At 69.2% G+C, this 56,929-nt stretch carries 53 protein-coding genes and 2 pseudogenes (2 of these 55 running past the window's edge); 24 read left to right on the top strand and 31 right to left on the bottom strand.

The genetic code is table 11. The annotated features are described in order from the left end of the window. Positions 1-81: the 5' portion of a peptidoglycan recognition protein family protein gene (locus tag ACZ6SF_RS29625; protein ID WP_466066510.1), read on the bottom strand. Its footprint begins 723 nt before the window's first position; the window shows 81 of its 804 coding nt (coding positions 1-81); it begins with the start codon at positions 79-81; the stop codon falls past the left edge of the window. Positions 82-334: 253 nt separating this feature from the next. Here ACZ6SF_RS29625 and ACZ6SF_RS29620 point away from each other — a divergent pair, with 253 nt between their 5' ends. Continuing rightward, on the top strand, positions 335-610 hold the full coding sequence (locus ACZ6SF_RS29620; protein ID WP_466066508.1) for a helix-turn-helix domain-containing protein: 276 nt from the start codon (positions 335-337) through the stop codon (positions 608-610). Here ACZ6SF_RS29620 and ACZ6SF_RS29615 read toward each other — a convergent pair. Beyond that, a complete protein-coding gene (locus ACZ6SF_RS29615) occupies positions 572-736 on the bottom strand; it encodes a hypothetical protein (RefSeq protein WP_466066506.1) in 165 nt (54 codons plus the stop codon). The genes ACZ6SF_RS29620 and ACZ6SF_RS29615 overlap by 39 nt on opposite strands. A gap of 592 nt (positions 737-1,328) precedes the next feature. Here ACZ6SF_RS29615 and ACZ6SF_RS29610 point away from each other — a divergent pair. From ACZ6SF_RS29610 to ACZ6SF_RS29590, 5 genes are all read left to right on the top strand, one after another. After that, positions 1,329-1,691, top strand: a complete 363-nt coding sequence (locus tag ACZ6SF_RS29610; RefSeq protein WP_466066505.1) for a PASTA domain-containing protein — start codon at positions 1,329-1,331, stop codon at positions 1,689-1,691. 90 nt (positions 1,692-1,781) lie between these two features. Next, positions 1,782-3,521 (top strand): DUF3556 domain-containing protein, encoded by a 1,740-nt coding sequence (locus ACZ6SF_RS29605; protein WP_466066504.1) that lies wholly within the window; start codon positions 1,782-1,784, stop codon positions 3,519-3,521. A 110-nt stretch (positions 3,522-3,631) separates the two neighbouring features. Further along, positions 3,632-4,366 (top strand): DUF7873 family protein, encoded by a 735-nt coding sequence (locus tag ACZ6SF_RS29600; protein ID WP_466066502.1) that lies wholly within the window; start codon positions 3,632-3,634, stop codon positions 4,364-4,366. A 502-nt stretch (positions 4,367-4,868) separates the two neighbouring features. After that, entirely contained in the window at positions 4,869-5,075 is a 207-nt protein-coding gene (locus ACZ6SF_RS29595) for a hypothetical protein (protein WP_466066500.1), read from the top strand. Between the two features lie 55 nt (positions 5,076-5,130). After that, the gene (locus ACZ6SF_RS29590) at positions 5,131-6,771 is read left to right on the top strand and encodes an ABC-F family ATP-binding cassette domain-containing protein (protein ID WP_466066499.1); all 1,641 of its coding nucleotides are present in this window, start codon (positions 5,131-5,133) and stop codon (positions 6,769-6,771) included. A gap of 6 nt (positions 6,772-6,777) precedes the next feature. Here ACZ6SF_RS29590 and ACZ6SF_RS29585 read toward each other — a convergent pair whose 3' ends face one another. From ACZ6SF_RS29585 to ACZ6SF_RS29555, 7 genes are all read right to left on the bottom strand, one after another. Next, a complete protein-coding gene (locus tag ACZ6SF_RS29585) occupies positions 6,778-6,942 on the bottom strand; it encodes a hypothetical protein (RefSeq protein WP_466066497.1) in 165 nt (54 codons plus the stop codon). 905 nt (positions 6,943-7,847) lie between these two features. Then, positions 7,848-9,425, bottom strand: a complete 1,578-nt coding sequence (locus tag ACZ6SF_RS29580) for an MFS transporter (RefSeq protein ID WP_466066496.1) — start codon at positions 9,423-9,425, stop codon at positions 7,848-7,850. After that, entirely contained in the window at positions 9,422-10,492 is a 1,071-nt protein-coding gene (locus tag ACZ6SF_RS29575; protein ID WP_466066494.1) for an ABC transporter substrate-binding protein, read from the bottom strand. The genes ACZ6SF_RS29580 and ACZ6SF_RS29575 overlap by 4 nt, the downstream gene beginning before the upstream one ends. Positions 10,493-10,521: 29 nt before the next feature. Then, positions 10,522-11,250 (bottom strand): ABC transporter ATP-binding protein, encoded by a 729-nt coding sequence (locus tag ACZ6SF_RS29570; protein WP_466066492.1) that lies wholly within the window; start codon positions 11,248-11,250, stop codon positions 10,522-10,524. Beyond that, positions 11,247-12,092 carry an ABC transporter permease gene (locus ACZ6SF_RS29565; protein ID WP_466066490.1) on the bottom strand — a complete coding sequence of 282 codons (846 nt, stop codon included), beginning with the start codon at positions 12,090-12,092 and terminating at the stop codon, positions 11,247-11,249. Before ACZ6SF_RS29565 ends, ACZ6SF_RS29570 begins: the two co-directional genes overlap by 4 nt. A 145-nt stretch (positions 12,093-12,237) precedes the next feature. After that, a complete protein-coding gene (locus tag ACZ6SF_RS29560; protein ID WP_466066488.1) occupies positions 12,238-12,702 on the bottom strand; it encodes a MarR family winged helix-turn-helix transcriptional regulator in 465 nt (154 codons plus the stop codon). 300 nt (positions 12,703-13,002) lie between these two features. Beyond that, on the bottom strand, positions 13,003-14,529 hold the full coding sequence (locus ACZ6SF_RS29555) for a class I adenylate-forming enzyme family protein (RefSeq protein ID WP_466066486.1): 1,527 nt from the start codon (positions 14,527-14,529) through the stop codon (positions 13,003-13,005). Positions 14,530-14,645: 116 nt separating this feature from the next. Between ACZ6SF_RS29555 and ACZ6SF_RS29550 the strand changes: the two genes are divergently transcribed. Together ACZ6SF_RS29550 and ACZ6SF_RS29545 are read left to right on the top strand one after the other, a co-directional pair. After that, the gene (locus ACZ6SF_RS29550) at positions 14,646-15,326 is read left to right on the top strand and encodes a TetR/AcrR family transcriptional regulator (protein ID WP_466066485.1); all 681 of its coding nucleotides are present in this window, start codon (positions 14,646-14,648) and stop codon (positions 15,324-15,326) included. Continuing rightward, positions 15,323-17,002 (top strand): acyl-CoA dehydrogenase family protein, encoded by a 1,680-nt coding sequence (locus tag ACZ6SF_RS29545; protein ID WP_466066484.1) that lies wholly within the window; start codon positions 15,323-15,325, stop codon positions 17,000-17,002. Before ACZ6SF_RS29550 ends, ACZ6SF_RS29545 begins: the two co-directional genes overlap by 4 nt. 19 nt (positions 17,003-17,021) lie before the next feature. Here ACZ6SF_RS29545 and ACZ6SF_RS29540 read toward each other — a convergent pair whose 3' ends face one another. Both ACZ6SF_RS29540 and ACZ6SF_RS29535 read right to left on the bottom strand, forming a co-directional pair. After that, positions 17,022-20,288: a protein kinase domain-containing protein gene (locus tag ACZ6SF_RS29540; protein WP_466066483.1), complete on the bottom strand. Its 3,267-nt coding sequence runs from the start codon at positions 20,286-20,288 to the stop codon at positions 17,022-17,024. Between the two features lie 109 nt (positions 20,289-20,397). Continuing rightward, complete coding sequence (locus ACZ6SF_RS29535; protein ID WP_466066482.1) at positions 20,398-20,820, bottom strand: Zn-ribbon domain-containing OB-fold protein; 423 nt, start codon at positions 20,818-20,820, stop codon at positions 20,398-20,400. Positions 20,821-21,136: 316 nt separating this feature from the next. Between ACZ6SF_RS29535 and entS the strand changes: the two genes are divergently transcribed. Further along, positions 21,137-22,441 carry an enterobactin transporter EntS gene (gene entS, locus ACZ6SF_RS29530; RefSeq protein WP_466066481.1) on the top strand — a complete coding sequence of 435 codons (1,305 nt, stop codon included), beginning with the start codon at positions 21,137-21,139 and terminating at the stop codon, positions 22,439-22,441. 1 nt (position 22,442) lies between these two features. On the opposite strand, the gene ACZ6SF_RS29525 is transcribed toward entS, so the two are convergent. The 5 genes from ACZ6SF_RS29525 to ACZ6SF_RS29505 form a co-directional block, all read right to left on the bottom strand. Then, positions 22,443-23,420, bottom strand: a complete 978-nt coding sequence (locus ACZ6SF_RS29525) for an ABC transporter substrate-binding protein (protein WP_466066479.1) — start codon at positions 23,418-23,420, stop codon at positions 22,443-22,445. Between the two features lie 37 nt (positions 23,421-23,457). After that, positions 23,458-24,288 (bottom strand): ABC transporter ATP-binding protein, encoded by an 831-nt coding sequence (locus tag ACZ6SF_RS29520; protein WP_466066477.1) that lies wholly within the window; start codon positions 24,286-24,288, stop codon positions 23,458-23,460. Further along, on the bottom strand, positions 24,285-25,370 hold the full coding sequence (locus ACZ6SF_RS29515) for a FecCD family ABC transporter permease (RefSeq protein ID WP_466066475.1): 1,086 nt from the start codon (positions 25,368-25,370) through the stop codon (positions 24,285-24,287). The genes ACZ6SF_RS29520 and ACZ6SF_RS29515 overlap by 4 nt, the downstream gene beginning before the upstream one ends. Then, entirely contained in the window at positions 25,364-26,383 is a 1,020-nt protein-coding gene (locus tag ACZ6SF_RS29510) for a FecCD family ABC transporter permease (RefSeq protein WP_466066473.1), read from the bottom strand. The genes ACZ6SF_RS29515 and ACZ6SF_RS29510 overlap by 7 nt, the downstream gene beginning before the upstream one ends. A 172-nt stretch (positions 26,384-26,555) precedes the next feature. Further along, entirely contained in the window at positions 26,556-27,761 is a 1,206-nt protein-coding gene (locus ACZ6SF_RS29505; RefSeq protein WP_466066472.1) for a glycoside hydrolase family 76 protein, read from the bottom strand. A gap of 219 nt (positions 27,762-27,980) precedes the next feature. Here ACZ6SF_RS29505 and ACZ6SF_RS29500 point away from each other — a divergent pair, with 219 nt between their 5' ends. Both ACZ6SF_RS29500 and ACZ6SF_RS29495 read left to right on the top strand, forming a co-directional pair. Then, the gene (locus tag ACZ6SF_RS29500) at positions 27,981-28,835 is read left to right on the top strand and encodes an LLM class F420-dependent oxidoreductase (protein WP_466066470.1); all 855 of its coding nucleotides are present in this window, start codon (positions 27,981-27,983) and stop codon (positions 28,833-28,835) included. A gap of 66 nt (positions 28,836-28,901) precedes the next feature. After that, complete coding sequence (locus tag ACZ6SF_RS29495; protein WP_466066468.1) at positions 28,902-30,278, top strand: NAD-dependent succinate-semialdehyde dehydrogenase; 1,377 nt, start codon at positions 28,902-28,904, stop codon at positions 30,276-30,278. Between the two features lie 79 nt (positions 30,279-30,357). On the opposite strand, the gene ACZ6SF_RS29490 is transcribed toward ACZ6SF_RS29495, so the two are convergent. Then, positions 30,358-30,555 (bottom strand): hypothetical protein, encoded by a 198-nt coding sequence (locus ACZ6SF_RS29490; RefSeq protein ID WP_450000257.1) that lies wholly within the window; start codon positions 30,553-30,555, stop codon positions 30,358-30,360. 262 nt (positions 30,556-30,817) lie between these two features. On the opposite strand from ACZ6SF_RS29490, the gene ACZ6SF_RS29485 reads away from it, so the two are divergent. Continuing rightward, complete coding sequence (locus tag ACZ6SF_RS29485; RefSeq protein WP_466066466.1) at positions 30,818-31,696, top strand: SAM-dependent methyltransferase; 879 nt, start codon at positions 30,818-30,820, stop codon at positions 31,694-31,696. 71 nt (positions 31,697-31,767) lie between these two features. Here the strand turns inward: ACZ6SF_RS29485 and ACZ6SF_RS29480 are convergent, their stop codons facing one another. Next, positions 31,768-32,469 (bottom strand): DUF8020 domain-containing protein, encoded by a 702-nt coding sequence (locus tag ACZ6SF_RS29480; RefSeq protein WP_466066465.1) that lies wholly within the window; start codon positions 32,467-32,469, stop codon positions 31,768-31,770. 239 nt (positions 32,470-32,708) lie between these two features. On the opposite strand from ACZ6SF_RS29480, the gene ACZ6SF_RS29475 reads away from it, so the two are divergent. Continuing rightward, positions 32,709-33,656, top strand: coding sequence for a DUF5996 family protein (locus tag ACZ6SF_RS29475; RefSeq protein ID WP_466066463.1), 948 nt, complete (start codon positions 32,709-32,711; stop codon positions 33,654-33,656). Then, entirely contained in the window at positions 33,653-34,474 is an 822-nt protein-coding gene (locus ACZ6SF_RS29470) for a class I SAM-dependent methyltransferase (RefSeq protein WP_466066461.1), read from the top strand. Before ACZ6SF_RS29475 ends, ACZ6SF_RS29470 begins: the two co-directional genes overlap by 4 nt. Before the next feature lie 74 nt (positions 34,475-34,548). Here the strand turns inward: ACZ6SF_RS29470 and ACZ6SF_RS29465 are convergent, their stop codons facing one another. Beyond that, positions 34,549-35,460: a D-alanyl-D-alanine carboxypeptidase family protein gene (locus ACZ6SF_RS29465; RefSeq protein WP_466066460.1), complete on the bottom strand. Its 912-nt coding sequence runs from the start codon at positions 35,458-35,460 to the stop codon at positions 34,549-34,551. Positions 35,461-35,634: 174 nt separating this feature from the next. Between ACZ6SF_RS29465 and ACZ6SF_RS29460 the strand changes: the two genes are divergently transcribed. Further along, positions 35,635-36,213: a dihydrofolate reductase family protein gene (locus tag ACZ6SF_RS29460; RefSeq protein ID WP_466066458.1), complete on the top strand. Its 579-nt coding sequence runs from the start codon at positions 35,635-35,637 to the stop codon at positions 36,211-36,213. A gap of 10 nt (positions 36,214-36,223) precedes the next feature. Here ACZ6SF_RS29460 and ACZ6SF_RS29455 read toward each other — a convergent pair whose 3' ends face one another. Beyond that, entirely contained in the window at positions 36,224-38,038 is a 1,815-nt protein-coding gene (locus ACZ6SF_RS29455) for an MFS transporter (protein ID WP_466066456.1), read from the bottom strand. A 66-nt stretch (positions 38,039-38,104) separates the two neighbouring features. Next, a complete protein-coding gene (locus ACZ6SF_RS29450; protein WP_466066454.1) occupies positions 38,105-38,554 on the bottom strand; it encodes a MarR family winged helix-turn-helix transcriptional regulator in 450 nt (149 codons plus the stop codon). A 222-nt stretch (positions 38,555-38,776) separates the two neighbouring features. Between ACZ6SF_RS29450 and ACZ6SF_RS29445 the strand changes: the two genes are divergently transcribed. Beyond that, positions 38,777-39,601 (top strand): SAM-dependent methyltransferase, encoded by an 825-nt coding sequence (locus ACZ6SF_RS29445; protein WP_466066452.1) that lies wholly within the window; start codon positions 38,777-38,779, stop codon positions 39,599-39,601. Positions 39,602-39,621: 20 nt separating this feature from the next. On the opposite strand, the gene ACZ6SF_RS29440 is transcribed toward ACZ6SF_RS29445, so the two are convergent. Both ACZ6SF_RS29440 and ACZ6SF_RS29435 read right to left on the bottom strand, forming a co-directional pair. Further along, a complete protein-coding gene (locus ACZ6SF_RS29440; RefSeq protein ID WP_466066450.1) occupies positions 39,622-39,891 on the bottom strand; it encodes a metal-sensitive transcriptional regulator in 270 nt (89 codons plus the stop codon). A gap of 50 nt (positions 39,892-39,941) precedes the next feature. After that, positions 39,942-41,183 (bottom strand): cytochrome P450, encoded by a 1,242-nt coding sequence (locus tag ACZ6SF_RS29435; protein ID WP_466066448.1) that lies wholly within the window; start codon positions 41,181-41,183, stop codon positions 39,942-39,944. Between the two features lie 72 nt (positions 41,184-41,255). Here ACZ6SF_RS29435 and ACZ6SF_RS29430 point away from each other — a divergent pair, with 72 nt between their 5' ends. Beyond that, positions 41,256-41,894, top strand: a complete 639-nt coding sequence (locus tag ACZ6SF_RS29430; RefSeq protein WP_466066447.1) for a TetR/AcrR family transcriptional regulator — start codon at positions 41,256-41,258, stop codon at positions 41,892-41,894. A gap of 174 nt (positions 41,895-42,068) precedes the next feature. Continuing rightward, positions 42,069-42,449, top strand: coding sequence for an SHOCT domain-containing protein (locus tag ACZ6SF_RS29425; RefSeq protein ID WP_466066445.1), 381 nt, complete (start codon positions 42,069-42,071; stop codon positions 42,447-42,449). Positions 42,450-42,504: 55 nt separating this feature from the next. On the opposite strand, the gene ACZ6SF_RS29420 is transcribed toward ACZ6SF_RS29425, so the two are convergent. Then, positions 42,505-43,269 carry a DUF1542 domain-containing protein gene (locus tag ACZ6SF_RS29420; protein WP_466066443.1) on the bottom strand — a complete coding sequence of 255 codons (765 nt, stop codon included), beginning with the start codon at positions 43,267-43,269 and terminating at the stop codon, positions 42,505-42,507. 126 nt (positions 43,270-43,395) lie between these two features. Between ACZ6SF_RS29420 and hrpB the strand changes: the two genes are divergently transcribed. Beyond that, a complete protein-coding gene (gene hrpB / locus ACZ6SF_RS29415; protein ID WP_466066441.1) occupies positions 43,396-45,855 on the top strand; it encodes an ATP-dependent helicase HrpB in 2,460 nt (819 codons plus the stop codon). A gap of 125 nt (positions 45,856-45,980) precedes the next feature. Continuing rightward, a complete protein-coding gene (locus tag ACZ6SF_RS29410) occupies positions 45,981-46,940 on the top strand; it encodes a peptidase (RefSeq protein ID WP_466066439.1) in 960 nt (319 codons plus the stop codon). A gap of 14 nt (positions 46,941-46,954) precedes the next feature. Here the strand turns inward: ACZ6SF_RS29410 and ACZ6SF_RS29405 are convergent. The 5 genes and pseudogenes from ACZ6SF_RS29405 to ACZ6SF_RS29385 all read right to left on the bottom strand — a co-directional run. After that, positions 46,955-47,188 (bottom strand): annotated as a pseudogene (locus ACZ6SF_RS29405) (acyl-CoA synthetase); the annotation flags it as partial. Positions 47,189-47,193: 5 nt separating this feature from the next. Further along, positions 47,194-47,994 carry an inositol monophosphatase family protein gene (locus tag ACZ6SF_RS29400; protein WP_466066438.1) on the bottom strand — a complete coding sequence of 267 codons (801 nt, stop codon included), beginning with the start codon at positions 47,992-47,994 and terminating at the stop codon, positions 47,194-47,196. Between the two features lie 118 nt (positions 47,995-48,112). Further along, positions 48,113-48,529: pseudogene (locus tag ACZ6SF_RS29395) on the bottom strand (SUMF1/EgtB/PvdO family nonheme iron enzyme); the annotation flags it as partial. A gap of 55 nt (positions 48,530-48,584) precedes the next feature. Further along, positions 48,585-49,493, bottom strand: a complete 909-nt coding sequence (locus ACZ6SF_RS29390; RefSeq protein ID WP_466066436.1) for an HAD family hydrolase — start codon at positions 49,491-49,493, stop codon at positions 48,585-48,587. A gap of 3 nt (positions 49,494-49,496) precedes the next feature. After that, on the bottom strand, positions 49,497-51,047 hold the full coding sequence (locus ACZ6SF_RS29385) for an arylsulfatase (RefSeq protein ID WP_466066434.1): 1,551 nt from the start codon (positions 51,045-51,047) through the stop codon (positions 49,497-49,499). A 257-nt stretch (positions 51,048-51,304) separates the two neighbouring features. Here ACZ6SF_RS29385 and ACZ6SF_RS29380 point away from each other — a divergent pair, with 257 nt between their 5' ends. Next, positions 51,305-51,823: a DUF4232 domain-containing protein gene (locus tag ACZ6SF_RS29380; RefSeq protein WP_466066432.1), complete on the top strand. Its 519-nt coding sequence runs from the start codon at positions 51,305-51,307 to the stop codon at positions 51,821-51,823. Positions 51,824-51,921: 98 nt separating this feature from the next. Further along, on the top strand, positions 51,922-53,658 hold the full coding sequence (gene poxB / locus ACZ6SF_RS29375; protein WP_466066430.1) for a ubiquinone-dependent pyruvate dehydrogenase: 1,737 nt from the start codon (positions 51,922-51,924) through the stop codon (positions 53,656-53,658). A 7-nt stretch (positions 53,659-53,665) separates the two neighbouring features. On the opposite strand, the gene ACZ6SF_RS29370 is transcribed toward poxB, so the two are convergent. Next, positions 53,666-55,330, bottom strand: a complete 1,665-nt coding sequence (locus tag ACZ6SF_RS29370) for a bifunctional 3'-5' exonuclease/DNA polymerase (RefSeq protein ID WP_466066429.1) — start codon at positions 55,328-55,330, stop codon at positions 53,666-53,668. A gap of 233 nt (positions 55,331-55,563) precedes the next feature. On the opposite strand from ACZ6SF_RS29370, the gene ACZ6SF_RS29365 reads away from it, so the two are divergent. Together ACZ6SF_RS29365 and ACZ6SF_RS29360 are read left to right on the top strand one after the other, a co-directional pair. After that, positions 55,564-56,256, top strand: a complete 693-nt coding sequence (locus ACZ6SF_RS29365) for a GTP pyrophosphokinase (RefSeq protein ID WP_466066556.1) — start codon at positions 55,564-55,566, stop codon at positions 56,254-56,256. Between the two features lie 177 nt (positions 56,257-56,433). Then, the gene (locus tag ACZ6SF_RS29360) at positions 56,434-56,766 is read left to right on the top strand and encodes a hypothetical protein (RefSeq protein ID WP_466066428.1); all 333 of its coding nucleotides are present in this window, start codon (positions 56,434-56,436) and stop codon (positions 56,764-56,766) included. Between the two features lie 32 nt (positions 56,767-56,798). Here ACZ6SF_RS29360 and ACZ6SF_RS29355 read toward each other — a convergent pair whose 3' ends face one another. Continuing rightward, positions 56,799-56,929, bottom strand: partial view of a hypothetical protein gene (locus ACZ6SF_RS29355; protein ID WP_466066427.1) — the end only. It continues 574 nt past the right edge of the window; the window shows 131 of its 705 coding nt (coding positions 575-705); the start codon falls outside the window, past its right edge; the stop codon is at positions 56,799-56,801.

Genomic DNA, 56,929 nt, shown 5'->3' with positions numbered 1-56,929 from the left:
CCAGCCGTCGTGTTCCAGTACGCGCAATCCGGCGTCGCGAAGTACATCGGCCAGCCAGACCGGGTCTCCGCTCCAGCTCATCGGAGTCTCCTTTCCGCTGGCCGCCGGTATCCCCCGAACTCCGGCGCCGGACCAGGATGACGTGCCGCTTCGGGGCGTGAGCTGCGGTAATAGTCAACAGCTCTACCTCACATTAGTCCTAGTTCGGTCTCTTTTCAACCTATTTTGGTCTCTTATAATCCTATATTGGTTCCTATTTCCTCCGCCGGAGGGCCACCACGCCGAAACTATCGGGCACTTGATCAGACCCTGCCCGGTCCCCAGAATGGTCGACATGAATGCGACGCCCGCGGAGCCGGAGAGAGCAACCGGCGAGGAGGCGCGGCTGGACGCAGCCCTGGGCGCGGAAGTCCGCGCGATACGGGCCCGGCGCGGCTGGAGCCAGGAGGCGCTGGCCGAGAAGACCGGCTACAACAAGAAGACCATCGCCCGGCTGGAACGCGGCGAACGGGCCATGACCATCGCGCAGATGTACAAGATCTGCCGGGCATTCGAGATCCGGCCGAGCGAACTACTCGGCGCCGCCGAGAAGGAAGCCGGTATCCAGTAGTACCGCGGGATCCAGACCACGCCGGCGGCAGTCCGCGACGAACGCCGAGACCGTCGTCGTGGTGTGGTCACCGGCGAGATCGTCCGCCGACTCGGCGGCGGGCCGGTCCGGAGCTTCGTTGCCCATGAGCGTTTCCCGTTCTGGCCGATCCACGCTCGCGAGGAGTTCCACTTCCCCCGCGAAACCCGACAGTTCCTACCCTTCGGCTACCCACCCGGATCCCGGTGCTCGTCACCGGATCCTGACGCCGAGTGTAATTACCTTCGCGCGCTTCGCCTAGGCGCGGAAGGAATGCGGGACCAGGCGGTTACGCCGCCGACCAGTCCGAATGCACCGGCTGCGACGCGGATCCGGCGAACGACACGCCCGCGCTCCGACCGATCCAGATAACGCCGGATCTCCGTCGAGAACCCGGCTCGGGCAGGCCTTTCCGGCACCGGCCGGCCGGCGCACCCGAACGACGCCCCGGACGGTCCCGGGAACCACACCGGGACAGCGTCTTCCGGGCGTGCCACGCCGAGCCGGTCCGGGCACCGCGGGTACCGCCGCGCCGGGGCACGACGGTACCGCCACCTGTGCCGCGCCGAGGGTCCCCGCGGATTTGCGCAGGACCGGGCTTCGCGACATCCTGTCGAGGCCGGGCGAACGCACTCCCACCGCGCCCGCCTTCGGAGTCCACCGGCCCCGAAGCCTCTCGGAGCACGACGAGGAGAACTCGATGCGAAGAGTCCCGGTTGCGATGATCACGGGCGCGCTGCTGGCGGCGTCGTGGCTGACCGGCTGCGGTTCCGACTCCCCCACCGAGACCACGCCCGCCGGCACGACCGGCCAGGCCGAGGTGACGGTGCCGGATGTCCTCGGGCAGCGCCCGGCCAAGGCCCAGCAGCTGGTACAGGAAGCCGGGTTCGTGATCGTCGTACATGGCCGCGCCGGCCGGGCGCCCAACGGGTCGCAGTGTGTGGTGATCGAGCAGGATCCGCGGCCCGGCACCTCGTCGGCACCGGGCGCCACCGTGACGGTCCGCACCGGCGGGACCGGCGCACCGGACAGTCCGCCCGGCGATCCGGCCGCGGCCTGCTGAGACCTCCGGCGGGGTATTCCGGTCCGGACGACCAGATGTCTGTGCCATCATGTCCCGGAAGCAAGTCCGAGCACGTGTCCGGGAGCAATTGTGGCATTCCTCAAACCGGAGCTGCCCGTCGTCGACGCCGAGTGGTACACCCGGCCTCGCGCGGAGCGTATCCGGCCGATGGCGCGGCACTGGGCGGAGGTGGGATTCGGCACCCCGGCCGTGCTGCATCTGTTCTACGTCGTCAAGATCGCGCTGTACATCCTGGGCGGAGTGCTGTTCGCGCAGGCCACCACCGGTATCGGCGGCATAGCGGAGATAGGCTCCTGGTACGCCGAGCCGATCGTGCTGCAGAAGGTCGTGCTCTACACCATGCTGTTCGAGGTCATCGGCCTCGGCTGCGGATTCGGCCCGCTCAACAATCGCTATCTGCCACCCATGGGCTCGATCCTGTACTGGCTGCGCCCCGGCACGATCCGGCTGCCACCCTGGCCGTCGCGGGTGCCGCTCACCGGCGGCGATCGGCGCGGGCCGTTCGACGTCGCGCTCTACGCCGCGCTACTCGTACTGCTCGTGGTGGCGCTGCTGTCCGACGGCACCGGCCCGGACTCCGCCCTCGGCACCACGATCGGCCTCCTGCCGGCCTGGCAGATCTGGGCGATCCTGGGTGTTCTCCTCGTCGCGGGCCTGCGCGACAAAGTGATCTTCCTGGCCGCACGCGGTGAGGTGTACGCGGCGCTGAGCCTGACCTTCCTGTTCGGTGGCGCCGATACCATCGTCGCGGCGAAACTGGTCTTCCTGACCATCTGGATCGGCGCGGCGCTGTCGAAGCTGAACCGGCACTTCCCCTTCGTCATCTCCACCATGATGGCCAACGGCCCCCTCGTCCGGCCCCGTTCCCTCAAACGCCGCTTCTTCGAGAAGTACCCCGACGATCTGCGCCCCGGGCGCCCGTCCCGCCTGATCGCCCATATCAGCACGGCCGTGGAGGGTCTGGTCCCGCTGGTCCTGTTCTTCACCCACGGCGGCTGGCCGACGGCGATCGCCGCCGCGGTCATGATCTGCTTCCACGGCGCCATCCTGGTCTCGATTCCGATGGGCGTGCCGCTGGAATGGAATGTGTTCATGATGTTCGGGGTGCTCGCGCTGTTCATCGGGCACGCCGATATCGGGCTGAGCGACGTCACGAACCCGATCCCGGTGGCCGCGCTGTTCCTCGTCAGCGCGGGCACGGTGCTGGTGGGAGCCTTCTACCCGCGCAAGGTGTCGTTCCTGCCCGGAATGCGCTACTACGCCGGGAACTGGGACACCGGCCTCTGGTGCGTCAAACCGTCCGCCATGGCGAAGATCGCCGACGGCCTGGTCTCGATCGCGAGTATGCCCACCGCGCAACTCGAGAAGGTCTACGGCAGCCCCGAGGCCGCGCAGATACCGATCTACCTGGGATACGCGTTCCGCGCCTTCAACACCCACGGCCGGGCGATGTTCACCCTCGCCCATCGCGCCCTGGCCGATCAGGACGAAGCCGACTACGTGCTCACCGACGGTGAGCGCATCTGCTCCACCGCGGTGGGATGGAATTTCGGCGACGGCCATATGCACAACGAACAACTGATCGCCGCCATGCAGCGGCGGTGCCGGTTCGAACCCGGCGAGGTGCGCGTCGTCCTGATCGACGGCCAGCCCATCCACCGGCAGACCCAGCAGTATCGCCTGGTGGACGCGGCGACCGGCGAGTTCGAGCGCGGATACGTCGAGGTCGCGGATCTGGTCACCGCCCAGCCCTGGGACGATGCGATCCCGGTCCACGTCACCTACGGTCCGGCACTCGGCACGACCTGACACGCGGCCGGCCGAACGGGTCCGCCGGCGAATATCGGGTGGCACGGATCGCGGCCGCCGGGCTACGGTATCCCCCGGTCGCGAGGCAGTGACCGAAGGAGGGAAATACCTTGTCCACCAAGCTGAATCAGCTCATCGCCATCGAGAAGGGCGCCAAGTCACAGGCGAACGCGGACGTCACGGCCGCCTACCAGCGCGTGGGCAAGGTGGACCTGCTGGCGGGTATCTCCCGGACCTACCGGCCGCTCGACGATATGGGCGAGGAACTGCCGTCGGAGTCCAAGCGGGTCCAGGTACGGACGCGTGAGGTGATCGCCGATGTGCGGAACACCCTGACCCGCCTGTTCGACGTGACCGCGACCAAGGATACCGCCAACTGCTCGGCCAAGGCCGACCTCACCGTCGACGGCACCACCATCGCCCGCGATCTGCCGGTCACCTACCTGCTGTTCCTGGAGAAGCAGCTGAGCGAACTCAAGAAGTTCGTCGCCAAACTGCCGACCCTGGATCCGGCCGAGTCCTGGTCGTTCGACGAGGTCACCGACTGCTACGCCACCCAGCCGTCGCAGACCGTGCGAACCAAGAAGGTGCCGCGCAACCACGTGCTGGCGCCCGCGACCGAGAAGCACCCGGCGCAGGTGGAGGTGTACCACGAGGATGTGGTGGTGGGCCGGTGGACCACCACCAAGTTCTCCGGCGCGCTGCCCGCGAAGGAGGTCGGCGATCTCGCCGACCGGCTCGGCAAGTTGCTCGACGCGGTGCGCATCGCGCGCGAAACCGCGAACGCGACACCGGTGACCGATGTCGAGCCCGGTCACGCCATTCTCGGCTACCTGTTCGGCTAGCCGGGACCACGGATTCCCCCCATCGGGGGGATGGAGCACAAACTGAAACTGAAGTTCAATCTGATCACGGGCAGGCGCTGCCAGGGCCTGCCGGCAAATTCAGCTTCTCGCTCCAAGCTCACAACTCCATCGATCGTACGAGATGCGGATATGGTGCGACGCACTCCCGAGATCCGGGTTCGATTCCCGGTGGCGGCTCTTCCTGCCGCTGTGGCGTAAAGGCAACGCGCGGGATTACTCACCATGACACCTACCCGCGGTAGCGGCGATCACAGGTGGAGCAGACGATAGCTCATCTGGTAGAGCATCGGATTTTTAATCCGACGGTAGTGGGTTCGAATCCCACTCGTTCACCAGGAGAGGCCGGGAAGGGTAATCCCGGCCTCTCCGCCGAGCTTCCCGGAAAATGTTTCGCCACACCGCGCGACGGGTATACATAATTCCCATCGCGGGGAACAGTATCGGTATCTCCCCACACGTGGCCGGTTTACCATTTTCGGCTGTGTCAAGACCTCAGCCGCCCGAGGGCGGCGAATTATCCCCCACTCCCGAAGCCGAGCAACTCGGCCAGCCCAAGGTCGCGCTCGCCGTCGCGGCCGTGATGGCATTCCTGATCCTCGTGGTCCTGGTGGCGACCCACGGTAAACAGGACGACGGTGTCCGTCGCTCCCGGCCGATCGACAAACCGCCCACCACGTCACAGCAGTAACCGGTTCCGCGGCCCACGAGCCGGCCCCGCCGCCGGTGCGGGCAGAATATCCCCGGTGAACGCAACTCTGCAGGCCGACGGTCTCTCGGCCGGGCACGCCGAACGCACCCTGTTCGACGGCCTCGATCTCACTCTCGCACCCGGTGATGTGATCGGCCTGGTCGGTGTCAACGGCGCGGGTAAATCGACTCTGTTGCGTATGCTCGCCCACGGCACACCGGAGACGGGCACGATCACTCTGAGCCCGCCCGACGCCAGTGTCGGTTATCTCGCCCAGGAACCCGAACGGATCGCCGGGGAGACGGTTCTGGAATTCCTCGCCCGCCGGACCGGCGTCGCCCACGCCCAGCAGGTGATGGACGCGGCCGCCGAACGCCTCGGCGGCGACGGTCCCGACGACTACTCCCCCGCCCTGGAACGCTGGCTCGCTCTCGGCGGCGCCGATTTCGATCAGCGCGCCGCGGAGGTCGCCCGCGATCTCGGCCTCACCGACGGCCTGCGCGGTGGTCTCGGCACGCCGATGACCGGGCTGTCCGGCGGCCAGGCCGCCCGCGCCGGTCTCGCCTCGGTCCTGCTGTCGCGCTTCGATATCCTGCTGCTCGACGAGCCCACCAACGATCTCGATCTCGACGGTCTGGACCGGCTCGAACGGTTCGTCACCGGGATCAGGACACCGCTGATGGTCATCAGTCACGACCGGGAGTTCCTCACCCGGACGGTGAACAGCGTCCTCGAACTCGATCTGGCCCAGCAGCAGGTCGGCTTCTACGACGGGGGCTACGACTCGTATCTGGCCGAACGCGAGATCGCCCGCCGCCATGCCCGCGCGGCCTACGACGAATACGCCGATACCCGGGCCGGTCTGGAGGCCCGGGCGCGGATGCAGCGCAACTGGCTGGAACACGGTGTGCGCAACGCCCGTCGCAAGAGCAAGAACGATTCCGACAAGATGGGCCGCAAGACCCGCGCCGAGTCCACCGAGAAGCAGGCCGCCAAGGCGCGTCAGACGCAGCGGCGTATCGAACGGCTCGAGGTGGTGGACGAGCCCCGCAAGGAATGGGAACTGCGGATGGAGATCGCCACGGCTCCGCGCAGTGGCGCCGTGGTCGCGACCGCCCACGAGGCCACGGTGGCACGGGGCGATTTCGTGCTCGGACCGGTGACGGTGCAGATCGATTGGGCCGATCGTATCGTCCTGTCCGGTGCGAACGGCGCCGGTAAATCCACCCTGCTCGCCCTGCTGCTCGGCACCCTCACCCCCGATACCGGCACGGCCGCACTGGGTGCGGGGGTGCGGATCGGCGAGGTCGATCAGGCGCGCGGCCTCTTCCGCGGCGAGACCACCCCGGCCGCCACCTTCGGCGCCGCGATGCCCGACTGGCCCGACGCCGATGTGCGCACCCTGCTCGCGAAATTCGGGCTGCGCGGCCCGCATGTGACCCGTGCCTGCGATACGCTCTCGCCCGGTGAGCGCACGCGCGCCGCGCTGGCCCTGCTGCAGGCCCGCGGGGTCAACCTGCTGGTCCTCGACGAGCCGACCAACCACCTCGATCTACCCGCCATCGAACAGCTCGAACAGGCCGTGGATTCCTTCACCGGCACCCTGATCCTGGTGACCCACGACCGTCGCATGCTGGATTCGGTGCGAGCCACCCGCCGCTGGCGCCTGGCGGACGGCCTGCTCACCGAGGAGTAGGCCTCGTCAGTAGCGGGCGTCCCGGATCTCCTGGGCCCGGCCGTTCTTGGGCCGGCGCCGATAGGTCTTGCCCGAGGGGATGGGCTGGGCGGCGCTGGAGCGGCGCAGCTGTTCCCGGCGCCGCCACCCGGCGAGATCCGGGCGTTCGTAGTCTTCGCGCGCGTCGGTCATGCCATGGATCATGACCTATCCGGCGGCGCGGCGCCCCTGATTTTCCGCCCGGCCTCGACCGCCGGTGCGGTGGCGGGACGGGCGCCCGTCCCGCCGCCACGGGTCACGCGGACAGTGCCCGGTTGTCCACCAGCCTCTTGAAATCCGATCCGGCCTCGACCAGACCCCATTTGAGCAGCCAGCGGTAGGTCTGGTCGAACTGTTCGGGCGCGTACGGCTGCGGGTCGGCGAACCGCAGCCGCCAGGTGCCGATATCCGATTCGTCCAGCGTGCCGAGCTCTTCCGGAATCTCCTCGGTGAAATAGTGCAGGTACGGCGTCACATCGGTGTTGATATCGGCGACCGCCCGGCGGACGCCGCGGTCGATGGCCGCGTAGACCTCGGGATCGACCTTCTCGTCGGCGATCTCGGCGCCGGTGTAGAAGGCCTCGGCGATCAGCCGGTAGCCCTGCTTCAGCGCGAGACTGATATAGGGCTCCATCAGGGCCACGGCCTCCACGGTGCCGTCGCGCAGCGCCTTGAACCGGTCGGCCGGGCCGCCCACATGCACGACCTTCAGTTGATCGGGTTCGACGAAGCCCTCGAGAGTCTGGATCGCGAGGTAGTGGGAGCCGTGGTGGAAGTTCACGGCGACCTGCTTGTCGCGCAGGCTCTGCGGGTGGAACACGTCGGAGTCGGGGCGTACGAAGATCGCCTGGCTGGCGATCGCCGCGCGCTGGGTGACGATCCGGCCGCCGCGGCCGGAATCCTGGGCCCGCCGGACCTGTCCCCATTCGCAGGCGCGGTACAGCGAGACGTCGCCGTCCTCGAAGCCGCGGGAGATCCCGCCGAACGAGCTCACCAGATGGTGGTCCTCGATCGGTTTCACACTCACGTTGTAGGCGCCGGGGGCGACGAGTTCCAGGTCAACGCCCTCGTCGAGAAAGTAGCCCTTCTCGAGGCCCACCAGGTAGGGAAGGGTGAAGATCGCCCCGGTGCGGACGCTGGTGATCTTCGGTAACGGGGTGTTCGTATCGTTGCCGGTCATCGGTTTCTTCCTTTCGTGACAGGGTGGCGGCCGTGGGTGCGGCCGGGTTCGGGGTCGCCGGGAACCAGCGGTTCGCGGCGACGAGTGCGAGCACGGCCACCACCGCGGTGGCCGCGTACGCCAGGCGCATTCCGGCGGTGAAATCCGGCGCGGAAACGGGTTCGGGCCCGGCGAGGAATCCGGCCAGCGATACGGCCACCGCGCCGAGCGCGGCCGTACCCAGGTTCATGCCGACCTGCCGGGAGGTACTGGTGATCGCGCTGGCCGAGCCGGCCCGGTCGGCCGGAAGCGCGGCCACGGCCGACGAGGTCGCGGGCGGGTTCGCCATTCCCATTCCGATGCCCAGCAGCGCGAAGGCGCCCAGCACCCAGCCGATCGACGAGGTCGTCGACGCCGCCAGCGCGAGCGACGCCATGGCGGTGATCAGGAACAGATAGGCGACGAGAATGGGACGCCGCGGACCGAAGCGGCCCAGCAGCCGCCCGGACACCTGCGCGGCGATCAGGGTTCCGGCGGTGAGCGGCAGGGCCATCAGGCCCGCCTCCCACGCGGTGTATCCGCGGACCTGCTGCAGGTAGAGAGTATTGAGGAAATTCATTCCGGTGAGGCAGAAATAGGAGAACCCGGCCGTGAGCACCGCACCGCGTAACTGCGGACGGCGAAAGACCGTCAGGTCCAGCACCGGTTCGGCGGCCCGGCGCTCCACCCGCACCACGACCAGCACGGACACCACGGACGCCGCCAGGGCGAGCAGTGTCGGCGCGGACAGCCAGCCGTCGCGGGCACCGCCGGACAGCGCGAAGGTGACGAAGAACAGGGTCGCGGCGATGGCCAGATGCCCGGCGGGATCGATACGCCGCCGCAGCCGCGGTACCGGAGATTCGGGCACCCACCGCAGGACGAGCACGACGAGGGCCGCGAACGGCAGGCAGATCAGGAAGACACTGCGCCAGCCGACCAGGGTGACCAGGACGCCGCCGATCACCGGACCGAGCGCCGTGGATACCCCGGCGGTCGCGCTCCACGTGCCCAGTGCGCGGCTGCGCGCGACCGGATCCTGGAATACGCCGGTGAGCAACGATATCGATGCCGGAGTCATCAGGGAGCCGCCGATCCCCTGCGCGATCCGCCAGCCGATCAGTTCGGCGAAACCCGAGGAGACGTAGCACAGCAGGGAGGCGATGCCGAACAGTAGGACCCCCAGCCGGAAGATCCGCCGCGGACCGTAGCGGTCGGCCAGAGATCCCGCGAGGAACAGCGTGCTGCCGCGGGCCAGCGCGTTGGCCACGACGACCCACTGCAGATGCGCCACCCCCAGACCGAGATCCTCCTGCAGGGCCGGCAGTGCGACCACCAGCGCGGAGGTGTCGAGAGAGGAGAGGAACAGACTCGCGCAGCAGGCCGGCAGCGCCGCCCGGGGGTACGGGGCGGTCCGCGGAGTCCCGGGATCGTTCAACTCAGGCTCTCGTAGACCGGCCGGTCCGCGGTGCGCGACAGCAACCCGATATCGAGCGCGACCTGGATCTGCTTGTCCAGATTGGTGAATACGCTCGGATCCCAGGCGGTCGGGTAGATATCGCGGAGCCGCTCGGGCAGCGCGGCGATGGCGGCCTCCTCGTCGGCCGGGATCCCGAACGCCTCGTAGTGGCGGGCCAGCAGACCGGGGTCGGCGGTGATCAGCGCATTGGCCTCCGAGCGCAGGGCGACGAATCGCGCCGCGGTATCGCGGTTGCGTTCCAGCCACGGCCGATTGAACGCGGCACCGTTGAGGAACAGCGGATTCGCGTCCCCGGTGCCTTTCTGCCACAGCTGCGAGACCGTCGCGATCTGCCGGTTGCCCTGGGCGACCAGCCGGGTGGCATTGGGTTCGATGGCGATGATGGCGTCGAGGTCGCCGCGCTCGTACAGCGCCAGATTGGCGATCGGCTGCCCGGGAAAGATCTGGAATTCGCGTTCGAAGTCGATCCCGTTGACGGCCAGGCCCAGTGCGGCCGCCTTGTAGGTATCCGAGCTCGCCGGTTGTACACCGATCCGTTTGCCCCGCAGATCCTCGACCGAGGTGATATCGCTGTCGGCGGGCACGAGCCAGCGTCCGTGGTTCCACAGCTGGGGCCCCACGATCACCACATCGTGACCGGAGATATTGGCCTCGGTGGCGCCCAGCGGTCCGAAAGCGAAGGTGTCGAGCAGGCCGGTCAGGAGGTTCTCCTGTCCGGTGCCGACCCCGCCGCCGCCGTCGCGGACCAGGTCCAGTCCGTGTTCGGCCGCCAGCCCGAACTGGTCGGTGATCGGGTCGATCACCGATCCCGCCGTTCCGGGTTGTACCGCACCGATTTTGATCGACGGCAGCGGATTGCCGTCGGCGTCGACCGCCGTGGTTCCGGCCGCCCCGCACGCCACGAGCAGCGAACCCAGTCCGAGTCCCCCGGCCAGCGCGGCGCCGGCGCGGAGAACCTGCCGCCGGGTGACGGCCGGGCCGAGCGCGGATTCGCGGGTGAATATGTTGCCACGTGGTGCGGACACGGGGTCTCCGTTTCTGGATCGGTTCGCGGTCAGGCGATATGGGCGATGATGTCGCGGTGCAGGTCGAACAGGGTCGCGTCCTCGGTGGACCGGGGGCGCGCCAGGGTGACGCGGATATCCCGCACGATCCGCGCCGGGCGGTCGGCCAGCACCACCACGCGGTCGGACAGGAATGCCGCCTCGAGCGCGTTGTGGGTGACCAGCAATCCGGTGACCGAGCGTTCGACGAGCAGGGTCTGCAACAGCAGCCGCAGCTTGCGGCCGGTGAGTTCGTCGAGCGCGCTGAAGGGTTCGTCGAACAGCACGATGTCGGGATCCACCGCGAAGGCGCGGGCCACGGCCGCCCGCTGACGCTGTCCGCCGGACAGCACCGAGGGGTAGGCGCCGGCGTACTCGCTCAGTCCGACCGCGTCGAGCAGTTCCGGCACGGCCGCGGTGCTCTGCCCGGCGGATCTCGCGGCGATTTCGACGTTCTCGGCGACGCTGATCCAGTCCAGCAGCCGCGGCTGCTGGAAGACCATGCCCGTCCGGATCGGCGCCGCGCCCGCACCCACCCGGATCGCTCCGGAGTCCGGTGTCTCGAGTCCGGCCACGAGATGCAGCAGGGTCGTCTTCCCGGTGCCCGACGCGCCGACCAGCGATACGAGTTCCCCCGGTGCGACGTCCAGCGAGAAATCCTCGAAGACCGTCTGGACGGTGCCGTCCTTCTTGCTCACGAACGATTTGGAGATATCGCGCAATTCGATACCGGCGCTCATACCGCGGACTCCTTACGCCAGCGGGATACCCGCCGTTCCAGGGTTTGCAGGACGCCGTACTCGATGGCTGTCATCACCAGCGCGAAAGCGATCGTCCAGGCCAGCACGCCGGCCACGTTGTGATTGGCGAACTCCAGGTTCAGCTGGTATCCGACACCGCTGGCCAGCCCGAAGATCTCGACCAGCACGATCACCTTCCACGCCATGGCGATACCGAGGCGGGCACCGGTGAACAGCGACGGCGCCAGGGCGGGCAGCCAGATCCGCCGCAACCTGGTCCACGCGCCGAAGCGGTAGACATGGGCCATCTCGTGCAGCTGCGGGTCGACATCCCGGACGCCCTGGGTGATGTTGACGATGAGCGCGGGCGCGGCCGCCAGCGCCACGGCCAGGATCGGGTTGACCATGCTGATGCCGAACCAGATCACGCACAGCAGCGCCTTCACCAGACCGGGCGTCACCAGGCCCAGCAGTACCGCGGGTTCGAAGAACCGCTGGACATACCTGTTGCGCCCCATCGCGATTCCGAGCACCACCGCGACCACGAACGCGACCGCGAATCCCAGCAGCACCCGTATCAGCGTCACCTGCAGGTTGGTCCACAGCACGCCGCTACCGGCCAGTTCCGTCAGTTCGTCGGCGATCGCGCCGAGTGACGGGACCAGCGGGCTGTCCATCCGCGCGGCCATCACGTTCCAGCCCACCGCCAGCAGGATGATCAATGTCAGCGGCGGGGCGATCACCCCCGCGGCGGTGGCGGCGCGCGAGGCCCGGGCCGGACGCCGGACCGGAGGCGTACGACCTGCCCGTCCGGTCGTGGGCTCTGCACTCAGCACTGTCATGGGAATCCGTTCGATCGGCCCGCGACGTCGTGCGTCGCCGGCGGAGCAGGGTGTGGAGGGTGAAGGCCCGATAAGGCCTCGAATCAGGTGACCCGCGGGCGCGGGTGACCGGGCGCCGGGTGGGGCCGGCAGCCGTACGGAGTGGTTACGAGGCGCGGGGACCGGTGGCCGATACCAGCAGTTCCAGGCCGTCGCCGAGCGCGGCGATCGCGGCCATCTGCTCCGGCGAGAGCGCGGAGATCCGGTCCAGGATGATCTCGGTCAGCTGCCGGCGGCTGCGCAGGAACAGCTCCCGGCCGGATTCGGTCACTTCGATCAGATTGACCCGGGCATCGGTATCCGAGGTGCGGCGCGCGACGTCCCCGGATTCCTCGAGCCTGCGGACCGTGCGCGAGACACTCGCCGGATCCACGCCTTCGTGCGCCGCGAGTTCCGACATCGACAGCGGGCCGAATTTGACGATCGCCGCGAGGGTGCTGCGCGCGGACTGGTTGGCCCCCGCGCGATCCATCATCCGGAATTGCCGGGCCGCCTGGATCAGTGCGACCTGCATCCGCTCCACCGCGGCCAGGAGATCGTCGTCGGCCGCCGCGCAGTCGGACGGGGTCATCGGCGGTCCCTTCGTGTGGCGGCGTCGCGGGTGGGGCGACCTGACACAGTCTGGTCATCGTGCCGGTTCCCTTCCACTCGCGGGTGCCGGTCACTCGATGCCGACCGACGAGGAAAGGTTAACAACTATCAAGTAATCGACTCCGGCAGCGAGCCGCGCCGGCGCGTGCCGATCGGTCGGATCCCGCGGCCCGCCGCGGCGATTTCCGCAGCTCGACGCGGGTTCTCTCGAAATTCCCCCACGCGGTGGGCGATTGCGATCTCGGCGATCCGAATATCGGAGACCGCCCCGCCGCACGACTCACCCGTCGATCAGAGCCTTGCGCAGCACGTGCTTGGTGAGTTTGCCCGACGGATTGCGCGGCAGCTCCTCGACCAGAACGATCTCGCGGGGGATCTTGTACCGGGCCAGGGCCCCGGACAGGTACTCGCGCAACTCGTCCAGGCCGATCTCGGCACCGTCGGCGGGAGCGATCACCGCCACCACGGTTTCTCCCCATTCCGGATGCGGGCGCCCGATCACCGCGACATCGCGGACATCGGGTCGCGGGCGGATCGCCTCCTCGACCTCCTGGGAGTACACGTTCTCTCCGCCGGTGATGATGACGTCCTTGGTGCGGTCGACGATGTAGATGTAGCCGTCCTCATCCAGGCGCGCGACATCGCCGCTGCGGTACCAGCGTCCCTCGAAGACCTCGGCGGTGGCCGCGTCGTCGTGCAGGTAGCCGGCCATCCGGGTGTCGCCGGCCAGCCAGATCTCCCCCGATTCGCCGGGCCCGGCATCGATACCGTCCGGGCGGACGACCCGCAGATCCACCCCGGGCATACCGCAGTGCCCGATCGACCCGGCCTTGCTGATCTGCTCGTGCGGATACAGCGCGGTTCCGGCCGGCCCCATCTCGCTCATGCCGTACACCTGGTAGAAGTCCTGGGAGCGGTAGGCGCGCTGGAGCTGCCGGGCCACCTCGGCCCCGATGGGCGCACCGCCGTAGGTCCACCGGCGCACGGAGGAGAGATCGAATCCGGCCGGGTCCACACCGGCGGCCCGCGCCGCCTGCAGCGGGGCCAGGTAGGCGATCGGCGCACCGAAGACCGCGGTGATTCGCTGCTCCTCGATGATCTCCAGGAAGGCGAGGGGCTCGTACTCGCGCATCAGGACGACCGTGCCGCCGAGGAACATCGTGGTGACGAACCAGACGTTGAGCGGCGCGGCATGCCAGATCGGCATCGCGATCAGCACCCGTTCGTCCCGGCCGAGACCGAGCGTGGTCGCGATATAGGTCGCGACGGTGGTGATCGAGCGGTGGGTGTGCAGACATCCCTTCGGCGCACTGGTGGTGCCGGAGGTGTAGAGAACCTGCGCGATATCCGATTCCGCGACCGGCACTCCCGGCCACGTGTCCGCCGCCGCGACCAGCGCGTCGAAGTCACACTCGCCGGGCCCGCCACCCGAGTCGGTGCACAGCCAGTCGACGCCCGGCGCACCCGCCCGCGCGGTCGCGGACAGCTCCGCCGACACCACACCCACCCGGGCGCCGCAGTGGTCGAGCGTGTACCGGACCTCCGGCGCGGTCAGTTTGTGGTTGACCGGTACCAGGGCCGCCCCGGCGCGCCAGGCCCCGAACGCCGCCACCGCGAAGCCCGGTGAGTTGTAGGTCATCACCGCGACCCGGTCGCCGGGCCGCACGCCCCGGGCGCGCAGCGCATTCGCGGCCCGCTCGGAGGCGGCGAGCAGTTCGGCGTAGGTGATCCGCTCGGTGCCGTAGACGATCGCGACCTTGTCCGGATATCTACGGGCGGTGCTCTCCAGCATCGTGGTCAGGTTCATGCGGCTACTCCTCGGGCGCGCCTTCGATCCGCCGGGCGTTGCCGTGGGTCGGGATTGGGTCTACAGTTCGGGTCGCAAGGATTGAATCACGATTCAATGTTTATGGAAAGGGGCCTGTGCCCGTGGTGTACCGGCCGACCGAGAAGACGCGCGCGGCCCGCGCGCAACGCCGGGCCGACCTGCTACGGGAGGCGACGGCGCTGGTCGCGGCCGGTGGATTCGCGGCGGCGACCGTCAAGGCGATCGCGCAGAGATGCGAGGTCGGCGTCGGGACGGTGTATTCGTACTTCGACGGCAACGCCGATCTGCTGGCCGCGGTCTTCCGCTCCGGCGCCGACCGTGAACTCGCGGCCGCCCGGGCCGCGGTCGAGGCCGCCGACGGGGCGCCCGCCCAGCTGCGGGCCATGGTAGAGACCTTCGCCCTGCGCGCCATCCGCGGGCGGCAGCTGGCGTGGTCGTTGCTGTTCGAACCCGTCGATCCCCGGATCGAGGCCGAACGCCTCACCTACCGGGCCGAGTACCACCGGCTCACCACCGAGATCCTGCGTGCCGGTATCGCCGCGGGCGATTTCCCCGACCAGCACCTGGAGATCAGCGCCACGGCGCTGATCGGGGCCATCAGCGAAGCCCTCACCGGCCGGCTGTCACCGGACCACGCGGTGACCGCCGCCGACGGTACCGGCGACCACCGGATCGTCGAGGCCATCCTGCGGTTCTGCTTCCACGGCATCGACTACACCGGGGACGGCACCCCCGGCCCCACCATCCGAACCCCACCCGAAGGGACAGACTCATGACCGCGACCCTCGCGCCGGGTTTCCGCACCCATACCGTCTTCAACCAGGCGCCGCCGCGGACCGGCGTCAACGAGTACACCGCGAATAGGGCGCTGGTCGAGGGGGTGTCCCGGCACGGGGCCGGCTGGGCGGCCGAGCAGCTCACCGCGGTGGGCGCGCTGGTGGGCTCCGAATCCTTCCAGCGCGACGCCGAACTGGCCAACACGGTCACCCCGGTGTTCCACTCCCACGACCGGTACGGCAACCGGATCGACGAGGTCGAATTCCACCCGGCCTATCACCGGATCATCGGCGCCGCGGTCGCCCACGGCGCCCATACCGCGGCCTGGGCGGATCCGCGCCCCGGAGCCGATGTCGCCCGCGCCGCGACCTTCATGCTGTTCGCGCAGATCGAGCCCGGCCACGCCTGCCCGATCTCGATGACCCATTCCGCGGTTCCGGCACTGGAATTCGCCCCCGATCTCGCCCGCGTCTGGCTTCCGCGCCTGTACAGCCGCGGCTACGACGGGCGGCTCACCGCGCCCGGCGGCAAACCCGGCGCGCTGTTCGGGATGGCGATGACCGAGAAGCAGGGCGGCTCCGACGTCCGTGCGAACACCACACAGGCAGTACCGAACTCCGACGGGACCTGGTCGCTGACCGGCCACAAATGGTTCTGCTCGGCCCCGATGTCGGATGGGTTCCTCGTGCTCGCGCAGGCGTCCGGCCCCTACGGTTCCCCGGACGGCGGACCGGCGCTGTCGTGTTTCCTGGTGCCACGCGTCCTCGAGGACGGCACCCGCAACACCTTCCGCATCCAGCGGCTGAAGGACAAACTCGGCAACAAGTCCAACGCCTCGTCGGAGATCGAACTCGACTCCACGCTGGGCCATCTCGTCGGCGAACCGGGTCGCGGTGTGCGCACCATCATCGAGATGGTGGCGCGCACCCGCCTCGACTGCGTGTACGGGTCGGCCGCCGGAATGCGGCAGGCCGTCGCCGAGGCGCTGTGGCACGTCCGGCACCGCGCCGCCTTCGGCGCGACGCTGATCGACCAGCCCGCCATGACCGCGGTCGCCGCCGACCTGGCCCTGGAATCGGAGGCCGCGACGGCCACCGCGCTGCGGCTGGCCCGGGCCCACGACGCGGACAGCGACGATACCGAGAAGGCGTTCCGGCGGCTCGCCACCGCGGTGTCGAAGTACTGGATCTGCAAACGCGGACCGCAGCACGCCTACGAAGCGCTCGAATGCCTCGGCGGCAACGGGTACACCGAGGCGTTCCCGCTCGCCCGCCGGTACCGGGAACAGCCGGTGATGGCCGTCTGGGAGGGGTCGGGCAATGTCATCGCCCTGGACGTGCTGCGCGCCATGACCCGGGAACCGGAATCGGTGCGGGCCTTCGACGCCGAGCTCGCGACCGCCCGCGGGGCGTCGGCCCTGTTCGACCGCCACCACGACCGGATGCGCGCCGCGCTGGCCGAACTGGCGACCCTCGCCCCGGGGCAGGCGCAACTGCGGGCCCGCGCGGTCGCCTCGTCCATGGCCCTGGGGCTGCAGGCCTCGCTGTTGCTGCGTTATTCGCCGACGGCGGTCGCGGAGGCGTTCCTCGCCGCGCGGCTGGGCCCGGATCGTGATCTCCAGTACGGGTCGCTGCCGGACGGCACGGATTTCGGCGCCATCCTCGAACGACACTGACGCGCCGGGCCGGCAGCGGTCAGCGCTGAGTGTTCTCGACGATCCAGGCCGCGATCTGGGTTCGTGAGGTGAACCCGAGTTTGTTCAGGATGTTCTCGACGTGCCCTTGGGCGGTGCGCTGGGAGATCACCAGTTTCGAGGCGATCTGTTTGTTGCTGAGACCCTGCGCCACCAGATCGGCCACCTGGCGTTCCCGTTTGGTCAGTTTCGGCGTGCGCTCCGCCCCACCGCTCGGTTCGGTGGCCGGTTCGCCGAGTGCGTAGGAGACGGCCGCCTCCATCCCCATCGTGCGGCCCTGCCGGTGCGCCGCGTCGTACCGGCGGTCGCCCAGGGCCGCCCGCGCGGCGCGCTCACAGTCCTGGTGGAAACCGGCCATATTGTGGAAGACGGTCGTCACCCGGGCGCCTGTGGGCCACAGTCCTTCCGCGGCGCCCATCAGGACGGCGGCGCGTTCGGCTCCGGTCCGCATATCGACGATCCAGGCCAGCGCCTCGAGACAGAACATATTGATCACGGTGCTGTTCAGTCCGCTGTTGACCCGTAACGCCTCTTCCATCAGCTCCCGGGCACGGGACGGATCGCCGTCCTGCCAGACCCCGACTCCCACTCCCCGCAGGGCGGCGGCCCGGTGCAGCACCTCGCCGCGCGGCTCGGTGACCGCCAGCACCTCCCGGTAGTACTCGCCCGCCCCGGCGGTATCGCCGCTCAGTTCGTACGCCCAGCCGGTGAGAGTGAGGGCGCTCATCCGCAACTGGCCGGCCGGATCCGCGCGGGTGAGTTCCGCCGTGCGGTCGAAGCGGGCCGGCGCGGCCTCGGGTTCACCGCGGGACATGGCGAGCAGACCCTCGCAATAGGCGACCTGCGCGCACACCATGGGCTCGGGATCCGGACCGGCCAGTTCCTCGGCCTGCGCGAGCGCACCGGAGGAGGCCTGGAATTCGCCGTGGGTCGCGGCCAGTTTCGCGGACGCGCACAGGGCGTCGATCCGTTCTCGTACCGCCCCCGGGCCCGGCCGGGCCAGCGCCCGTTCCAGCCACGACCGCCCTTCGCCGTACATACCGCGGAAGTTCCAGAACTCGTAGAGCCCGGTCGCGATGCGCAGCCCGGCGGCCAGGGCCGCATCGGTGTCCCCGGTCAGGCAGTAGTCGAGCGCATCGCGCAGGTTGGGCAGTTCCCGGGCGAGCCGGGCGATCCAGCCGGGCTGTTCCCGGCTTATCCATCCGGCCGCCGCGTCCGCGCACATCCGCTCGTACCATTCGTGGTGCCGGCGGCGCAGCTCCCGGTCCCGGCCGGAATCCCGCAGCACCTCCCGGCCGTAGTCACGCAACGTCTCGAGCATGCGGAAACGTACTGCGGCGCCGGATTCCTCGCGGATCAGAATGGATTTGTCCACCAGTGAGGACAGCACATCGAGCAGGCTGTCCGGAGCCGGATCGAGCACACAGACACCTTCGACGGCATCCAGTTCGCAGGCCCCGGCGAAAACCGAGAGTTGTGCCCACAGTTGCTGCTCGGCCGGACTGCACAGGTCGTAGCTCCAATCCATGCACTGCCGCAGTGTCTGCTGCCGGGGCGGGGCGGTCCGCCCGCCACGGGTCAGTACCGGTCTGCGGATATCCATCCGCTGCAGAATCTGCTCCGGAGACATGGTCGCCAGCCGGGCGGCCGCCAGTTCGATGGCCAGCGGCAGGCCGTCCAGGCGCGCGCAGATCTGCGCGACGGCGGCCTTGTTGTCCTCGTCGAGCTCGAACCCCGGCACCACGGCGGCGGCACGCTCGGCGAACAGGGTCACCGCGTCGAACCGCGGCATCCCGAGCAGACTGGGTTCCCGGTCCGGCTCCGGCACGGTCAGCGGGGCCACCCGCAGTACCGCCTCCCCCGCGATATTCAGTGGTTCGCGGCTGGTGGCGAGGATGCGCAGTCCCGGGCAGCCCTGCAGCAGCGCTTCGTCCAGCTCCGCGACCGGATCGACCAGTTGTTCGCAGTTGTCCAGCACCAGCAGCGTTTCGCGCGTGCACAGATTCTCGACGAGGACGTCGATGGTCGGCCGGGCCGCCTCGCCCCGTACTCCGACCGCGGCGGCCACCACATCGACCAGGATCGCGGGTTCGGTGACATCGGTCAGATCGACCAGCCATACGCCGTCGGCGAAATCCCGCCGCACCTGCGCCGCGACCCGCAACGCCAGCCGCGTCTTGCCGACCCCGCCCGGCCCGGCCAGAGTCACCAGCCGCGCGGTCGACAGCAGGTTCTTCACCTCCACCACCTCGCTGCGCCGGTTGACCAGGCTGGTCAGCTCGAGCGGGAGATTCCCGGTGGTATCCGGGCCGATCGGCCGGCGCTGCGCCGGTATCCGGGGTTCGGGCGGCGGGTCCGCGGTGGCCGGACGGTCCTGCAGCGCCATCTCGTCGACGGCGAAGCCGTGGCGCTGCTGCACCTGCCCGATGGTTTCGCCGAGCGCGGCCGCCGACGGCCGCTCGCGCGGGTCGCGGTTCATGGCGGCTTCCACCACATCGCTGATATCGGCCGCGACGCCCTGCTCGCGCAGATCCGGTAGCGGTGCGTTGGTGATCCGCAGGAATTGGGTCACCATCTTCTCGCCGCTGCGCCGCTCGAACGCCGCGTGCCCGGTGAGGGCGCAGAACATGGTGGCGCCGAGCCCGTACACATCGGCGGCGGGAGTGGGCGGTTCACCTTCGAGCACCTCGGGGGCGGTGAACGCCGGCGATCCGGTCACGGTGCCGGCGGCGGTCCGGAAACCACCCGCGATATGGGCGATGCCGAAATCGGTCAGGGCCGGTTCGCCGTAGTCGGTCAGCAGGATATTTCCCGGTTTCACATCCCGGTGCACGATCCCGAGACGGTGCGCGCTCTCCAGCGCCCCCGCGATCTTCACCCCGATCTGCAGCACATCCGCGGGCGACAGCGGGCCGTGCCGGCGGATCCAGGCATCGAGGGAACCCAGCGGATAGAACGGCGTCACCAGGTAGGGCCGGCCGCGCGCGGTCATCCCCTCCTCCAGCACGGTGACGATATTCGGATGCCCGGTCAACCGGCCCATCGCGCGCTGTTCGCGTGCGAACCGCGCCCGGTTGTCCTCATCCGATTCGGTGGTGAGCACCTTCACCGCGACCGTACGGTCCAGCGGTTCCTGGGTGCATCGATAGACCACTCCGAAACCGCCGCGCCCAACCTCCGCCGCGTCTTCGAAACCGGCCGCGTCGAGTTCCGTCGCGACGGTCGCCGTCGACTCGCGGCGTGTGCGTACGGGATCGTCGCCGGTCATCGCGGGGCGACGATTCCTCGGGTATGTAGATGGGCACCGGGTTCCATACGCGGCCCCTCTCGCCTACTCAACTGTATCGCCGGGACATCTCCGGCGCCGCGAGCGGCGATCACAGGACGGCGGACTCCTTGTCTCGGCCCGGTAATACCTCCGGTACCGCGGTGACGGCGAAAACGGGGAACCGGTCGCCTCGCGGCGGGGCCTGGAAGCGCACCCGGACCGGGCGGCGCGCGGCACCCGGCAGTTCGCCGTCGATGGTGGTGTAGACCCAGGGACCTTCGTCGAGTTCCACGATCGCCAGCGTCGATTCCACGGCGGCGGCGCAGGTCACCTTCCGCCAGCACACCACCGATCCGCCGCCCGCGGCGGGGACCCGGTCGAACTCCTCGCAGTGGCAGGCCGAGCACCGCACCACCGGTGGGGCGAACAGCGCACGACAGCTGCCGCAGCGCCGGATCACCATCCCGGTCTCGGTGCATTCCGCGGAGAGGTCACTGCAGTCGCCTGCGCCTCCGGTGTTCCACTCGTCCATACAAGCCTCGATGTGCTGGTGCCGACTCGTTCGGATACCAGCATCGGGCACGCGCCGCCGGGGCACGCGGGTCGAACGGCCCGGGGTATACCTGTTTCTGCAAAACCCCAGTTCAGATGGGCTTACTCAGGAGTAGCACACTTCGATCGTCCCGGTGACCGGGATCATACGCAGAGCCTCGGGAGAGTTTTTCCGCGCGGCTGCCGGCCCCGCGCGCACCACATCGATCGGGCCCGCCCGGTCACCGGTAGCCTCGATCCGATCCGCAGTCGCCGCGTCGCACCGGCCGAGCGGTGCGATCGAGAGGAGCCCGCCCGTGGCCGGGGAGCAACGCCGCCGTCGCGGCAGGACCGCCATCGTTCCGGCGCGCCGGATCGCGGTCGACCTGACCCCGCTGCGTACCAGCCCCGCGTTCCGGACCCTGTTCCTGGCCCGCTCTATCTCGGTATTCGGGATCGGGTTCCTGGTGGTCGCGCTCCCGATCCAGGTCTACCGGCTGACCGGATCGACCGCGATGGTCGCGACGGTCGCCACGGTGATCGGTCTGTCCGCTTTCGCGGGCACCCTGATCGGTGGCCCGGCGGCGGACCATTTCGACCGGCGGGCGGTGATCGTGTCCTCCCGGGCCGCCGCGACCCTGGGATTCGCCGTCCTCGCCGTGAACGCCATGCTCCCCGAACCCCGGCTCTGGGTGATCCTGCTGTGCGCGGTCGTGGACGGCCTCACCGGCGGGATCTCCGAGACAGCGCTGGTCGCGGCGATACCGGGACTGATCCCGCCCGACCGGCTCGCCGCGGGAGCCGCGCTGATGGCCCTGACGGCCGATCTCGGCCATATGGCCGCGCCCGCGCTCGCCGGTCTGCTCATCGCCTGGCTCGACGTCGCGGCCAACTTCTGGCTGGCGGCCGCGGCGGGCCTGGTGACCACTGTGCTCCTCGCGCGGCTCGGCCCGATGCGGGCCGAACGCGGCCCCGCCGGGTCGCCGGTCCGGGCCGCGCTGGACGGTGTGCGTTTCGTCGCGGGCCACCGGATCGTCGGGGCGACCCTGCTGGTGGGCTGCGTGACCATGCTGCTGTCGGGCTGGAACGTCCTCATCCCGGAGTATGTGAGCGAGGTCCTGCACGGCGGGGAAACCACCGCCGGCCTGCTGTTCGCGGCGCCGGCGGCCGGGGCGGTCCTCGGTTCACTCACCTCGGGCTGGACCGGTTCGATCCGGCGCGGCGGTCAGGTGATCTTCGTGGCCACCCTCGTCTCCGCGGCCGGGCTCGCCGGCGCCGGACTCGTCGCCGCCACGGTGGTGGTGTTCACCGGACTGGCCGCACACGGCGCGGGGCGGGTGGTCGCCGATATCGCGCGATTCGCGGTGGTTCAGGCCCACACCCCCGACGAGTTCCGCGGCCGGGTCTCGGGCCTGTGGACCGCGCAGCTCACCATCGCGCTGTCGCTGGGCGCGGTCGTCGCGGGCGGCGTCGCGAGCGCGGTGCCGGCCCGATCGGCCTTTCTCGTCTACGGCGCCTGCGGCTGCCTGGTGACCGTCGCGCTGTGGTGGCTGCTCGCGACCCTGAGACACCTCGACGGCGCGGCACCGGCGCCGGACGGCGCGGCACCGGCGCCGCGGTGAATCACCCCGCCGCGGCCGCCAGCTGCGGGGTGATGCGGTCCAGGGCGAACCGCAGCGATTCCGGGGTGCCGGCCGACAAAGCCTGGACGGCCGGATCGCTTTCGGGCAACCGCACGGCGTGTCCGTCGCGCACCACGGCCAGCGAGTTGATCAGGGGGTCGTTCTCGAGGTCGGCGAAGGGCAGCCCGATGGTGGTGAACACCCCGGTCTGCGCGTCGAGATCACCCACCCGCTCCACCGGGACCTGCGCGAAGAATCCCGAACTCTGCAGCCGGGTGATCGGCGGATTCGGCACGAACCCGAGGTCGGCGAAGAAATCGAAGCGGGCATCTCCGGCCAGATAGGCGCCGTAGGCGGTGCCGTATTTGGCGGCGTAGACGAACGTCCGGCCGGCGAATTCGGGATGCCGATCGGCGACCGCCCGTTGCGCCCCGGCGGTTTCGGCGATGATCTTGTCCGCCGCGTCGCGCTTGCCGAGGGCCGCGCCGATGATCCGGGCCTGGGTCTGCCAGTCGACCGCGAAATCACCGGTGCCCTCGGGCGCGGTGACCACCGGCGCGATCTCGCGCAGATTGTCGGTGACGGCACTGTCGTCCTTCGCCCGCACGTCGAGGATCAGATCGGGGTCGAGTTCCTCGATCTGCTGCATATTGAACTCCCCCGCGCTCTGCGCGGACAGTAGTTCGGGCGAGGTGTCACCGAACGCGGCGGCATCCCACTCGCCGACACCCTTGGTGGCCTCCCCGAAACCCATCCAGTCGTAGATCGCCACCGGTTTCACCCCCAGCTCCAGCGCGACCGCGCCGTCGGACCAGCCGAGCGCCACCACCCGCGGCTCGTCGGGCAGCGAGTAGCCCGGCGTCGCCTCCGGATCGTCGAACACCTCGTAGGTGGTGTCGTCGGACCGGACGCAGGCCGGGGTCGCGAGAACCACACTCGCCAGTACCGCCACCGCCACGCTGATACGCCGTCTCGACATGGATCTCCTTCTCGGTTGGGTGCCCGGCGGGCACGGTTCACGCACTGTCGATCCGGACCGCTCCCTGCGCCAGCGGTACCACCAGGGGTGTCCCGGTTTGCGGATCATCGATGACCTGCGAATACACCCCGAAAACCTGCTCGACGAGCGCGGTGGTGATGAGGTCGGCGGGCGGGCCCGCGGCGACGATCTCCCCACCGCGCATGGCGATGATGTGCGAGGCGTAGCGGGCGGCCGGATTGAGGTCGTGCAATACCGCGACGAGTGTGGTCCCGCGCCTGTTGAGGTCGACGCACAGGTCCAGCACTTCGATCTGGTGGCCGAGGTCCAGGTAGGTAGTCGGCTCGTCCAGCAGCAGGATCGGCGTCTGCTGGGCGAGCGCCATCGCGATCCACACCCGCTGGCGCTGGCCACCGGACAGCGCCTCGACCGGCCGCGTCGACAGCTCGGTCAGCCGGGTGACCCGGAGTGCGAAATCGACCGCTTCCTGGTCTTCCTCGGTCCACTGGCGGAACATCCTCTGGTACGGGAACCGCCCCCGCGAGACCAGGTCGATGATCGTGATCCCGTCCGGCGCGATCGACTGCTGCGGCAGCAATCCGACCTCTCTGGCGAACTCCTTGCCTCCGTAGCCGGTCACGTCGCGCCCGTCGAGCAGTACCGCGCCGCGCTGTGGGCGCAGCAGCCGTGACAGCGTCCGCAACAGCGTCGATTTCCCGCAGGCGTTCGGTCCGACGATCACGGTGAACGATCCGTCGGGCACCAGCACATCGAGATCGGCGAGCACCGTGCGTTCGCCGTAACCGACCCGCAGATCGGTGCCGGTGAGCCGCCCCGGAGTGTCGTCCGGCAGGGGATTGCTGGTCACGGGCGAGCCTTTCGGGACCGGGCGAGCAGGAGGAACAGCAGGTACACACCGCCCAGCGAGGTGGTGACCACGCCGACCGGCAGCTGGGTCTGCGGCGCCAGGATCGTGCGCGCCACCACCTCGCTGGAAACCAGCAGGGTGGCGCCCACCGCCGCCGAGGTCACCAGCGGGATCCCCGCGCTCGGGGTGATCCGGGCCGCCACCTGGGGCGCGACGAGCGCCACGAAGGCGATCGGCCCGGCGATCGCGGTGGTCGCCGCCGCGAAGCCGACGCCGATCACCAGCAACATCATCTGGGTGCGTTCGGTGTCGACGCCCTTGCTCGCCGCCGAATCCGTCCCCAGTTCGAACATGCGCATCCGGGGCGCGATCACGACCAACGCCGGGACCAGGACGGCCAGCGTCACGAACACGGGCACCGTATCGGCCATGGTGAGATCCCGCAGATTTCCCATACCCCAGGCCGCCGCCGCCCCGGCGTTCTGCGCATCGGCGGTGGCGACCAGGTAGCCGTTGAACGACAGCAGCATGGCCGACACGCCGATACCGACGATGATGAACCGGAGGTTCCCCGTCCCGCCGCGCATTCCGAGGAAATAGACCACCAGTGCGGTGAGCAGGCAGCCGAGCAGGGCGCCGACCGTCGCACCACCCGTACCGAGCCCGAAGACCAGCATCGCGACCAAGGCGCCGGTATTGGCACCGGTGGTGAAGCCGATGATGTCCGGACTGCCGAGCGGATTGCGGGTGAGGGTCTGGAAGATGGCTCCCGACAGCGCCAGCGAGGCGCCGCCGAGAATCGCGGTGATCACCACCGGCAGCCAGTCGGCGACGTGATCGGCGGGCCTGCCGCCGATCTGCCCGGTGAGCACCTCGAGGACTTCGACGAACCCCAGGCCGGGTGTGCTCGTGGTGCTCGCCCCCAGCGATACGACCCCGACCACCGCGGTGATCAGGACGAACGCGACCGTGATCGCCACCGAGACGATATCGACACGCAGGCTCAGCCCGAGGCGGGGCACCCGGACGAATCGCACCCGCCGGGGCCAGCGGGCGGTGGCCGGCGCGGCGCCGGTCACCATTGCGCACCCTTCTCACGCCGGGCCAGCCAGATCAGCACCGGCGCCCCGAGGAACGCGGTCACCATCCCCACCGGCAGTTCACTCGCGGTCGCGACACGGGCCACCAGATCGGAACCCACCAGCACGATCGGCCCCACCACCAGGCACAACGGGATCATCCAGCGGTGATCCGGCCCGATGGTCATCCGCACCGCGTGCGGGACCATCAAGCCCACGAAACTGAGCGGCCCGACCGCCGCGGTGGCCGCGCCGCACAGCACCGTGACCTCCACGAAACCGACGCCGCGCACCGCGGTCACCGGTACGCCGAGCGCGTTGGCGCGATCGTCACCGAGCGCGAGCGCGTTGAGATACCCCGCCAGCGCGACCGCACCGATCACTCCGATCAGCACCAGCGGCCAGGTGGCCGACAACTGCGGCCAGCCGCGACCGTCGAGGGTGCCGATCAGCAGCCCCCGGATGGCGTCGAAGGTTTTCGGGTGAATCATCGTCAGGCCGAATGCCAGTCCGCTGAGCATGGAGGCGATCGCGACGCCGGTCAGCACGAGTTGGGCCGGACTCGCCCCGCCGACCCCGCGGGAGCCGACGAAGTACACCAGGATCGAGGCGGCGAACGCGCCGCCCAGCGACCACCAGAGCAGTCCGGCGCCCGCGGCGCCCGCGACGACGGAGCCGAGCACCATGGCGAAGTACGCACCGGAGTTCACACCGAGAATGCCGGGGTCGGCCAGGGGGTTACGGGTCATGCCCTGCATCACCGCACCGGCCACCCCGAGGGCGGCGCCCACCAGCGCCGCCAGCAGTGTGCGGGGTATTCGCTGCTCCCGGATGACACCGAGGGTGGTGGCGGTGCCGTCATCGAACAACGCCCGCCAGGCCTCGTTCACCGTGAAATCGCCGCTGCCCACGAAAAGCCCTCCGGCCAGCAGTACGACCAGGACAACCACCAGGACCAGAAGGACGACGGTCCGCGGCGGCGCCGTCCGCGGACGGGTCGTGGTCGCTGGGGGCACTGCGGTAGTCCTCGATTCGTCCGGCGTCGTTCGATGGCTGCGAAGTAGCGGCACGGCCGCGACTTAGTTTAGCCTCGGGTTACCTGAGGGTGTCGGCGCCTCGCTGACCGGATCCCGGCACGCACCGGCGGGCGGCGGTCACCGGTCGAACCACCCTGTGCGACCGCGACCCTCAGCGTCCCGCCGCGGTGAGCCGGTAGTCCGCTTCGAGCAGCATCCAGCCGCTCAGCTGCACCGATAGATCGCGGCTCAGATTCGCCGAGGCCACCGCCGAGGAATCGGTGAACTGGGGCAGTGTTCCCGGCTGCTCCGGCACCGTGACATCGCGGGTCCAGTCGGCGCCGAACAGCGGCAGCCCGTCGACTTCCGCGCGGTGGTTCCAGGCCGCGCGCGCCGACGCGTGCACGATATCGGCCGCGGTGGTATCCCCCAGTTCCACGGCCGCGACCGCAAGATAGCGCGCGAGGATGCCCATGAACAGCCCGGCATCGTCGTCAGCGGCCGCGCAGATCACGCCCCGGTCCGTGAGCCGGGCCTCGGTCGCGGCGATCAGCGCGCGGACGCGGCGGCGGTATGCGGATTCACCGGTGCGCACGGCGAGTTCGGTATCCAGCCCGATGGCGACCCCCTGGCAGTAGGTGTGAACGGTCCGGTCCACCCGGCCACCGGGTTCGTGGACGCCGTCGAGGATCAGGCCGCTGCCGGGATCGCGCAACCGGGTGTGCAGGAAATCGGCGAGTTCGCGGGCACGCGGCAGTTCGCCCAGCCGGGCCAGCGCGATTCCGGCCGGACCGTTGGCCGGCGTGTTGTAGTAGTCGTCTCCGAATCGCCAGGGCAGCGCGCCGATACCGGGATTCCGGCCGGCCATCAGGGCGGCCCGCAGGTCTCCCACCGCACTGCCGAACCGGACGCCGAGCAGCCGGTCGGCCCGTTCCAGCGACAGCGCCAGCCACGCCATATCGTCGTAGTACCGATTCGTCCAGCCGGTCAGGTTGCGGGCACGGATCCCGCGGGCGAGCGCGGTGACCCGGTCGACCCGTTCCGGAGTACGGGCCCGGTCCGCGGCGTCCACCGCGCAGTCGAGCAGATGAGCCTGCCACCAGTAGTGCCATTGCGCGAACGACTGTTCGGGCAGTGAGCGGGGCCAGGTGAGCGCGCCCAGCCGCATCCCGGGCATACCCCACACGGCCCGCACATGCCGGGAGACGATCGCCTGCTCGGCCAGATCCGCTCGTTGCCCGCACTGCATGGGACCCGCGGTGGCGGTGCGGGTGATCGGGGCCGCCGCCATCGGCTGGGCCAGCGCGGTGAGGGCGACGCCGGCGCCGGCGGCGAACAACACGGTGCGCCGGCCGATCCCCGCGTTCCGGCGATCCATCCGCTCGGACTCCCCTTGCTGAACAACGATCCTCGGCGGCGGCGAACCGGACAGCGCGAGTCTATCCCGCGCCGGCCGTACCGGCACGGCGCCGGAATCCACCGTGATCGAGGCCACCGGCGCCCCGGCCGGCGAATATCCGAACGGCCCGGGCGACGGCATCCGACACACCGCGATTCGGCTTGACCTGGAGTGCTCTCCAACTCATAGCCTGGCGATATGCGATTCGCGTTCAAGACCTCCCCGCAGGAAACCACCTGGGCCGATATGCTCGCCGTCTGGCGGGCCGCCGACGAGATCGATATCTACGAATCCGGCTGGACGTTCGACCACTTCTACCCGATCTTCTCCGACTCCACCGGCCCCTGCCTCGAAGGCTGGACCACCCTCACCGCACTCGCGCAGGCCACCGAACGACTGCGTCTGGGCACGATGGTGACCGGTGTGCACTATCGCCATCCCGCGGTGCTGGCCAATATGGCCGCCGCGCTCGACATCATCTCCGGCGGGCGGCTCGAACTCGGGATCGGCGCGGGCTGGAACGAGGAGGAATCCGGGGCCTACGGGATCGAGTTGGGCACGGTCACCGAACGGATGGACCGTTTCGAGGAGGCCTGCCAGGTGCTGATCGGCCTGCTGAGCCAGGAGACCACCGATTTCGACGGCACCTTCTATCAGCTGAAGGACGCGCGCAACGAACCCAAGGGCCCGCAGCGCCCGCACCCTCCGATCTGCATCGGCGGCAACGGCGAGAAGCGCACCCTCCGGATCACCGCGCGCTACGCCCAGCACTGGAATTTCGTCAACGGAACCCCCGAGGAGTTCATCCGTAAGCGTGATGTGCTGGCGGCGCACTGCGCCGATATCGGCCGCGATCCGAAGGAGATCACGCTCTCGGCCCAGACCCGGATGGACCCCTCGCTCGGTTACGGGGCGGTCGTCGACTGGGCGGCCACCCTGGGCGACGCGGGCCTGGATCTCGCGATCATCTATCTCCCGACACCGCACGACCCGGCCGTCCTGGAACCGCTGGCCGAGGCGATCCGCGATTCCGGGCTCGTCTCCGGCCGGTAACCGGCACGACGGATACCCGGCTCGAAGGCGATCGAATCAGCGGCCGGGGGTCCGTAGCATTACCGGATGAGTACTTATGTGACGACGAACCCGACCACAGGTACTACGGAACACGAATTCCCCGGACTGTCCGACGACCGGATTTCCGAAATCGCCGACAGCGCGGCCGCGGGTTTCCAGGTGTGGCGGCAGGTACCGGTGACCGAACGCGCCGCCGCGCTCGCGCGGACCGCGGATCTGTACGAGCGGCGATCGGCCGAATTGGCCGCGGCGATCACCCGGGAAATGGGAAAACCGGCGCAGCAGGCCGCCGGCGAGGTACAACTCGCCGCGGATATCTATCGCTGGTACGCCGAGCACGGCCCCGCATTGCTGGAGCCCGAGCGGCTCGACCCCCAGGGGGCCGACGAATCGCTGGTCCAGACTCTGCCGATCGGCCCGCTGGTCGGAGTGATGCCCTGGAACTATCCCTACTATCAGGTCGCCCGTTTCGCGGCGCCGAATCTGCTGCTGGGAAATACGATTATTCTCAAGCACGCGTCGATCTGCGCCGCCTCGTCGAATCTCATGGCGGAGGCGTTGCACGACGCGGGGATTCCCGGCGACGTGTATATCAACGTGTACGCGAGTTCCGATCAGATCGCCGCTTTCCTGGCACATCCGGCCATTCGCGGAGTATCGCTCACGGGTAGCGAACGGGCCGGCGCCGCGGTCGCGGCGGAGGCCGCCAAGAATGTGAAGAAATCCGTTCTCGAACTCGGCGGCTCCGACCCTTTCATCCTGCTGGACACCGACGATATGGCCGAAACGGTGCGCACGGCCGCCCGGGCCCGGCTGTCGAATGCGGGCCAAGCCTGCAATTCACCGAAACGATTCATCGTGCTGGACGAACTCTACGACGATTTCGTGCGCGGACTGGTGAGCGAATTCGACCGCGCGGTGGTCGGCGATCCGGCCGATCCCGCCACCGAAGTCGGGCCGCTGTCCTCGGTTTCCGCGCGTGACACCGTCGCCCGGCAGATCGATACCGCGGTGCGGCAGGGCGCGACACTGCGTACGGGCGGCTCACCGGTGGAGGGCGACGGGGCGTTCCTGCGGCCCGCCGTCCTCACCGATATCACCCCGGAGATGGACGCCTACTCCGAGGAGATCTTCGGTCCGGCCGCGATGGTCTACCGGGTCTCCTCCGCCGACGAGGCGGTACGGCTGGCCAACGATGTCGATTTCGGGTTGAGCGGTTCGGTCTGGAGCGCCGATCCCCGGCACGCGGCCGAGGTCGCCGATCGGCTCGAGGTCGGGATGACCTATATCAACGAACACGGAACGACCTTGCCCGGCCTGCCCTTCGGCGGTGTCAAACAATCCGGCTACGGACGGGAACTGGGACGCTGGGGTATGGGCGAATTCGTCAACACCCGCCTCCGGCGCACCGCGAGCAGATAACCGTCCGGGCCTCGGGAACCGCTGTGACACGCGCGGTCCCGAGGCCCGGCCGGTGGCCGCCGAGCCGGCCGGAACCGGTTCAGCGGCGGGCGCGGCGCCAGTTCCACGACCGGCCCCCGGCGCCCGAGCGGGTCCCGAATCCCGCGAGATGCAGGGCGACGAGCAAGAGTCCGACGATGATGAGGGTGCCACCGTTGACCGAGTCACCCAGAGTGGCGTCGGCCAGATCGAGGATGAGCGCGAGACCGAACACGACGGCGGCGGCTGTGGCGAGCATATGAACCTCCTGGAGTTCCAGCGGAAGCCGTGACCTCCGAGCGAGGTCATCGAGTTCCTGTGTCGCGCATACCCGCAAACCGGGCCGACTCACAACGAGGGACCCGATCGCGTTTCACAACCATCCGGTCCGCACGCGGCCGCATCGCGAACGTATCGATTCCACAAACCCGAATTCGCAACATAGCCATGGATTATGTTGCCGTGTTACCGTCGAGAGGCTTTCGCGAGAAGGCAACCGCCCGGTATGTGACGGAGGCGTGATGACGACCGATACCGCGGAACCGGTCCGCGCCCGACCTGTCGGCCCGGATACCGGCCGGCCCAGTGTGCCCCGCGCCTACGACTACAGCCTGGGCGGCAAGGACAACTACGCGGTCGACCGGTTCGCCTTCGACTCGATCCGGCGAATCGCACCGCGCCAGGGCGATGTTCACCGGATGAACCGCCGCTGGCTCGCCCGTGCGGTCCGGCTACTGGCCGAGAGTGCGGGGATCGGGCAGTTCCTCGACCTCGGCGCGGGGATGCCGACCCGCGATCCGCTGCATATCGTCGCGCAGGAGTGCGGGCGCAGCGAGGTGAAATTCGTCTATGCCGACCACGACCCGCTCTGCGTCGCCCACGGGCGGGCCATGCTGGAGCGCAACGAGAACACCCGTTACCTCCCGGGCGATCTCATCGATGCCGAAGCCGTCCTGGCGACGGCCGGCCGCCACCTCGATATGCGCCGTCCCGTCGCCGTCGTATTCGGCGCCGTCCTGCACCACCTCGACGAGCGCGACGATCCGGCCGGAGTCGTGGCCCGCTACACCGAACTCCTGCCGGCCGGGTCCTATGTGGCGATCAGCCACTACTGCGATCCCGGTCCCGCCTATCCGGATCTGCACGAACTGGCCCGCGACCTCGAATACGCCCACACCGAAACCGGTTTGGGCCCGGTGCGGTACCGCAGCCCCGAACAGATCCGGGAACTCTTCGGCGCGCTCGATATTCTCGAGCCGGGACTGACCGCACTGGACGAGTGGTGGCCGCACGGACCACCCACCCGCACCGGATCCGCGGAGGAGCGGCTCACCCTCGGCGGGCTCGGCCGGATTCCGCGGCGCGGGCCGGGCCGGGTTCTTCCCCTGCGGAGCCGATAGGGACCACCGAAAACGAACCGGCCCGGATCGCGGTTTCCGCGATCCGGGCCGGTTGCGTCGCGTTGTCGCCGTCAGGCGGCCGGCGCGGGCGCGTTGATCCGGTTGAAGTACTCGACGGCGACGGCGATACCGGCGACGCCGCCCACGGTCACCAGACCCGCCGCGGCGCCCAGCGGGGCGCCGACGGCCGCACCGGTGAGGCAGCCACCGATCCAGCCGGGGATGGCCAGGAACGGCGTGCCGACGATCGCGCCCAGCACGCAGCCGCCGCCGAGGCCGATCAGGGTGCCGATGAGGGTGCCGATGCTGGTCGCGAGACCGAACTGAGTGCTGGCGTTGGAGACCGCGTCGTCGACCTGCTCCTGCGAGGCGACATCGTGCAGCATCGGAGCGGGCGTGGCGGCCGCCGGATCGACGCTCGGCGTCAGGGCGACCTCGTTCGCACCGGACTGCACGACCCCGATCGGATACTGAAGACCGTCGCGAAGATAGCTCAGCGGGAATCCAGCAACCACATTGTCGAGATTGTCGCGAATCTGGAGCATGTTGTCCTCGGTGGTCAGCGATCCGGCGTCGGTGCGGATGATCACGGATTTATCAACCACGTCGGCCGTGTAGTGGATATCCGGATTCTCGACCGCCGCGGGCTGCGCGTAGGACGTACCGGCGCCGATACCCATAGCCGCAATGACCAGTGCAGATACTGCGGCCATCTTCTTGAAATTCATACCTTCAGCACTTTCATCAGTAGATGCGTCACCACCATCCGGCACGCGGGAACTCGAGGCACCCGTCAGTAGACTGACCCAATATAGTTACGCCTTTGTTACCGAAACAACAGCGATCCACATAACAAGATCGAATAAGGTAATCGGTCAGCAAACGCGCCCAGCAAATCCGCCGCTCGGAAAGCGGAAAAAGTCGATCCGGTCCTTTGCTGTGAGATGTATTACCGCGACATCCACCGACCGGGCCTCGCTCTCGGCCGCGGCCCGGATGAAGGGAAGCGACGATGCCCACGCCACCGCAGAGCGAGCCCTGGCCGGCCCTTCGAGTGGACGACTGGACGGCCACCCGTGACACGCTGCATATGTGGACCCAGATCATCGGCAAGATCCGGCTGGCCCGGGCTCCGATGGTCAACCACTGGTGGCAGGTCCCGCTCTACGTCACCGCTCGCGGATTGACGACCTCCGCGATTCCCTACGGCGACGATGTGTTCGATATCGAGTTCGACTTCGTCGAGCACGAGCTGCTCATCCGGGCCGGCGGCGGCGATCGGCGCCGGATCGCGCTCGAGCCGGTGACCGTGGCCGCGTTCTACGCCGAGGTCATGGCGGCGCTGCACGCCCTGGACATCCATATCGACATCCTGGCCAGACCGGTCGAGGTCGCCCGCGCCGTACCGTTCGCCGAGGATATCGAGCACAACACCTACGACCCCGGCCACGCCCATGCCTTCTGGCGTCAGCTGGTGCACGCCGACCGTATCCTCAACGAGTTCCGCGGCCGGTTCACCGGGAAAACGAGTCCGGTGCATTTCTTCTGGGGCGCCATGGACCTCGCCTGCACCCGGTTCTCGGGGCGTAGCGCACCGGCGCACCCCGGCGGCGCGCCGAATTGCGCGGACTGGGTCATGGTCGAGGGTTATTCCCACGAATTGGCCAGCGCCGGTTTCTGGCCCGGCGGCTCGGCCGAGGGCAGTTTCTACGCCTACGCCTATCCGGAACCGGCCGGGTACGCGGACGCACCGGTCGGGTCACCGGCCCGCTACGACCGCGATATCCACGAATTCCTGCTGCCCTACCAGGCCGTGCGCACCGCCGCGGATCCCGACGCGATGGTGCTGGAGTTTCTGCAGACCACCTACGAGGCCGCGGCCGACGCCGCCCGCTGGGACCGCGAGCACCTCGAACAGGCTCCCCCACCCGTCCGCGACCGGCCCCGGCAGCAGCCGTGAACCGGGCGGACACCGTCGACTTCTCCGCGGTCCGCTGGGGTTCGGTGGAGTGGACCAACCTCTGCACGCTGTACCTGCGGGCCTGCGACGGTCGTTCCCCGCGGCCGATTCTCGGGGATACGGCGGCGGTCGAGGCGGTGGGCCGGATCGACTACGACTGGCCGCGGATCCGCCGTGCGCTGCGCCCGGGGATCAATCAATGGCTGGTCGCGCTGCGGGCCTCCCGGTTCGACACCTGGTCGGCCGATTTCCTCGGGCGCCACCCGGACGCCTCGGTACTGCACCTCGGCTGCGGAATGGACACCCGGGCCTTCCGGCTGCACCCGCCGCGCGGGGTCCGCTGGTTCGATATCGACCTGCCCGAGGTCATCGCGCTGCGGCGCCGGCTCTACGAGGACCGGGACAACTACCGGATGATCGGCGCCTCGGTGACCGACAGCTCCTGGCCGGCCGGGATTCCCGGCGACCGCCCCGTACTCGTCGTCGCCGAGGGACTGCTCATGTATCTGCGTGAACCGCAGGTCCGGACCCTGTTGCAGCGCGTGACCGACCGGTTTCCCACCGGCGAGCTACTCTTCGACACCCTGACACCGAGCGGTCCGCGGTTCTCGAAGATCTTCACCAAGGGCATCATCACCTGGGGAATTCGCGACGCGCGGGAGCTGGAGAGGTGGAACCCGCGGTTGCGATTCCTCGAGGCCACCCCGGGGTTCGCCGGTTGCGCGCGGATTCCCACCACCCCGCTGGGGCTGCTGTACCGGCTGGTGTGCGCGACACCGGCCCGGCGATACGACATGCTGAACCGCTTCGCGTTCTGAACCGGGAGCGTGAACGACAGCACGCGGTGAACGGCTACAGCCGACGCGCCCGCGACGATGGGCGCCACCGATACTCAGCCGATCGGCAGACCGCTGATGATCGGAAGGAAACCCCAGTCCATGATGCGCGCGGCATCGGCTGTCGCGGCGTCGAGATCGTGGGGTGAACTGTTGAGCACCACGCCGATGAGCCGCTGCCCGCCCCGCGCGGCCTCGAACAGCACGCAGGTACCGGCGGCATTCGTGGATCCGGTTTTGATTCCGGTGGTTCCGGCGTAGTCGCGGAGCAGCCCGTTCGTGTTCTCCCAGACATGGTCGTGGGTCGCGGGCCCGGCGGGCTGGTGATAGACCGGCGTGCCGACGATCTCCCGGAACACCGGATTCGCCATCGCGTGGCGGCCGAGCCGGATCAGTTCGGCAGGGGTGGAGTAGGTGGAGTAGTCGTCGGGGACGGGGAGCCCGCTGGCGTCGGTGAAATGGGTGTTCGGCATGCCCAGCCGCTGCGCGGTGGCGTTCATCTCGGCGATGAAGCCGTCCTGACCGGGACCGAACGCCTCCGCAAGGGCGTAGGCGGCATCACAGCCGGACGGCAGCATCATCGCGTACAACAGCTGGCGGGCGGTGAGCACTTCACCCGGAGCCAGTCCGGCATTGCTTCCGCCGTAGGCGGCCGCGGCGTCGATGGCCCGCTCCGACACCGTGACCGGACGGTCGAGATCGCCGGATTCGAGCACCACCACCGCCGTCATGACCTTGGTGATACTGGCGATGGGGAGCCGCGTATCGGGCTGCCGGGACCACACGACCAGGCCGGTGCCGGCCTCGGCGAGCGCCGCGGCCGGGGCCCGCACTCCGTCCGGTTGCAGGCTCAGGGGGAACGGCAGCTGAGCCGAGCTGCCCGGAACCGGGGCAGCCGCGGCGGTGGGAGCGAAGACGACGGCTACTGCGGCCACAGCCGCCAGCAGCGCACGCGCAGAGGTTCGCATCGTCATATTGTGTGGCCCCACCTGGTCGAACAGCGGGATTTCCGATCGGCGGAGTCGTCTGCCGATGCGCGGTCCCCGGGCCCGGCCCCGGTTGCCCGGCCCCGGCGACGATGAGTTTCACGGCGACGTCCGGTCTGTATGGGCAGACGCGATCACCCGCACCGAGGAGACACCATGACAGCCACCTACACCTTCGACGTGTTCGCCAGTCTCGACGGCTTCGGCGCCGCCGGCGGCGACTGGACCGGCTACTGGGGTAAGCAGGGTCCGGAACTGCTCGACCACCGCTACGCCCTCTACGAAGGGAAACAGCGGATGGTCTTCGGAGCCACCACCTACCGCGCGTTCGCGCGGATGCTGGCCGAGGCCGGCGAGGATTCCGACGTACGGGACCCGTGGGTCACCCGGATGCGGAACCTGCCGGCGACGGTGGTGTCGACCACGCTGTCCGAACCCCTCGACTGGCCGGATGCGACCGTGGCGAAGGGTGACGCCGTCGAGATCGTGGCCCGGCTGAAGGAGGAGTCCGACGTGCCGTTGCGCTCGCACGGCAGTCTGTCGATGAACCGGGCGCTGATGGCCGCCGGTCTGGTCGACCGGGTCCAGGTGACGGTGTTCCCGGTGATCACCGGGAACACCGGCCTCGAGCCGATCTTCCAGGGCGCGGCCGATTTCGATCTCGAACTGCTGGAGAGCCGGACACTGGACGGCCATATCCAGGAGCTCGTCTACCGGCCGACCCGGCACGGCTGAGGCCGCCGCCTCAGCGTCGGGCGGGTTCGTCGATCAGTTCGGACGGGGCCTCCCCCGACGCCACGGAGGCGACGGCGGCCAGTTCCTCGCCGACCGATTCACGGCCGGGGTCCGCGGCCCCTGCGCCCCCGCTCGTCTCCGCCCGGCCGCTGTCGGTGAACAGCGAGAAGAGCGCGCCCAGCACACAGCAGATCAAGGCGAAGGTGAACGCGGCGGTGAGACCGTCGGAGAACGGGTCGCTGATCAGGTGCGGGAAGAATTCCAGCCCGGTCAGATGGTCGATACTGGACTGCGACAGCCCCTGCAGCGCGTCACCGCCGACCTGCTGGATGGGGTTGTAGCCGAGGAACGCCGCGAACAGGATCGCGACCGTGGGCAGCTGAGACATGGACTGAGCGGGCCCGTCGGCCATCCCGCCCGTGGTCAGGCCGTCGAACATCGCCGCCGGCAGGTGGGCGCTCAGCCCGGCGATCATCAGTGAGAAGAACAGGCCGATCGACAGCACCTGGGCGGCGTTCTGGAAGGTGGTCATCATCCCGGCGCCCGATCCGCGGGAGGTGACCGGGAGCGAATTCATCACCAGGGCGCGGTTCGGCGACGAGAACAGGCCCATGCCGATCCCGTTGACCAGCAGGACGAGCGCGAACACCCAGTAGTCGAAGTCGACCGGTAGCGCGATCAGGGCGGCGAAGGTGGCCGCGGTGATCAGCAGTCCGCTGGTGGTGAACCGCTTGGCGCCCAGCCGGTCCGACAGCGCCCCGGACAGCGGGGCGCTGAGCAGGAAGCCGACCGTCATGGGCAGCATGTAGATACCGGCCCACAGCGGGGTGCGGGAGTAGTCGTAGCCGTGCTGCGGCAACCAGATGCCCTGTAACCAGATGATGAGAATGAACTGCAGGCCGCCGCGGCCGATCGACCCCATCAGATTGGCCGCGTTACCGAACGCGAACGAGCGGTTCCGGAACAGCGACAACTCGAACAGCGGGCTCTCGACCTTCGTTTCGATGTAGACGAAGGCGCCGAGCACGAGGACGCCGCCGATCATCGCGGCCAGTACCCACGGATTCGACCATCCCATATCGGAGCTGCCGTAGGGCTGGATGCCGTAGGTGATACCCACCAGGATCGCGACGAGACCGACCGCGAAGGTCACATTGCCCCACCAGTCCATCTTCGCCCGCTTGCGGACGCCGGTATCGCGCAGTTTCAGATAGGCCCACACCGTGCCGACGACCCCGAACGGCACCGAGACCAGGAATATGTAGTGCCACTGGATGGGAGCCAGGACACCGCCGACGAGCAGGCCCAGGAACGAACCGGCGATGGCCGCGACCCCGTTGATACCCATGGCGAGTCCACGCTGGTGGGCGGGGAACGCGTCGGTGAGAATGGCCGAGCTGTTGGCCATCAGGAAGGCGCCGCCCACCCCCTGCACGACCCGCCAGGCGATCAGCCAGATCGCCGCCTCGGAACCGTCGAACCAGGTGACGGCCAGGAAGATGGACGAGACGGTGAAGATGGCGAAGCCCATGTTGTACATCCGGGCCCGGCCGAACATATCTCCCAGACGGCCGAAACTGACCACCAGCACGGCGGTGACGACGAGGAATCCCATCATCATCCACAGCAGATAGCTGGTGTTCCCCGATTCCAGCGGGTTCAGGCCGATGCCCTTGAAGATATCCGGCAGTGCGATCAGCACGATGGACGAGTTGATCGTGGCGATCAGCATGCCGAGGGTGGTGTTGGACAGCGCGATCCATTTGTAGTGCGGTCCGGGATCCGCGGAGTCCGCACCGGGTTCCCGGGTGGTGAGCGTGGTCATGAACAGTCCTCTGAGCAGGTGGTCCGGGCGGATGCCGGAGTGCGCGACGCGGCGGTGTGTCGCGGGCTAGGTCGTTGCGAGCGCGTCGGCCAGGATCATCACTCCCCGGCCGACCGCCGCGCGGTCGTCCGGGTCGAGGCCGTCGAGGGCGTCGGCGAGCAATTGCGCGCGCCTGGTCCGCGAATCGGCGATCAGGCCGGTACCGGCCGGAGTCGGATTCAGCAGGCGAGCGCGCCCGTCGTCGGGGTCGGGGGTTCGCTCGACGAACCCACGCTCCTCGAGGGCGGCCACGATCCGCGACATCGTCGGCGCGGAGACCGATTCCCGCTCGGCCAGGGCGGACAGCCGGATCGGGGCGTGATTGATGACGGTCCACAGCGCCGAGGCGAGACCCGCACTCAGATTCCGGCTCTGACCACGGGTGCGCAGCGTCCGGTTTATCCGGATGAGCAGGTGGTACAGGTTCGCCACCTCGGCGAGCGTCCCGGGCTCATCGGCTGCGGATATGCCCTCCATCACGCCCAGCTTTCGTCTATTCGATCCGCGGCGGCCGGCAGCCGCACCGGGTCAATTAGTTGCTTCCGCTAAGTAACCTTAGCGCATCGGGCGGCGCGCCGCAGGATCGGACACCGCCGCTCACGGCCCGGAGCCGAGGGGACGCGGATATCGAGAGTCCGGCCGTCGCGCGGACCTATGATCGTCGGAGACGCTATTCGCCTGCACAGTAAGGGAATTCGGATGAGTGACGACCACACGGACGTGGACCCCTCCAAGCCCAGCATCGCGCGGGTCTACGACTATCTTCTCGGCGGGAAGGACAACTACGAGGCCGACCGGGTGGTCGGCGACTACTTCCTCCGAGACCTCCCCGGTTCGGTCACCATCGCCCACGCCAACCGGCAGGCGCTGGTCCGCGCCGTCGGCGATATGGCCGGTGACGGCATAGCCCAATTCCTCGACTTCGGCAGTGGGCTACCGACGGCCGACAACGTCCACCAGGTCGCCCGGCGGCACGACCCCGGCGCCCGGGTGGTCTACATCGACAACGACCCGGTCGTCCTCGCCCACGGCCGGGCCCTGCTGGAAAGCGACGACCGCACCGCCGTCGTCCGGGCCGATCTCCGCACGCCCGAGGACATCCTGCCCGCCGCCCCCGTCCAGCGGCTGATCGACTTCGGCGAACCCGTCGGGGTGATCTTCAGCGCCGTCCTGCACCACCTCAACGACGACGAGAACCCGCGCGAGCTGGTGCGCTGGTGGGTCGACCGGCTGCCCGCGGGCAGCCGGGTCTACATATCCCACTTCCGTTCCGGCGACAACGCCGAAACCGAGGCGGCCGAGCGGAAACTGCAGCAGACCTTCGGCCGCGGACGCTGGCGCACCGATGCCGAGATCCTCGCCCTCTTCGGCGACGACCTCGAAATCCTGCCCCCGGGCCTCACCTACTGCTCACAGTGGCGGCAGGCGCCGACTCCGGTGGATATGGCCACCGTCGGCGCCGACGACCGGGAACCCACCGTATGGGAGCAGCTCATCGCCTGCGCACTGGCCCGCACACCGTAGACCGGCCGGCGCCGCGGGTGTCAGGCCAGAGCGAGGAAGAGTTTCTCCAGATCCTCCTGGGTGAGCGGTTCCCGATCCGCGTCACCGTCGTCACCGAGGCATTCGCGCAATCCGGTGGCGATGATCTTGAACCCGGCCCGGTCCAGCGCCCGGGAAACCGCCGCGAGCTGGGTGACCACATCCTTGCAGTCACGGCCCTGCTCGATCATCGAGATCACTCCGGACAGCTGACCGTGCGCGCGGCGCAGCCGGTTCAGCACCTGGGCGATCGCGTCTTCGTCGCCGACCATGATCGGGCTCCCTTCTCCGGTCTGTCCGCCAATATACCCGCCGGGGTATATCACACCCGGCGGATATCCGGCCGATCGGCCGATCGGGCAGCGGCGACCACCAGGTCCAGGCGGGCCAGGCGCCGCACGATCAGGCTGGGGACATAGACGGGTTCGGCATGCGCGAGTTCGAGCTCGATCCGCGAGGTGCTCCGGAGCACGAGGTCCACGGTCTGCACGGCTTCCTTGCGCGCGAGGTGGGCGCCGAGACAGAAGTGGATCCCGCGACCGAAACCGTGGTGCCGGGCGGGTCGCGAGCGGTCGAGATCCACCCGGCCGGGATGGTCGAAAGCACGCGGATCACGGTTGGACGCGCCCCACATCAGCATCAGTTTCGCCCCCGCCGGGAGGTCCACCCCGGCCAGCCGGGCGGGAGCGGTGGTCACCCGGAAATGACCACGGAACGGACTTTCCACCCGTACGGCTTCCTCGACCAGCGCCGGCACGAGTCCCGGTTCGGCCCGCAGCCGGTCCGCCAGTGCGGCATCCTCCGCGAGGAGCCGGACGGCCGTACCGAGCAGGCTCGTGGTCGATTCCGCACCCGCTGTCACCAGTTGCAGCAGCAGTACAGCACCTTGGTCCCGGGTCAGTTCGCCACCGGCGACCGCGGCCGCCACCCCGTCCAGGACGCCGCCGGTCGCGTTGCCGCCCGCCTCGTCGAGCCGATCGCCCAGATATCCACTGAATTCGAGTACCGACCGCGCCGCCCGCCCGGCCGCTTCGGGTGTGGCGACGCCCGATACCAGTTCTATGGCCGCATCCGACCAGGCCGCGAGCCGGTCGTGGTCGGTCGCCGGAAGTCCGAGAATATGGCCGATCACGCGCACCGGTACCCGGTTGGCGACGCCGGCCATCCAATCCCCGCCACCCGCGGCCACGAATTCCGCGACCGGGCCCGCCGATGCCTCGTCGACGACCTCGGTCAGCCCGGCGACCGATCGCGGCGCGAAACGCGGCATCACCAGCGCGCGATGCGCGGTGTGCACCGGCGGATCCGAGGTCGCCAGGACATCCACCCCGCCCGCGTCGGTCATCGAGACCGATCCCGATTCCGCGGCGGCCGAGAGCATCGCGACGAGATTGCTCGAATAGGTTCGCGGATCACCGAGGACCGCGCGGACGGCATCGAAACCGACCACCGCGTAGAGCTGCTGATCGGGCAGGTAGTGGACATCGCCCGCGGCGCGCATCCGGTCCAGTACGGGGTAGGGGTCCTGGAGCGCGCCTGCTGAGAACAGATCGATCGGGGTCACGCCGAACACCGCCTTTCACACGTTGTATAACGTGTTATACAACGTGTGGGCCCGCTACGGTACCCTCGGCTGGTGACCGATGATCCGCTGACCCTGCTCCGCGAAAGCCGCGATTCGCTCCGCATCGTCCGCGAATTCGGCCCGCAGGAACGCCGGCGGCGCACGGAGATCGCCGCCGTGGCCCGCGCCATGGCCGCGCGCGAGGGCTACCGCGGCGTCACCATCCGCGCGGTCGCGGCCGAGGCCGGGACCACACCGGTCACCATCTACCGATATTTCGGTTCCAAGGACGGCCTCATCCAGCACCTCATCGCGGAATGGGCCATGCAGACATTGACCCGCCTCGCGCAATTGCCGGCCGAACCCGGAAGTTCCGCCGCGGACCGTATCGCGGCGGCGTTCACCCGGTTGATCGATTGGGCGGACGAGGATCGCAATCTGCTGCACGCGGGAATGAACTCCGTACATTCCGGCGAGGGCCTCGGAATCCGGGTCTGGCGGCCGCTTTTCACACAACTGGTCCGCGCCGCCCTGGGCGACCCCGAGTGGACCGACGACGAGGATCGTGCCCTGGTCCTCGGCCATGTCCTGACCACCTGCCTGCTCGACCTCACCACCGCCCCGGGCAATATCGCCGATATCCGCCGCACCATCACCCGCGCCGCCCAATTGATCTTCGCGACCGGACCGGGAGACCCCTCGCTTCCCTGACCCGCCGCCGCGCGGTCCCTCCCGGCCGCATTCGAAATACCCACGGGAAATCACGGAAGGTTCGCGGCGGGAATTCTAGACTCGGTCGGAAGCAATCCGTTGTGCGTGGAATTCAGACCTGTTCGGCAGCTGCGCGGCCCGGATCGGGCCGCCATATTCGAAAGCTGGTCGCCCGTGTTGGATACCGTGTGGGAACTCCTGTGGTACACGCTGGTCGTCTTCGCGTTCATCGCGTATCTGATCGTGCTGTTCCACGTCATCGCCGATCTGTTCCGCGACCGGAGCATGTCCGGGATAGCCAAGATCCTGTGGATCGTCTTCCTGATCGTGCTGCCCTATGTGGCCGCCTTCATCTACGTCATCGTGCGGGGACGGGGAATGGCCGAACGGCAGCTGGCGGCACACGCCGCCGCCCAGCAGGCGACCGACGACTACATCCGGCGGGTGGCCGGCAAATCGTCGGCCGATCAGATCGCCGACGCGAAGGCGCTGCTGGACGCGGGCACCATCGACCGGACCGAGTTCGAGGCCCTCAAGGCGAAAGCGCTGGGCTGAGACCCCACGCCTATCGGCGTCCGGTCGCGGCCCACCGCGGCCGGACGCTCGGAGTTCAGAAGTCGAATCCGCCGCCGTCGAATCCGCCCCAGTCGCCGCCCGGGTCACCCTGATCTCCGGCGTCGAACCCGGCTCCGTCGCCGCCGTCACCGGCGGACAGCCCGTCCTGATAGCCCTCACCGTAACCCGACTCGAAACCCGCCGCGCCGTAGCCGACGCCTGCCATCCCCGAGAACAGCGAGGTGAACAGCAGGGCCGACCCGACACCCCAGGCGCCGCTGATCAGGGCGGGTTTCCACCAGGGCTCGGAATACCAGCCCGCGGGCACGGGACGTCCGGCGACGCGGCCGCCGGGGTAGTAGTTCGGTGTCGCCGGGGACGGTTTCGGGGCGGCGGTGATGCGGCGGTCGTCGAAATCGATCACGCGTTCTTCGCTCACCGCGCCCGCGCTCTCCCGGCCGGCGAGTTCCGGCACGGGCGGACCCGGGTCCATACCCATCGCGGTACGGGCCGCGCGGATGTAATAGAGCCCTTCGACCGCGGTCTGCCCGGCCAGTGCGGCCTGGTGGGCGCTGCGGGCCAGATCGATCTGGGATCCGGCGGCCGTATGCCGCTCGGCGGCGTCGGCCAGCGCCTGGCGTGAGGCGTCATCGGTACCGGTCAGGTTGTAGATCTGCCCGCCGAGGCGTTCGTTGGTCCGGCGGGCCTCGGCCAGGGCGTCCGCCAGTTCGGCCGCGGCGCGTTCCCGGTTCCGGCGGGACCGCCAGACGAGATAACCCGCGGCCAGGACGACGACCACGGCGATCAGTAGCCACTCCATGTTTCGCACTCCTTCGGTCCACGGAGCACAGTGCCGACCAGCCTACTCGCGGGAAACCGGCAGGCGGGATGTAGCGGGCGGGGCCGCACACCCGCGGTCCCGGACCAGGCCTCAGACTGGCCGGTGATGAAACTGCCCGCGCTTCCCGACCTGCCGATCCGCCCCGTGCTCGGCCGGATCGCCGAGACCTTGGCCGAACGCGGCACCGCGGTACTGGTCGCACCGCCCGGCACCGGTAAGACGACCCTGGTGCCGCTGGCACTCGGCGCCGCCGTTCCCGGGCGGGTGCTGGTGGCCGAACCCCGCCGGCTGGCGGCCCGGGCCGCCGCGACGCGGATGGCCGGACTGTTGGGCGAGCCGGTCGGCGAGACCGTCGGCTACTCGGTCCGCGGGGATCGGCGAGTGGGCCGCGGCACCCGGATCGAGGTCGTGACCTCGGGGTTGCTGGTGCGCCGGCTCCAGGACGATCCCGAGCTGACGGGTGCCGATGCGGTCCTGCTCGACGAATGTCACGAGCGGCACCTCGACGCGGACCTGCTGCTGGCGTTACTGCTCGATGCCCGGGCCGGGCTGCGGCCGGATCTACAGGTGCTGGCCACCTCGGCGACCGTCGCGGCCGACCGCCTGTCGGCGCTGCTGGGCGGTGGTGACGCGGCGCCGGTGATCGAGGTCCGGGCGCGGACTCATCCGGTCACCACGAGCTATGTTCCGCCGCGGCCACGGGAACGGACCGAGGACCGGGTCGCGCGCGCCACCCGCGCCGCGATCGCCGGCACCGACGGCGACATCCTGGTCTTCCTTCCCGGGGCGGCCGAGATCCGGCGGACCACCGCGGCCCTCGCCGGACTCGACGGCGTGGATCTGGTGCCGCTGCACGGCAGGCTCAGCGCGGCCGGGCAGAACGCGGCCCTGCGACCCGGTCCCCGGCGGCGGGTGGTGTTGTCCACCGCGGTCGCGGAATCCAGCCTGACGGTGCCTGGCGTGCGGGCGGTGGTCGATTCCGGGCTCGCCCGGGTTCCCCATATCGATCGGGCCCGGGGACTGTCCGGGCTCGCGACGGTCCGGGTCTCCGCGGCGGTGGCCGAGCAGCGGGCCGGGCGGGCGGGCCGTGAGGCGCCCGGGCACGTGTGGCGGTGCTGGCCGGAGTACGAGAACAGCACCCTGCCCGCCTATCCGGAACCGGAGATCCGGACCGCGGACCTGACCCGGCTCGCGGTGGAACTCGCGTGCTGGGGCACTCCCGACGGAGAAGGCCTGGCCTGGTGGGATGCCCCGCCGGCCGGCGGACTGGCGGCCGGCCGGGAAGTCCTGCGCATGCTGGGGGCCGTGGACGAGGCCGGGACGGTGACCGACCGGGGGCGCCGTATCGCCCGGATCGGATTGCATCCCCGGCTGGCGCGCGCCCTGCTCGACGGGGCCCCGGTGGTCGGTGCGCACGCCGCGGCGGAAGTCGTCGCCGTCCTCGACGACGACACCACTGTCTCCGGTGTGGATCTCACGACCGGTCTGCGGGCGCTGCGACGCGAGCGGCCGCCGCGCTGGCGGCGTGAGGTCGAGCGGCTGGCCCGGTCGGTCGAAGGCCCCGGCGGGGTGGACGATCCGGCGTTCGTTGTCGCGCTGGCCCATCCGGAGCGGCTGGCGCGGCGACGCGGCCCGGATTCGAGGAGCTACCTCATGGCCGGCGGCACCGCGGCGACCCTGCCGCCGGGTTCCGGAACCGGCGACCCGGAGTGGCTGGCGGTCGGCGTCGCGACCCGCGATCCGGGCCGCTCCGAGGGATATATCCGGCTGGCCGCGGCCGCCGACGAAGCGCTGGCCCGGCGGGCCGCGGCCATCCTGCTGACCACAGCCGACGAAATCGACTGGATCGACGGCGAGGTGGTCGCCCGGCGGATCGAACGGCTCGGCGCGATCACACTGTCGGAGCGGCCGATCCCGGACCCCGATCGCCGCGCGCTCGCCGCGGCGGCGCGTCGCGGACTGGACTCGGCCGGTATCGGACTGTTGTCCTGGGATTCCGGGGCGAGCGCGCTGCGCGGGCGCCTCGCCTTCCTGCACCGCACGCTCGGGGCCCCCTGGCCCGCGATGGACGACGAATCGCTGCTCGCCGCCGCCGACACCTGGCTGGGTCCCGAACTGGCCGCTGCCCGCCGCCGCGCCGATCTCGAACGTATCGACACCGGGCAGGCCCTGCTCCGGCTGCTGCCGTGGCCGGAGGCCGCCCACCTGGACGAACTGGCGCCCGAACGGCTGGAGGTCCCGTCCGGTAGCCGCGCCCGCCTCGACTACTCCACCGACGCGCCGGTGCTCGCGGTCAAGGTGCAGGAGATCTTCGGCTGGACGGATACCCCGCGGCTGGCCGGCGGCCGCGTCCCGGTCGTCCTGCACCTGCTCTCGCCCGCGCAGCGCCCGGTGGCGGTCACCTCGGATCTCACGTCCTTCTGGCAGAACGGCTGGCGGCAGGTCCGCGCCGATCTGCGCGGCCGCTATCCCAGACACTCCTGGCCGGAGGATCCCACCACGGTGCCCGCCCACCGTGGCACCGCCCGCAACGCCGGCCGGGAGCAGCGCGGACCCCGGCCCTGACGGCGTTCCGCGACCGGCCGACCTGCCGAGTCCAGCGGAATGATTGCGGACTTGTTGCCGGATCCCGCAGACTCGATACCGGGCGATGGTCCGGCCCAGCGCGCACCGGGAGGTCAGGGGTGAGGATGTATCGCACGCTCACGCTCGTCGCAGCCGCGTTACTCGCCGTGGTGGGCTGCGACGACGACACCGGTCCCGGCTCCGCGGGCGCACCGTCCCCGGCGGAGTCCGGACCGCCGGCGGAATTCTGGTCGGCCGCCGCCGTAACCCCCGACCAGCAGGCGGCCGTCGCCCAGGCGACCCGGGAGGTCGATGTCTGCGCGCTTCTCCCCCGCGACACCCTCGACGAACTCGACCTCGGCGATATCCGTGATGTGACGGTCAACCTGAACTCGTGCCGGGCCGTACTGGGCGACGAGGGGGCCACCGACACCACCACCCTGACCTGGCAGTCGACCCTGCTGCCCGGACTCACCCCGAGCCGGGGCATCAGTAAACAGCTGGGCGATGCGAGCGCGCTGCTGGTTCCCGGCCGTGACGGCGATCCCCGCGCCTGCGGCGCCACCGTCCGGTTCCCGTCGGGCGCCGCGTTCTACCTCGGGCTCTCGGTGCCGAATCGGGATTCCTGCGCGGTCGCCGACGGTTTGCTGCCGGGGATGATCGAGCGCTGGCGCCGGTCACCGGCGCAGGGCACCTCGCCCGATACCGTCGATACGGTGCTGCTCGGCGCGGATCCGTGCGCGGTGCGCGCGACACTGCCGGGCACGAGCGATACCGATGAGCGTCGCCTGAACCAGTGCCTGTTCCGGTTCCGGGACGAGACCGTCACGGTGGTCTACGAGTACCGCGTACCCGATCAGGTCCCGGTGCGCAGTACCGAGGAGCAGATCGACGGCCGGACCGTGTACCGCTCGACCTCCCTCTACGACAGCAGCATTCCGATCTACTCCGCGATCGTCGGACCCGAACTACCGGCCGCCAGTACCGCTTTCGCCGCCCGGATTCCGGTGGTCGACGTCACCTCGGCCACCGACGACGTCGCCCGGCAGGTGATGGCGCAGGTGCTGACGCTCTTCCCGCAGTGACCGTTGCCGGCCCCTCAGGAACGCCGGACACCGGGTACCGGCAGAAAACCGGCGCGCCCGTGGGTGTGGAATTCGCGCTCGAGGGTGTCCCGGTCCGCCGGGGTCAGCGGGATGTACTCCGGCGCTTCGCGGCCCACCCGGTGGAACACCGGATCATCGCCACGCCACGACTGTTCCTGTAGTTCACGTTCGAGGACCTTGTTCGACCCGGTGACCGGTAGCCGCGGCGACACCCGGACGAAGCGGGGCACGGTCAGTATCGCTCGTTCAGGAACGCGAGCAGTTCGTTGTGCAGCAGGCCGTTCGAGGCGGCCGCGCTCCCGCCGAGCGGGTCCGGGTCATCGTCGAGACCGGTGAAGGTGCCGCCGGCCTCGGTGACGATCACGGCACCGGCGGCCGTATCTCCCGGCGAGAGCTCCGGATCGGCACAGAGGTCGACCGCGCCCTCGGCCACCATCATGTAGGGCCAGAAATCGCCGTACCCGCGCGTGCGCCACACCTCACGGGACAATGCCAGGAAACCGCCGAGCTTTCCCCGCTCTTCCCACCCGGTGAGAGTGGAGTACGCGAACGACGCGTCGGCCAGCTTCGAGATCCGGGACACCCGCAGCCGTGACGCCGAGGACAGACTGCGGCCGGTGAAGGCCCCGTGCCCCGTAGCGGCCCACCAGCGGCGGCCCAGCGCGGGTGCGGAGACCACGCCGACGACAGGCCGGTAACCGCCCGCCGAGACCTCGAGCAGCGAGAGCTGGGTGGCCCATACCGGCACCCCGCGCGCGAAGTTCTCCAGCCCGTCGATCGCGTCGACCACCCAGCAGCGCGGCCCGGTCCCCGCCAGGCCCGCGCCCGCGCCGAGCACCGCGTCGCGGGGACGGGCCCGCTGGAGCTGACCACGGATGACCTTCTCCACCGCCGCCCCGGCCTCGGCCAGCGCTTCCGTATCCGGTCTCGTCTCGGCCCCGAGGTCGACGGACTTGAAGCGGTCCATACTCGCCGCGTCGGCGGTATCGGCGATGACATGCGCGAAGCGGAGGTCGTCGAGGTGGTCCTGCATGTATCGAAACTATCCTCAGCGCACGACCTGTGCCATGCCGGTTCAGCGCAGGACGCAGCGGAATCCGATATGGCTCATACCCGTATCGACCATCTGCGGCCGGCGCGCCGACGGCCGGCGGCAGGTCCATACCCGCCCAGTCGGCGTAGGCACGCGCGTCCTCGAAGGCGATATGCACCACGGGATGGTTCTCGCGGTCGCGTAGCGACGAGCGGGGTCCGCGGGGGTGGTTCCAGCACGCGCCCGGCGTCCACATCCACCACCGGCTCAGATCTTTCAGGTCCACGGGCCCCGCCGTGCGCCGGAACACCAGCGAACCCGGCCGGAGGTTCTCCGGGGGCGCGCCGGGGTAGTCGGCGGGGTCGAGCGGTCGCTCGGCGACCGTGACGTAGCCGGTGGCCGCCACGAATTCGGCGAACCGGGCGTTGGTCACCTGGTACCGCTGCATCCGGAATCCCTCGGTGGTGACCTCCTTCGCCGGTCCCTCCTCCGGATACTCGTTATCGGCGCCCACCATCGCCGTTTGTGGCGGAATCCAGAGGGAGTCTTCATCGCGTCCGGCGCCGGCCCCGGACGCGGTTGCCCGAGTGTCAGTCACCGAAAACCGTGGTCCAATCGTGTGCGATACCGGCGACGGTCCAGCCTTCGGCAGCAGCCCGTTCCAGCGCTTTCTCCGCGCCCGCGGTGTAGTCGAATTCGCGTACGGGATCGTCGTGCCGGATCAGCAGCTGCATCGAGGGATGCGGGGACGCGGCGGTGAATTCCAGCATCTCGATATCGCCGTCCGAATTTCCGGCCGCGAAGATCGGCCGCCGCCCGATCCGGCTCCACAGCCGGACCGGTTTGCCCGCGCCGTCGTCGACGAATTCCATTTCGGCGGTGGTGTACACATCGGTGTTCTCGTACACCAGGCCCACCGCGCTGCCGACCACCCGCTCGGGTGGAATCCCGTACATCGGACCGCAGACGGGCCGCATGAAATCCCGCCCGCCGCCGGAGACGATGTAGCAGGTGAATTCGCCAGCCTCCAGGTACCGCAGCAATTCGACCATCGGCGCGTACCCGCACGCGGTGTACGGCCGCCCCAGTGTCGGATGCCGCGCCTCGCCGAAGAACGCCGCGACCTCGGCCGCGTGCTGATCGACCGTGATGGCCTGGTGCGCCGCCAGTATCGCGGCCAGCAGTGGTTTCAGGTCGGTGTCGTCGCCCTGATAGTGCTTCGTCACCGCGTCGCCGAGCCATGAATGATCCCCGGTGTAGGCCGCGCGGTAGGGCTGGGTATCGCGCAGCGACGGGTCGGCCTCGGCCTGCTCCTTGAAACGCCGCAGCAGGAAATCCAGCTGGATGTACATCGGTTTCTCGCACCACAGGGTGCCGTCGTTGTCGAAGACGGCCACCCGGGCATCGGGCTCGACGTAATCGGGCCCGGCGGTGGTGACCCGGCCGACGAAGTCCACGATCGCCGACTTGACCGGGCCGTCGGCCCAGGTATCCAGCACGGCTCAGTCCTTCGCGAGGAACTTCTGGAGTTTCGCCACCGCGTGGTCCACGTTGAAGCTGGCCGGTTCGTGCCGCGGCGGGAAATCCCGGAAGGTCTCGAGGAACATGGAGGCCATGGCGGTCATGTAGAAGATGAAGTAGTCGTGGCGCAGCAGCCAGTCGTAGTAGGTGTTCGAGGTGATGTCGGCGAATTCGAACGGATCGGTGCGCAGATTGTAGAGCTTGGGCACCCGCAGGTGGACGAACGGTTCGGCCCAGACCGCCAGCGTGCCCGGGGCCCGCTGCTCCAGGAAAACCGCTTTCCAGTTCTCGAACCGCATGGCGACCAGATCACCGTCGTCGGAGAAATAGAAGAAACCGCGCCGCGGACTCGTCTCGACCTCTCCGGTGAGATACGGCAGCAGGTTGAAGCCGTCGATGTGGACCTTGTATTCGGTCGCGCCGTCGGCGCCGGCCCGGTGGCCCTTTTTCAGCTTCTCGACGATATCCGGCTCACCCGCGGCGGCCAGTAGTGTCGGAAGCCAATCGTGGTGCTGGATGATGTCGTTGGATACGGAACCGGCCGCGATCCTTCCCGGCCACCGGATCATTTCCGGCACCCGGAAGGCGCCCTCCCAGTTGGTGTCCTTCTCGCTGCGGAACGGCGTCATTCCGCCGTCGGGCCAGGAGTTGCGGTGCGGGCCGTTATCGGTGGAGTAGATGACGATGGTGTCCTCGGCGATACCGAGTTCGTCCAGTACATCCAGCACCGTTCCGACATTGCGGTCGTGATCGATCATGGCGTCGTGGTACGGGGACTGCCACAGCCCGGCCTGCCCACGGCTCTCGGGTTTCACATGGGTGTAGAGGTGCATATGGGTGAAGTTGCACCAGATGAAGAAGGGATTGCCCTCGGCGTGCTGACGTTTGATGTAGTCGACGGTGGCGTCGGCGATATCGTCGTCGATGGTCTTCATACGTTCGGTATCCAGCGGGCCGGTGTCCTCGATCGTCTGCTTGCCGACCGGTCCGAATTTCGGATGATCGGGTTCGGTGGACACCTCGGAGGTCGCCCGGCACTTCAGCACACCGCGGGGCAGGGCGAAATCGTGCAGCCGGGGGAATTGGTCGGCGTGCGGATAATCGACGTTCTCCGGCTCCTCTTCGGCGTTGAGGTGATAGAGGTTGCCGAAGAACTCGTCGAACCCGTGCACGGTCGGAAGGTATTTGTTCAGATCCCCGAAATGATTCTTCCCGAACTGACCCGTCGCGTATCCGAGCGGTTTCAGCAGTTCGGCGATGGTCGGGTCCTCGGCGGCCCAGCCGATATCGGCGCCGGGCACACCGACCTTGCTCATTCCGGTGCGGTACACGCTCTGACCGCTGATGAACGCGGCCCGGCCCGCGGTGCAGCTCTGCTCGCCGTAGGAATCGGTGAAGCGCATACCCTCGTCGGCGATCCGGTCGATATTGGGGGTGCGATAGCCCATCAGACCGTCGCTGTAGCAACTCAGGTTGGTGATTCCGATGTCGTCACCCCAGATGACGAGAATATTCGGCTTTCCATCAGGCATATCGGCATCCCTCGGTTGTCCGGCCCGCACAGCGTGGAATATCGATCGTCGGCCGGAACTCCCCGGGATGAGCGTCGAGGGTTTCCGGGCTCCGACCAGCGTACTCGGCCGGTGACTCCAGTCCGTCCTGTGCGCCCGAGCGTGTCGACGGACCGACCGCGCAGCCGGATGCGGACCTACGCCCCCACACTCCCCGCCCACCCGGACGGGATTTCTGTTCCAATGGCGTAGTGACGTATTACTTTTCGAAAGGACCCATGACGTCGACGCAGCGGCGGATCGCCGGAGCGGCAGGCGCCGCGGTAGCCGCCCTGGCCGCGGTGATGCTCCCCGCCGCGACCGGTTCGGCCGCGCCGGCGCTGTGTTCCGCGGAGACCCTGACCCTCGCCACCGTGGAACGGCCCACCGACTCGCCGAGCCAGGGCCACCTGGAGATAATCCTCACCAATACCTCCGCGCAGAGCTGTGCGGTGCAGGGCTATCCGGGCGTCGACCTGGTGGGCCCGGAGGATCCGGCCTTCGGCCCGACCTATCGGCTGCCCCGTCGAGAGGAGGGTTTCGCACCGGTCGTGGTGGAACCCGGCTCCGCGGTGAGCAGCGAACTCACCTACCTCCCGGGTCCCCCGGACGGCTGGCACCCGGCGACGATCGTCGTCACGCCGCCGGATACCACCACCCAGTTGCGGGCGCCGTGGCCCTCGGGTGCGAGCGTGCAGCGCCAGGACGGCGCCACCCATCCGGGCACCTTCATCGGCCCACTGCGTCCCGCGTCCTGAATCGCCCGTGACACCGCCGCGCCGGCCCGTTCGGCGCGGCGGCCGGCCGCGGGACTCGCCTCACCGGAAATCGCATCCGGCCCGCGTAGGGTCGCGCCATGGCGACTGTCGCTCAGCAGATGATCTCGGCGTTGCAGGTCAGCGGTGTCGAGCGGGTCTACGGGTTGCCCGGTGACAGTCTCAACGGATTCACCGACGCGATACGGCGGTCCGGCGCCGTCACCTGGGAACACGTCCGCCACGAGGAGGCCGCCGCCTTCGCCGCGACCGCGGAGGCCGCGCTGACCGGACGGCTCGCCGTCTGCGCCGGCAGTTGCGGGCCCGGCAACCTCCATCTGATCAACGGCCTGTTCGACGCGCAGCGCACGCGGGTCCCGGTGCTGGCCATCGCGGCGCATATCCCGATCGCCGAGATCGGATCCGGATACTTCCAGGAGACCCACCCCGAACAGTTGTTCCGTGAGTGCAGTGTGTACTGCGAGCTCGTCGGCAGCGCGCAATCGGCCCCGCGGGTCCTGGAGATGGCGATGCGGGCGGCGGTGGAGGAAAGCGGGGTGGCCGTCGTCGTGATCCCCGGGGAGGTATTCCAGAGCCGCCTGTCCGGCGACCGGTGGAGCAGCCGGCCGGTCCTGCCGTCGCGATCGATCCGGCGTCCGGACGAGGCCACGCTGCGCCGGGCCGCGGATATCCTGAACGCCGGATCGCGGGTGACGATTCTCGGCGGGGCCGGAACCGCCGGCGCCCATGCCGGGGTCATGGCGCTGGCCGATGCCCTGCAGTCACCGATCGTGCACGCGTTTCGCGGTAAGGAGCATCTCGAATACGACAACCCCTACGACGTGGGGATGACGGGTCTGCTCGGGTACGCCTCCGGCTACAAGGCGATCGACGAAGCCGACGTCCTGTTGATGCTGGGCACCGATTTTCCGTACACGCAGTTCTATCCCGAGGACGCCGCGGTGATCCAGGTCGATATCCGGGGCAGTCACCTCGGCCGCCGCACTCCGATCGACGTGGGCATGGTCGGCAGTGTGCGCGACACCGCGGACGCGCTGCTGCCGCTGCTGACACGCAAGACCGACCGCACGCATCTGGACCGGTCGCTGCGGCATTACCGGCGCACCCGCGCCTCGCTGGACGCCCTGGCCGTCAACGACCGGGACCGCACCCCGATCCGGCCGGAATACGTCGCCGGGGTGGTGGACCGCCTCGCCGGTGACGATACGGTGTTCACCTTCGACGTCGGATCGCCGACGATATGGGCCGCACGCTATCTGACCATGAACGGCCGGCGCCGGCTGACCGGCTCGTTCACCCACGGCACGATGGCCTGCGCACTCCCGCATGCCATCGGCGCACAGACGGCCTACCCGGGACGCCAGGTGATCGCCCTCGCCGGCGACGGCGGCCTGACGATGCTCTTCGGCGAACTGCTCACGCTGGTGCAGAACAACCTGCCGGTCAAGATCATCGTGTTCGGCAATTCGTCGCTGAACTTCGTCGAACTGGAGATGAAGGCGGCCGGGGTGGTGAACTTCGGCACCGGCCTGGAGAATCCCGATTTCGGTGCCGTCGCCCGGGCGATGGGGATCCGGGGCTTCCGGGTGGAACGGCCCGGCGATCTGGAACCGGCTGTCGCGGAGGCCCTCGCGCACGACGGACCCGCACTCGTCGATGTGGTCGTGGCGCGGCAGGAGCTGACGATTCCGCCGGCCATCACGGCCGAACAGGCCAAGGGGTTCGGGCTCTACGCCATCCGCACCATCCTCGCCGGCCGGGCCGACGAACTCCTGGACCTGGTCACGACCAACGTCGCCCGGCGCATTCTCGACTAGGCACGGCCTACTTCGCGTCGGCGTAGGAATCCACCACCGCGGTGGTGAACGGGAAGCGCACCGGTGTCGCCCCGAAACTGTGCCGGCCCGCGGTATCGGCGGCGGTGGCGATCATTTCGGTGACCCGCTCCGCCTCCGCCACCGGACAGTGCACGATGACCTCGTCGTGCTGGAAGAAGACCAGCTCGGCACGCAGTCCGGCGCGCCATATCGCATGCCGCAGCCCCGCCAGCACCAGCAGCGCCCAGTCGGCGGCGCTACCCTGCACCACGAAGTTGCGGGTGAAACGTCCCCGGGCACGAGCCGCCGCGGTACCGCCGTACCCGCCCGGCTCGGCATCCGGCGATAGTTCCTCCTCCGGCGATCCCACCGATACCGGCGGGCACGTCCGCCCCAGCCAGGTGCGCACCAGCCGCCCTTCCACACCCGCGCGCGCCGCCTCGTCGACATAGGCCACCGCGGCCGGGTAACGCCGGCGCAGGGCGGCCAGATGTGTCAGGGCGTCGCCGGAGGTCTGACCGTAGATCGCCCCCAGCAGCGCGAGCTTGGCCTGCGCCCGGTCGCCGCCGAAACCACGGAACGCCAGATCCGCGTACAGGTCCGCGCTCCGGCCCGCCACCTCCGCCAACCCCGGGTCACGCGAAACGGCCGCGAGTATCCGCGGCTCCATCTGGGCGGCGTCGGCGACCACCAGGCACCAGCCCGGATCGGCGCGGATCGCCCCGCGGATCACCTTCGGGATCTGCAGGGCGCCACCGCCGTTGGTGGTCCAACGCCCGGAAACCGTTCCGCCGGGCAGATATTCGGGACGAAAGCGGCCCCCGTGGATCCACTGCTCGAGCCAGGACCAGCCGTAGGCGGTGTACAGACGGTACAGCGATTTGTAGGCCAGCAGCGGCTCCACCGCGGGATGATCGATGCGCTGCAGCTCCCACTTCCGGGTGGAGGACACCTCGATTCCGGCGCGGGCGAAGGCCCTGACGATATCGCCGGGCAGATCCGGACGGACCCGCGCCCCGAAAGCCCGCGACACCTCGTCGGCCAGCTCCACCATCCGGCGCGGTTGCGACCCTCCCGGAAAACGCTCCCCCAGCATCGTGTCCAGCAGATCGCGATGGACATCCGCGCGCCACGGAATCCCGTATCGCGACATCTCCGCGGCGACCAGCATGCCCGCCGATTCGGCGGCGAGCAGCAGCCGCATCCGTTCCGGATGCTCGGTAGCCGCCGTCCGGGCGAGTTGCCCGGCGTAGACCTCCAGCAGGGCCGTGAACTCGTCCGTACCCGGCGGTAGCGGGACCGGTCCCGATTCGAACAGCGACGGCTGGACCTCCGCCGCACGTGCCGGGGCATCCGGCGGAACGGGCAGCGCGCGCAGCCGGGCCCAGGCCGCCGCCAGTGACCGCGGCTGACCCGACTGCCCTTCCTCGTACCCGATCAGCAGGGCCTCCGCGGCCTGTACGTCGTAGCACCGCTCGACCCGGACGCCCGCCGCCAGCAGCGGCCGGTAGATCTCGGCGGTGGACCGCCACACCCACCGCTCGACCTCGGGACGGGACCGCACCGCCTCGGCGAGCGAGGGCTCGTGGAGCACCGGACCGGGCCGGCCGGCCGGATCGAGCGGACACAGCCGGGCGCCACCGTCACCCGCTTCCGCCACCGCCCATCGCACCCGCCCGAGTCTGGCACCCGGGTCCGACAGGCACGGCAGCGCCGCGCCGCGCCGAGGTGGCGGCGGATCGGGCGACCTTCGCGCCGCGTACCGTGGGCCACGCGGACAGACCTGGTTGTGCCCGATATCCCCATCCGGGGCCGGAGCGACATCGAGGGGTCGAGATGGCGGCAGAACAGGACAGGCGAGATCACGACCGGCACGGGCCGGGCGACGAGGCGCGTATCGCCTTCATGATCCGCATGCGCGAGGATATGACCCGTTTCGTCATGGAGTACCAGTTCGCCGCCCAGGAACTGCTGACCAAGGTCACGATTCTGCGCGACGAGTTCCTGCATCTCCATCACTACAACCCCATCGAGCACGTCACCTCCCGGGTGAAATCGCCCACGAGCATCCTGCAGAAGGCCATACGCAAGGGCATCCCGCCCGAGTTGCCCGCTCTCCGCGAGCACATCACCGATATCGCGGGCGTCCGCGTCACCTGCAGTTTCATCACCGACACCTACCAGGTGCTCGAGGCGCTCACCTCGCAGGACGATGTGCACGTCCGCACCGTCAAGGATTACATCGCCCGCCCGAAGCCGAACGGCTACAAGAGCCTGCACGCCATTGTCGAGATCCCCGTATTCCTGTCCACCGGGCCGGTGCACGTGGCGGTCGAACTACAGGTGCGCACGATCGCCATGGACTTCTGGGCGACCCTCGAGCACAAGATCTTCTACAAGTACCAGGGGCATGTCCCCCGGCCCCTCATCGAGGATCTGGCGCGCGCCGCGGCCACCGCCACCGAACTCGACCGCAGGATGGAACAGCTGCACACCGAAATCCACGGCGCGGACGGCCGGGCGCGCGGACCGCAGACCGATATCGACGACGATGTTCTCGAGTATCTGTGGGAACTCGCCCGCGACACCCGGACCTGAGTGGTCTGCCGCTCCCGATCGCTCACCGGGCGGATGGCGCGCCAGAACCCCGATATTCATAGCTGACAGCTATATTTCATCGCTGGGTCGGACGTCGGAATATCGACCCGGCTCACGTCATGCCCACCTTGCCGCCGCGAAGGTGTGGCCCCATCAGTTCAGGAAGGTCTTCTCAGCATGTCTCGAATCCTTGCCGCTACGGTGTTTTTCGCCGCCATCCCGGCCTCGATCTTCGCCCCGGGCAACGCGCATGCCGCGACCGGTCAGGTGGAACTGCAGTGGTGGAGCGGGCTCCACAAAAAGACAGAGGTTCTCGACAACCCCGCGGGCTGCCTCACCGTCACCCACACCGAAGGCGAGGGAACGAAAGTCACGAACCGAACCGATCGGGAGATCGCGGTATGGGACAGCCCCAATTGCCAGGGGCGTACCCGCACTCCGATAGGAACAGGCAGTGACGACAACGTCCGGATCGTCGAACACGGCTGGAGCCTCTACATTCCGGAGTAGACCCGCGTCACCCGGTCGGCGGGCGGTCGATTTCAATTCTCTCTGCGCCCGCCCCGTCCGCCCCCGGCCGACTGCCCGAAGAAGAACCCGAGGATCAGCAGGATCATATTCATCACGATCTCGGGGACCTCGGTATGCGTGAACATGGCGATCACCATCACGG

Source organism: Nocardia sp. NPDC049935 (assembly GCF_055586645.1).
This window is presented reverse-complemented; position numbering and strand designations above follow the sequence as displayed.

Excerpts from the sequence above, each read along its gene's own strand:
- ACZ6SF_RS29560 (WP_466066488.1), bottom strand. The coding sequence starts at position 12,702 with ATGACCCCGTCCGACTGCGCGGCGGCCGACGACGATCTCCTGGCCGCG.
- ACZ6SF_RS29450 (WP_466066454.1), bottom strand. The coding sequence starts at position 38,554 with ATGGAGGGCATATCCGCAGCCGATGAGCCCGGGACGCTCGCCGAGGTG.
- ACZ6SF_RS29505 (WP_466066472.1), bottom strand. The coding sequence starts at position 27,761 with ATGGATCGCCGGAACGCGGGGATCGGCCGGCGCACCGTGTTGTTCGCC.
- ACZ6SF_RS29545 (WP_466066484.1), top strand. The coding sequence starts at position 15,323 with ATGACCGCGACCCTCGCGCCGGGTTTCCGCACCCATACCGTCTTCAAC.
- ACZ6SF_RS29565 (WP_466066490.1), bottom strand. The coding sequence starts at position 12,092 with ATGACAGTGCTGAGTGCAGAGCCCACGACCGGACGGGCAGGTCGTACG.
- ACZ6SF_RS29400 (WP_466066438.1), bottom strand. The coding sequence starts at position 47,994 with ATGCAGGACCACCTCGACGACCTCCGCTTCGCGCATGTCATCGCCGAT.
- ACZ6SF_RS29360 (WP_466066428.1), top strand. The coding sequence starts at position 56,434 with ATGTCTCGAATCCTTGCCGCTACGGTGTTTTTCGCCGCCATCCCGGCC.
- ACZ6SF_RS29620 (WP_466066508.1), top strand. The coding sequence starts at position 335 with ATGAATGCGACGCCCGCGGAGCCGGAGAGAGCAACCGGCGAGGAGGCG.
- ACZ6SF_RS29525 (WP_466066479.1), bottom strand. The coding sequence starts at position 23,420 with ATGTCGAGACGGCGTATCAGCGTGGCGGTGGCGGTACTGGCGAGTGTG.
- ACZ6SF_RS29420 (WP_466066443.1), bottom strand. The coding sequence starts at position 43,269 with ATGGAGTGGCTACTGATCGCCGTGGTCGTCGTCCTGGCCGCGGGTTAT.
- ACZ6SF_RS29385 (WP_466066434.1), bottom strand. The coding sequence starts at position 51,047 with ATGCCTGATGGAAAGCCGAATATTCTCGTCATCTGGGGTGACGACATC.
- ACZ6SF_RS29540 (WP_466066483.1), bottom strand. The coding sequence starts at position 20,288 with ATGACCGGCGACGATCCCGTACGCACACGCCGCGAGTCGACGGCGACC.
- ACZ6SF_RS29555 (WP_466066486.1), bottom strand. The coding sequence starts at position 14,529 with ATGAACCTGACCACGATGCTGGAGAGCACCGCCCGTAGATATCCGGAC.
- ACZ6SF_RS29490 (WP_450000257.1), bottom strand. The coding sequence starts at position 30,555 with ATGCTCGCCACAGCCGCCGCCGTCGTGTTCGGTCTCGCGCTCATCCTC.
- ACZ6SF_RS29500 (WP_466066470.1), top strand. The coding sequence starts at position 27,981 with ATGCGATTCGCGTTCAAGACCTCCCCGCAGGAAACCACCTGGGCCGAT.
- ACZ6SF_RS29380 (WP_466066432.1), top strand. The coding sequence starts at position 51,305 with ATGACGTCGACGCAGCGGCGGATCGCCGGAGCGGCAGGCGCCGCGGTA.
- ACZ6SF_RS29515 (WP_466066475.1), bottom strand. The coding sequence starts at position 25,370 with ATGGTGACCGGCGCCGCGCCGGCCACCGCCCGCTGGCCCCGGCGGGTG.
- ACZ6SF_RS29535 (WP_466066482.1), bottom strand. The coding sequence starts at position 20,820 with ATGGACGAGTGGAACACCGGAGGCGCAGGCGACTGCAGTGACCTCTCC.
- ACZ6SF_RS29570 (WP_466066492.1), bottom strand. The coding sequence starts at position 11,250 with ATGAGCGCCGGTATCGAATTGCGCGATATCTCCAAATCGTTCGTGAGC.
- ACZ6SF_RS29475 (WP_466066463.1), top strand. The coding sequence starts at position 32,709 with ATGCCCACGCCACCGCAGAGCGAGCCCTGGCCGGCCCTTCGAGTGGAC.
- ACZ6SF_RS29460 (WP_466066458.1), top strand. The coding sequence starts at position 35,635 with ATGACAGCCACCTACACCTTCGACGTGTTCGCCAGTCTCGACGGCTTC.
- ACZ6SF_RS29410 (WP_466066439.1), top strand. The coding sequence starts at position 45,981 with ATGTATCGCACGCTCACGCTCGTCGCAGCCGCGTTACTCGCCGTGGTG.
- ACZ6SF_RS29610 (WP_466066505.1), top strand. The coding sequence starts at position 1,329 with ATGCGAAGAGTCCCGGTTGCGATGATCACGGGCGCGCTGCTGGCGGCG.
- ACZ6SF_RS29440 (WP_466066450.1), bottom strand. The coding sequence starts at position 39,891 with ATGGTCGGCGACGAAGACGCGATCGCCCAGGTGCTGAACCGGCTGCGC.
- ACZ6SF_RS29365 (WP_466066556.1), top strand. The coding sequence starts at position 55,564 with ATGATCCGCATGCGCGAGGATATGACCCGTTTCGTCATGGAGTACCAG.
- ACZ6SF_RS29495 (WP_466066468.1), top strand. The coding sequence starts at position 28,902 with ATGAGTACTTATGTGACGACGAACCCGACCACAGGTACTACGGAACAC.
- ACZ6SF_RS29465 (WP_466066460.1), bottom strand. The coding sequence starts at position 35,460 with ATGCGAACCTCTGCGCGTGCGCTGCTGGCGGCTGTGGCCGCAGTAGCC.
- ACZ6SF_RS29615 (WP_466066506.1), bottom strand. The coding sequence starts at position 736 with ATGGGCAACGAAGCTCCGGACCGGCCCGCCGCCGAGTCGGCGGACGAT.
- poxB (WP_466066430.1), top strand. The coding sequence starts at position 51,922 with ATGGCGACTGTCGCTCAGCAGATGATCTCGGCGTTGCAGGTCAGCGGT.
- ACZ6SF_RS29455 (WP_466066456.1), bottom strand. The coding sequence starts at position 38,038 with ATGACCACGCTCACCACCCGGGAACCCGGTGCGGACTCCGCGGATCCC.
- ACZ6SF_RS29485 (WP_466066466.1), top strand. The coding sequence starts at position 30,818 with ATGACGACCGATACCGCGGAACCGGTCCGCGCCCGACCTGTCGGCCCG.
- hrpB (WP_466066441.1), top strand. The coding sequence starts at position 43,396 with ATGAAACTGCCCGCGCTTCCCGACCTGCCGATCCGCCCCGTGCTCGGC.
- ACZ6SF_RS29585 (WP_466066497.1), bottom strand. The coding sequence starts at position 6,942 with ATGACCGACGCGCGCGAAGACTACGAACGCCCGGATCTCGCCGGGTGG.
- ACZ6SF_RS29445 (WP_466066452.1), top strand. The coding sequence starts at position 38,777 with ATGAGTGACGACCACACGGACGTGGACCCCTCCAAGCCCAGCATCGCG.